This is a genomic window from Salinarimonas sp., from assembly GCF_046292825.1.
Classification (GTDB): Bacteria; Pseudomonadota; Alphaproteobacteria; order Rhizobiales; family Beijerinckiaceae; genus Salinarimonas.
Genome location: NZ_JBKBQG010000033.1, coordinates 1 through 45,889, shown reverse-complemented (window position 1 = coordinate 45,889; position 45,889 = coordinate 1). Strand labels below are relative to the sequence as shown.

Genomic DNA, 45,889 nt, shown 5'->3' with positions numbered 1-45,889 from the left:
GGTGGGTGGCCTCCGAGCGAAGCGACGGAGGTCGGGTGGGGCCCGACGTTCGCAGCACGATCTCAGCGCCACAGGCCCCACCCGGCCCCTGTCGCTGCGCTCCAGGGTCCACCCTCCCCTACGGGGAGGGATTTTCCCCCTCCCCTTCATCGCACCTCCACCTCCCCGAAGGCCGTGCGCCCGAAGCGCTCGGGGCGGTACATGTCCTCCACATAGGCCGGCGGGTGGACGAAGCGGCCGGGATGGACCACGCGGATTGTGTAGGCGAGCGTGATCGCGGGTTGCGTGAAGCCGAAGGAATCGAAGCCCGCGACGAAGCGGTCGTCGCGATATTCGACCCGGTCGGGCTCGACCTCGCGGGTGAGCCAGGGCAGAGCCGCGACCGAATCCGCGTCGACGAGGGCGGGGTTGTCGATCTCGAAGCCCGCCGGCAGCGGATCGACGATCACGATGCGGCCGGGCACGTCGTCGAGCGTCCAGACGTTGAGCACGACCACCAATCGTTCGTTCTGCGCCGCCTGCGCCGGGTCCGCGGGTTCGCCGTCGAGCCGGTAATAGCTGCGCGCGATCTCGAAGCCCTGCATCACCGGCGGCTCCTGCGCGAGCGGGTTTCCGGTCACGGTCAGCGCGATCGAGACGGGCCGGTCGCCCGCATTGCGCAGGGCGACCCCCTCGCCTGCGAGCGCCGCTTCGTCGAAGCGCCCGGCGAAGGCGCCCTCGTGGACGGCGCCCGCGACCTCGAGCCGGATGCCCCGCGCCTCGTCGGCGAGCGTGCGGGCGGCGAGCGCCATCCAGGCCATTTCCTGCGTCGAGAGCCCCGGATGCGCGCCCGCCTCGCGCTCGATCGCCGCCGCGATCCGCGGCAGCGCGCCGCGCGCCGTGCCGGCCTCGCCGACGAGCGCCATCAGGCCCGCCGCGTCGCGCAGGCGCGAGCCGTAATCGAAGCGGAAGCCGCGCTGATCCTGCACCGTCTCGAGCTGCGCGACCGCCGATTGGAACGCGGCCTCCGCGCGGCGCCCGTCGCCCAGGAGCGCGAGCCCCGCGGCGATCTGGCCGCGCGCGAGCGGGGTCGCGAAGGCGTCGATCCTGGCATCGGCGAGGTAGCGCAGATCGCCCATCACGGGGCGGCCGTTGCGGGCGAGAACATAGGCCGCGTAAGCGAGCGCGCCGCCGCGCTCGGCGTCGATCTCGGTGGTGTTGGCGACGTGGTTGCGCAGGCGCTCGAGCGCGAGATCAATCGCGCGCTGGGGCGCCTCGTAGCCGGCCTCGCGGGCGCGGGTGAGGAAATCGGTCGCGTAGGCGTCGAGCCAGACGTCGTCGTTGCCGCGCGCCGACCACAAGCCGAAGGCGCCGGATGCGCTCTGGCGCGACAGGACGCGGGCGACGACGGAGCGGATCACCTCCCCGCGCGGCTCGCCGACGACGCCGTCGGAGAGGCCGAGCGCCTCGGCGTAGAGGAGCGGCATCGCCTGCGAGACGAGCTGCTCCGTGCAGCCGAAGGGGAAGGCGACGAGCGCGCGCGCCATGCCCGCCGGATCGAGCCGCCCGAACGGCGTCGCCGAGACGGAGACGGCGCCGGTGCCGGTATGCAGATCGGCCAGGAGATCGGGCGTCAGGAGAAGGCTCGCGCCCGGCGCGAGATCGCGCACCTCGCGGCGCAGGACCGGGCCCGTGCCGGGCTCGACCGAGAGCGCGAGCGTGCGGGCGAGCGCGAGATCCGGCCCGCGCAGCGCGATCTCGATGCCGGCAGGGCCGGCGGCGAGCGCGGTCAGCGGCACCGACAGGCTCGCCGCTCCGCCCGCCGGCAGCGCCACGCTGGCGAGGCGGCGTCCGACCGGGATGTCGATCGGCCCGCCGGGCACGATCTCGACCTCGTAATCGCCCGGCGCGCCCGCGACGTTCTCGAGCCGCAGATGCAGGCGCGCCTCGTCGCCGATCGCGAGGAAGCGCGGCGCCGTCGCGGATACGACGACGGGATCGCGCACGATCACGTCGGCCGAGGCCTCGCCGAGCCGGTCCTGCGACCAGGCGATGCCCATCACGCGAACCGTGCCGTCGAAAGCGGGGATGTCGAAGGCGATCTCCGCCGTGCCGTCGGCGCCGACCGTCACGATGCCGGAATGGAGCGCGAGCGGGGGCTGGTCCGGCGGGGGAGCGGCGAAGCCGGAAGAAACCGCGTCGCCGCCCGAGCGGATCGCGCCGCGCGTGCCCTGCATGCCGTCGATGAGATGGCCGTAGAGATCGCGGAACTCGGCACCGATCTGCTTCTGCCCCAGAAAGAAGGCGAGCGGGCTCGGCGGCTCGGTGCGGGTGAGGTTGAGAATGCCGACATCGACGGCCGCGAGCACCACGTGCGCTTGCGCGCCCGCCGCGAGCCCCGCGAGGCGCACGGGCACGGTGAGCGTGTTCCGAGGCCGCATCTCGGCGGGCGGCGCGATCTCCATCGCGAGATCGCGCGCCTCCCGGTCGATGCCGAACCAGGCGAGGCCGAGCGCGCGACCGGGCTGGCGGCGGGCGGCCGCGTCGAGCGGGCGATGGGCGAGCGCGACGAGATAGGCGCCCGCACCCCAATCGTCCGAGACGGGGATCTCCACCCGCGCGCCGTCCGGCGTCACGGCGAGCGTCTCCATGTGATGGATCCGATCGGAGACCACCGCGAGCGTGGCCTCGCCGGCAAAACGCGGCGAGAGCGTCGCGACGAGGGTGTCGCCGGCGGCGTAGTCGCGGCGATCGAGGGTGAGTTCGAGAAGATCGGGGGCGCGCGCGGTCGCGTCGCCCGACCAGCCGACATCGAAGGCGAGGGAGACGGGCGCGATGCGGTGATCCTCGGCGACGATCTCGAGCCGGTGCCGGCCCCAGCCGACGGACGCCTCGAGCCGGGCGGGATCGCCCGCGCCCACGTCGAGCGCGCCGCTCGCGAGGCGCTCGGTCGCGGTCACCGGCTCGAAGCCCCAGCGACCGTCGCTTTGGAACCATTGGTAGCGGCGCTCGACGCGGTAGAGGCTCCAGCGCGCGCGGGTCGACAGCCTCGTGCCGTCGGGCGCGGCGGCGACGATCTCGAAGCCGGCGACGTCGCCTTCGGCGAGCCCTTGCGAGAGCGCGCGCGCGGCGAGCACCGGGCCCTCGGGCAGGATCGGCAGCGTGATGGTGCGGGAGACGGCGCGCCCGCCCTCCTCCGCGATGCGCACGGTGACATTCGCCTCGAGCGGGCGCGGCGCGGCGATCTCGGGGAGAGGCGCGAGAAGCGTGGCGCGGCCCGCCGCATCGGTGCGGATCCCGGCCTCGATCTCGGCGAAGGCGCCCTCGACCGGCTCGTCCGAGAGGCCGACCGTGAAGCCGGCGAGCCCGGGGATCGCGCTCTGCGACGCGGCGGCGACGAAGACCTCACCGGACAACGCGAGATCGGCGGCGGGTGCGCCGAAGAGGTAATCGGCGGCGATCGCGATCTCGGCCGGGGCGCCGGCCGCAAGCGCCGGCGCGAGCGGGGCGAGCGCGAGCGCGATGCGCTCGGGCAGGTAATCCTCGACGAGGAAGCGCGTCTCGCCGACCGGCCCGCCGCGGGGATCGACATAGGCCGAGACCGACCAGGTGCCGGACATCGCGTCGTCGAGAAGCGGCAGCGAGAGGACGCGCCCGCCCAACCCCTGATCGGGCAGCGCCTCCCGGCGTGCCTCCACGCCGTCGGGGCGGCGGACGACGAGGGTGAGCGGCAGGCCGGGCGCGGCATCGGCCTGCGCGTCGCGCAGGATCGCGGTCAGATGCACGGTCTCGCCCGAGCGATAGACCCCGCGCTCGGGATAGACGAAGGCCTCGAGCGCGCCGGCGACGGGGCGCCCGGAGACGCCGCGATCGGTGAGATCGAAGGCCGCCTGGCCGAGATCGAGGAAGCCGTAATCGCCCCCCGCTTCCGCCGTGACGAGCCCCGCGGCGAGCCCGCCCTCCCCGCGCGCGAGGCCCGGATCGAAGCGCACGCGCCCGCTCGCATCGGTCTCGAGCGCGGCGAGCACCTCGTTGTTGCGCGCGACGAGGCGCACGGAGACGCCTTCGAGGGGCTCCGCGCTCGCGAGCGAGCGGACCAGCACGTGCACGCCGTCGCGCGCGGAGATGGCGGTGAGCCCGAGATCGGACACGACGAACCATTGCGTCGCGCGCGGATTCCAGTCGTCCTCGGCATCCGCGGTCGGATCGGCGCGGGCGGTCATCACGTACACGCCCGGCTCCAGGTCGCCGATCGCCTCGGAGACCGGAAAGGCGGTCACGACATCCTCGTTGCGGCGCATCTCGACGGCGAGCGTGCCCTCCCAGATCGGCGCGCCGCGCTCGCGGGCGATCTCGTCCGCCGACCAGCGCGAGAGTTGCGACAGGAACTCGTCCGAGCGCACGGTCGGCAGGAGCGAGCGGTCGCCGATGCGGTGGATGGCGATCGCGACCTCGTCGGTGTTCGTGGTGACGACGGGGATGCCTTCCTGGCCGGTGCGCGGCAACACGTAATTGCGCCCCGTGAAGCGGGCCTGGGGCGCGCGGTCGCGCACGTAGATCTCGTAATCGGCGGCGCGCTCCAGGCTCTCGCCCACCGTGGAGGGGATGCCGGGGCGCAGCACGATGGCGTAGCGCTCGCCGTGCCGCAGCCCGTCGACGCACAACTCGCTCTCGTTGCTCGTCACCGCCGTCCCGCTCGCGCCCGCGACGGCGACGAAGGGCGCGAGGTCTGCGCGCGGCGGCAGCGTCTCCGAGAACAGGAAGCAGACCCGCGGCGCCGCGGCGTCGGCATCGACCGAATAGCTCAGGATGCGAAAGCCCCATTGCGACCGCAGATCGGCCCAGCGCGCCCGCACCTCGGGCACCTCCACGACCGAGAGGCTCGCCGCGAGCGCGTTCAGCGCGTCCCGCCATTGCTCGCGCGCGGCGAAGGCCTCGCCGAGCACTGCGAGGCCGGCGGCGGTCTCGGCGGGGTTCTCGGCCAGGCGATAGGCGTTCCAGCCGGCCCCGACCGCGCGCTCCTGCAGCGTCCAGCGCTCGCTCCAATCCTCCGGCGCGATCGCGATCGCCGCACGCGCATAGGCCGACCAGAGCGTGTGGCTCGTCGGATTGACGCGGATCGCCTGCTGGAAGCGGTCGAGCGCGCCGCGCGGATCGCCCGCCGCGAGCCGCGCCCTCCCCTCCTGGAGGAGCTCGCGGCTCGGCCGGTTCGGATGCTCGGTCTCCCCGAGGATCTCCGCCTCGACGCGCCGCGCCTGCGAGGCGACGAAATCGTTGCGATAGACGCTCGTGCCTTGCGCGAGCGCGTGCGGGGCGGGGAGGAGGAGGATGAGGGCGAGCACCGCGAGGAGCGCTGGGAGGGGAGAACGAGCGGCTGCGGGCATGTGAGGACCTACGATCTATACTGAGCTGGCGGACTTTAGCAGACCTGGGCAGCAGGAGGAGTGGATGCGGGTTTTCCCGGACGGCGGCGGCTCGCGCGCGCACGCAACTTGACATATCGATCTGGTCGATACAGAATGCCGTTCCGTTTCGGACCTTGAAACCGTAGTTTCTTCGCCGCACTGGCCGACGTGTCGAACTGCATACGGCCGCGATCGCGATTCAGCCGCCTCTCGTCGTTCCTCCAACCCAAGTACGTCCACCATGTCAGATCACTTCAAGAACGTCGTCGACGCGATCGCCGCAACGGCTAGCCTCTCGCCGGAGAGGGTAGCGATCTGTGACGGTACGACGACCATGACCTACGCAGAAATGATGGAGCGAGCGTCATGTGTAAGCTTGAAATTGAGGCGCCATGGCGTGTTGCCCGGAGATTGCGTTACCGTTGCGCTCGATCACGACATTTACATGATACCGGCGCTTCTCGGCGTGCTGCGTGTCGGCGCGATCTTCGTTCCCATCGACGTTGGTCACCCCCCCGAGCGAACCAAGGCGATCGTCGCCACCTGCAATGCCAAAGCATGCTTGGCCAGCTCGAACCTTTTTGACGGCGCGCAACTCTTTCACGCGGATGCAACGATCCTCCTCGACTTCAACGGTCACGCTCCATCCGATGATTCCACACCTGATCCATGCGACAGCGCATATATCTTGTTTACATCTGGCTCAACAGGCAAACCAAAGGGGGTCAAGATCGCCCATCGCAGTCTCTACAATTACGCTCGATGGGCCGCCAACACGTATTTCAAAGACGGTCAACACGTAACAGCGCTTCACTCGCCACTAACCTTCGATTTTACCATGACATGTATATTTCCACCGCTTATGGCCGGCAGCACAATCCGCGTCTTCCATCGCTCTGAGCAGGCTTTCACCATGCGGGACATTTTGAAATGTCCGGAAGTTACAGTGTTGAAACTCACACCAGCGATGCTGGCGGTCTCAAATGAATTACCTCTCTATCACGACAATCTAAAGCGCTTGATTGTCGGAGGCGAGGATCTTAAAGCAGAAATAGCTCGACAAGCGGCGAATAAATCTCGCGGTCTTCTCGAAATAATCAACGAGTACGGACCGACAGAAGCGACGGTGGGCTGCATGTACCACCGCTTCGACTCCGAAGCAGAAGTCGCGCCTTCGGTTCCGCTCGGAAAACCGATAGACAACACTGGAGCCGTATTGATCGATCAAGATAATAAAATAGTCGCCGGCGCAGGAGAAGGGGAGCTGTTCGTGTTCGGCGAATGTCTCGCAGAAGGTTATCTCGGCGACGCAGGGGCCACCGAGCGGGCGTTTCGAGAGGATGTTTTTGGAATTAAAAGGTTATATAAGACCGGAGACCTCGTTTATCAGGATATCGATTGTAATTACTTCTTCCGCGGCAGGATGGATCGCCAGATAAAGATACGGGGCCACCGAATCGAATTCGGCGATGTAGAAAGCGCGGCGTTAACTCATCCGCTTGTATACGATTGCATTTGCTTTGAGACGAAGAACAGCGACTTTTCCGAGTTAGGAATGCTTGCGGCTGTTTTGAGCAGCATTGAGAAAAGCGAATTGGTCGAACACTTGCGCACTAGACTTCCGCAAAGCATGGTTCCCTCCCGCCTTGATATCTGTTTTGATCTTCCACGCAACCAAAACGGGAAAGTCGATCTTGCGACGGTTCTCGGCAAGTTCAGGAGCTAAAGAGATGAGAACGGACGCGACAGACTCAATCGATAGGGGCGATCTCGAAGCACTCCTCGTCGACATTTGGAAGCAACTTCTCTCGATTGAGGAGAACACGATCGATACGGATTTTTTTGCCAGTGGCGGGCATTCGCTGGCAGCGATGCTGTTGATTGCGCGTATAGAGAGTTCCACGGGCATTTCACTACCGCTCGCGGCGCTTGTGCGTCACTCCACACCCCGCGCGCTCGCGGCCTATTGCCTGGCACGATCAGAGACACCGCACATCGAAACGAGTTTGGACGGAACCGAAACGCAGGCAGAGTATCTGATTGCTTACAATGAGCCGGAGCGGCAAACTCGCCGAAGCGAAGCCTATGAAGTCTACTACGCGACGGCTGCAACCAGCGCTGCTCACGCTGCTTTTTGCGATCTCGTCTACGGCGCGAATTTCGGCCAGCATGGGATGGCGGACGTGGCCCAATTAGATTTCCTGATCGCGAAAATGGAGATTGGTGCGGAAGATCTCGTTTTGGACATCGGATGCGGTTATGGGCAAATTGCAGAGTACATACATGATCGTACAGGTGCTCGTATAGTTGGTATCGATATTTCATCGAGTGCTGTCGCCAGGGGAAACGAGCGCGCACTTTCAAGTGGAAAACCCTTGCGTTTCATTCAGATGGACCTTCAGTCGTTATCACTTCCTGAAATGAAATTCTCGAAGACGATATCGATCGATACGATATATTTCACGAATGATCTGCAGAAAACTCTCTCGTCGATCAGGCAGCACGGAACCGAGACAATGCGCCTCGGAGTATTTCGAACCTTTCCTCTGCGCTCTTTCACCGATGAAACCTGGAGTCCACACATATCGGAACTTGGGCATAACCTGCGGAAGCTATTTGGTGGGTATGAAGCATACGATTTCAGTAAAGAAGAGAACGCTCATTGGAGGAAGAAGGTCGAGATACTCGAAAGCCTTCGGAGTGAATCCATCAAGGAGGGAAATGAAAATCTCTTTCAGTTTCGCTACGCAGAGGCGCGCTACGAGGCGAAGATCGAACAACGCCGTTATCTCTTCGTAACCGATTGAGATAAGTCGCACCAATTGACGGACGCCGAACGCTTCTGCGAGGTAAAGGCTCATGAATCTTCCTACGAAGGCTTTCGGCGTCTCGGCAGCCTTGTCTGCTGGCCTCATCTGGGGTATCTACCCCATTTTCTATAAACCCCTTGCGGACATTGATATTCTTGAAGTGATTTCACATCGTGTACTTTGGTCTGTAATATTTTTGGCTCCGCTAATTTTAATCTTTTATTCCAGTCGCACTATGTTCGTATCCGTTTTTCATAGTCCTCGGGCGATACTCAGTGTGCTTATCTGCGCGTCTATACTGTCTGCATGGTGGCTATTATATGTTTATTGTCTTATAAATGACCTCCTCCTTCGAGGCCAGCCTTGGTTACTTCTTGGGACCGGTACTCACGTACGTCTTATCCATTTTCTTGCTGAAGGAAAGGATCGTTGCTCTTCCAGCGATCGCTAGTGCAACTGCTTTCTTTGGCGTCTTCTATTTCATTATCTTTTCGGAAGCAGGCATACCGTTCTTTGGAATATTACTTGGCCTATGCTACAGCCTTTATACAGTCTACAAGCGTGGATTTCATGTTATCGGGGCTAAGATCTCGGTATTTTCGGAGTTCACGGTGATGTTGCCTTTCGCCGTCGCATATCTACTCTTCAAATTCCACCATGATACTTTAACCGGGTTTATCTCCACTACAGCAACCGAAAACGCTTTGCTCGTTTTTATCGGTCTTATCAACGTTATACCGATGCTGCTTTATAGTTTTGCTTCCAGAGAGACTCCCGGGGTCACGATGAGCTTCTTGCAATTCGTATCACCCGTGTGCAATTTCTTCTTGGCTGTGTTTTATATGGCGAGGATTTCACACGGAACCACCTCATTATGTTTTCATTTGTTTGGATCGGAATTTTACTTTACTCATCGACTCCGTTGCTCAAATCGAGCAAGGCGAATTGATCGTCCCATGGCCACTAGGTGCCGGACTCGGCAATAAGTGAAGGACGGTCGACGTAAGTTCCGAAGGAGACGATCGTTTGAGACTGAACGATGCCAGGTATTTGGTATATTCGGCAAAATATCTCCTCCATGTGATCAGTGTCGAATGACCGAGCCTTTATCAATATGGAATACTCACCGGCTATTGTGTGAATCTCCTCCACCTCATTAATTTCGCTAAGCGCATGGACCTTCGTCATCTTATCGGTGCCCTCGATTTTTAGAAGAATGAAGCACAAGAATCTGTTTTCGATCACTTCCGGCGCAACAACAGCGGCGATGCGCTGGATTGTTCCGTTCTGTTTTAGTTTGCGAACCCGTTCATGCGTCGCTGCAGGCGAAAGACCGACTGCAGCACCCAATTCTGCATAACTGACAGTCGCGTCGCGGCTGAGAATAGACAAAATCTGTCGGTCTAGTTGCGACAGCTTCTCATTACGCTTTGACGTACGGGACATTGTTATCTCGGCAGCCTTGCGTTACCCGGCACGAATCCACACTAGCGTGTTGCGGCACCTTCGTCACCCGGCGCGTGCAGTGACTTTCGCAGAGCGCTTGCTCTTCGCCCTCTGGACACGCCCCTTCGCAATCGCCATAAGAACCGCGGACGAGAGGCCCGCGCGATGACCTTCAAGCAATTCCTGACCGAGATCTTCACCTGGTGGAACGGGCAGACCATGGGCACCCGCTTCCACACGTGGCGCAACGGCGAGCTCGTCGGGCAGGACGAGTTCGGGAACCTCTATTTTCGCTCGAAGGGCCGCGCGATCGATCCGGCGCTCGGCACCGAGCGGCGCTGGGTGATCTATAACGGTCTCGCCGAGCCCTCGCGCACGCCGCCGGAATGGCGCGGCTGGCTGTGCCACACCTACGACAAGGCGCCCTCCGAGGAGGCCTTCCCGCGCCGCCCCTGGGAGAAGGACCACCAGGAGAACCTCACCGGCACCCCGCGCGCCTATCGCCCGCAGGGCTCGACGCTCGGCGAGGGACAGCGCCCCGCCGCGACCGGCGATTACGTCGCGTGGACGCCGGGCGATTGAGCGCGGCCGCCTTCCTTTCGTCCAAGAGGCCTGCGAGAGGCGGCTGACGCGCGCCCGCCGGCGCGCCCGAGGGCCCGACGAGACGATGCTCGAATCCACCACGCCCCGCTCCGCGATGTCGACGACGCGACGCCTCGCGCTGGCCGCCCTGCTTCTTGCCGGCAGCGCGGCGCCCGCCCTCGCCCAGGCGATCGAGAATCCGGTCGCGGTGTTCTCGGGGCTCGACAAGATCACGGGGCGGATCATCACCTTCGAGACGGCGATCGACGAGACGGTGCAGTTCGGCTCGCTGCAGCTCACCGCCCGCGTGTGCCACACCCGTCCGCCCACCGAGAGCCCCAACACGACGAGCTTCATCGAGGTCGACGAATTGTCCCTCGACAATCGGCTGTCGCGGGTCTTCAGCGGCTGGATCTTCGCGTCGAGCCCCGGGCTCAACGCGATCGAGCACCCGGTCTACGACATCTGGCTGATCGATTGCCGCGCGATGCCGCGCCCGCCGGTGACGACGGCCGCGGAAGGCGGGCCGCCGACGGCGTTCTCCGGCGATTTCGGCATTCCCCCGCTCCCGCCGCCGCGCCCGTTCGATCTCTGACGCGCCCGCTCAGGGAGAGGTCTCGTCCGGCTCCTGCAGCGTCAGGCCCGGCGCGCCGGGGGGCGCGAAGACGCGGACGGCCTTCGGCAGGATGCGGAAGGTCGCGGGCGTGTAGGTGATGATCTCCCCGTCGGCGTTGACGGGGCGGGGCCGGCGCGTGCTCACGGTGAAGCCGGTGGCCTCGACCGTGCGGACCTCCTTCCAGGTGCCGTGGCGCCCCGCGCGAAAAGCCGGCGCCATCAAGAGGAGCTTCCAGACGCTGCCCACCTCGAGGCTGTAGAGATCGAGCGTGCCGTTGTCGATCGTCGCGCCGGCCGCGACCTCCATGCCGCCTCCGTAATAGAGCCCGTTGCCGACCGCGATCTGGAGCGTGCGCACCCGCACCCGCCAATCGGGCGCCTCGATGCGCGCGCGGAACGGGCGGGCGCGCACCAGGATCTTGAGGAGCGCGACGAGGTAGCCGAGCCGGCCGAACCGCTTCTTCAGGTCCGGCGTCAGCGCGCGGGCGAGCGCCACCGAGAGGCCGATCGACGCCACGTTGAAGAAATGGCGGTCATTCACCTGCCCGATATCGATCGCCCGCGTGCGCCCGGCGCGGACGATCGCGAGGGCGCCGTCGAGATCCTCGGGGATGGCGAGCGTGCGCGCGAGATCGTTGGCCGTGCCGAGCGGGATCAGCGCGAGGGGAAGGCCGGTCTCGACGAGGCCGCGAGCGGCGGCGTTCACGGTGCCGTCCCCCCCTCCGACGACGACCATGTCGACGCGGTCGCGATGGGCGACGATCGTGTCGGAGAGCGCCTCGGCGTCGTCGCAGGCGCCGATGACGACGTCGAGATCGCGGATGTCGCGCAGCCGCGCGACGAGATCGTCGAGGACGTCCGCGGCGCGCCGGCTGCGGGCATTCACGAGGAGGAGCGCGCGGCGGCGCGTCGCGCCGGCACCCGCCGGCTCGTCGCGCACGCTCTGCGATTCGCGATGGGCCGTCTCGTCGGCCTCCATCTCGGCCATCTCCTGCTCCTCCGCCTGCGCCGGGCGCCGCCGGGCGTCGCTCGCGCGCGCCGCCCTCCGCATGGCACTTGCGAACCCTACGGCCCCGCCGGAAGTTCCACCGCGACGGCTCCGCACGACGCGGCGGCGCCCCATCGGGAGCGATCCGAATCACGCGGGCGGCCGAGATCCGCTATGTTACCGAAACGTTAACCGGCGAGGGAACCCGGTTCCCGCCGCGACGTTCTCCCCGTCTACCGCACGAGCGTCGGACAGGCCGATCGACGCGTCCTCGGGGACGGGGTGCCGGGGGAGAGACGAAGCGGCCGGAGGGGGACGATCGTGCCGATCCTGGATTCCCGACCGCTGAGCGCTCCCGAAGACGTCCGCGTCCTCGCCGATGCGCTCGGCCGCCGGCCCGGCACGATCGCGAGACCTCCCCTTCACGCCCAGGCGATGCGCGAGGCCGCCGCCCGCGCTCGCGCCGATCGGCGGGAGAGCCCCGAGGCGCACAGCGATACCCCGCACAGCGAGAGCCCGCGCCACAGCGAGCCGGCCTACGACTGACGAGGCTGCGTCCCGCCCCTCAATCCCCCAACGTCTCGATATAGGCCACGAGCGCGTCGATCTCGCGGCGCGACAGAGCCATGTCGGGCATCGGCGGGTGGGGCAGGACGAGGTAATAGGCGAGCGCGCGCGGATCGAGGTCCTCCCGCTCGGCGATCTCGCGGAAGCTCGGCACCCCGTCCATCGCCGTCGCCTGCTCGGGCGAGACGAGATGGCAGGCGGCGCACCAGCGCTCGGCGAGCGCGCGCCCCTCGGCCGGATCCGCCGCCGCCCGCGCCGCGCCGATCGGGTCGCGCCCGGCGCCCATCGCGAGAATTCCCACGGCCAAGACGCACCCGACGACCAAACGCATTCCGACCTCCGCAAGCCTCGCCGCCGGACGGCGCGACGATTCGCGCCGATCTCGCCCGCTCCGGCTCAACGTTAGCGAACCCGAAAAGGTTGTCGCCGACAATCCCCATCCGCACCACCCCGGACCCGCGCGGGTCACGAGCGAGCCCCGTCATGATCGCGACGCCGACCTTCCCCGATCTCGCCGCCCTCGTCGTCGACGAGAGCCTCTACGTGCGGCGGATCCTGCGCGACATGCTCACCCGCGTCGGCATCAAGCGCGTGCTCGAGGCGCCGGACGGGGCCGAGGCGCTCGGCGTGCTCTCCGAATCGAAGCCGGACCTCGTCATTCTCGATTGGGATCTCGCGATCCTGTCGGGCGAGGAGTTCATCCGCCTCACCCGCACGCCCACGACCTCGCCCGCGCCGACGATCCCGCTCATCGTGATGATGTCGAAGCCGCGCCGCTACGTGGTCGACCGCGCGATCTCGCTCGGGGTCAACGAGATCGTCGCCAAGCCCTTTTCGCCGAAGGTGCTCTGGTCGCGTCTCGACGAGGTGATCAACCGCCCGCGCCCCTATCTGCAGGTCAAGAGCCTGCTGCGGCCGGTCTCGCGGCTCCAGGCGGGGCAGATCGCCGGGCGCATCGCCGCCTGAGCGGCCCGCCTCTCCCGCGCCGGGACACCCCGCACGAATACGCGCTTGGCATGGCCGCAAAGGGCCTGTTACTCTGTCCGGGAATGAGCCATCGCGTCGCGAGAGCGGCGCCCCAGACGGATAACAGACCTTGCCGGTCGATAGAGGAGCCTTGTCGAACGCTGCGGAAACCGGGTCTGACAAGGGACTGAGCCGCCCTCTCGCGTCGCTGCCGCCCCTGGCGGCGGCGGGCGTTCCACGGGCGGCAGGTGAGCCGCGACTCCCCTTCCGCCACAAGCCCCCGGCGGACGGGTCGGCTTATGCCGCGCTCGATCTCGGCACCAACAATTGCCGCCTCCTGATCGCGCATCCCTCCCGCCACGGCTTTCGCGTGGTCGACGCCTTTTCGCGGATCGTGCGCCTGGGCGAAGGGCTCGCGGCGAACGAGGCGCTCTCGGTGCTGGCCATCGAGCGCACGCTCGACGCGCTGAAGGTCTGCCGGGACAAGATGCTCAGCCGCGGGGTGCGGCGCGCGCGGCTCGTCGCGACCGAGGCCTGCCGCGCGGCGCGCAACGGCGAGGTGTTCGTCGAGCGCGTTCAGGACGAGATCGGCCTCGATCTCGAGATCGTCGACCGCCGCACAGAGGCCTATCTCGCGGTGACGGGCTGCGCGGCGCTCGCCGATCCGAACGCGCACTCGGTCGTCATCTTCGACATCGGCGGCGGCTCGACCGAGATCGCCTGGCTCGACGGGCAGGCGCGCTCGCCCTTGTCCGATCCGACGAAGCGCATCCGCGCGTGGGATTCGCTGCCCGTCGGCGTCGTCACCGTCGCCGAGCGCCACGGCGGGGTGAGCGTGACGCGCGAGAGCTTCGAGGCGATGGTCGACGAGGTCTCCCGGCTGCTGGAGCCGTTCCAGATCGCGGCCGGCAACGCCTCCTCGGCGCCGGGCTTCCATCTGCTCGGGACGTCGGGCACGGTGACGACGCTCGGCGGCATCTTCCTCGATCTGCCGCGCTACGACCGGCGTCAGGTCGACGGCCTCTGGATGACGGACACCGAAGTCGACCGGGTGATCGACGACCTCGTCGACACCGATTACGACGGGCGCGCCACGCATCCCTGCATCGGCCGCGACCGTGCCGACCTCGTGCTCGCCGGCTGCGCGATCCTCGAGGCCATCCGCCGCGCCTTCCCGGCGCCGCGCCTGCGCATCGCCGATCGGGGCTTGCGCGAGGGCATCCTGATGAACCTCATGCGCGAGGACCGGGTCTGGCGCCGCCCGCGGCGCTGAGAGCCCCTGCAACGCAGAATCGGACGAGACGTGACGCAGAAGAAGAAGGGCTCCGGCGGCCAGCGCTCGCTGCACGTGCGGGTGAAGACCGCGCGCGGGCGCACCACCTCCTCGCAACGCTGGCTGGAGCGCCAGCTCAACGACCCCTATGTCGCCCGCGCCAAGGCGGAGGGCTTTCGCTCGCGCGCGGCCTTCAAGCTCCTCGAGATCGACGAGAAGTTCAAGATCCTCAAGCCCGGCCAGCGCATCGTCGATCTCGGCGCGGCGCCGGGGGGCTGGTCTCAGGTGGCGGCGCGTCGGATCGGGCTCGGCCGCGGGCGGGCGCGGATCGTCGGCATCGACCTCCTGCCCGTCGAGCCGATGCCCGGCGCCGAATTCGTGCAGATGGACTTCCTCGACGAGGCCGCCCCGGCCAAGCTGATGGAGATGCTCGGCGGCCCCGCCGACGTCGTCCTCTCCGACATGGCCGCGAACGCGACCGGCCACAAGCGCACCGACCATCTGCGCATCATGTCCCTCGCCGAGGCCGCGATCGCGTTCGCCCGCGAGATCCTGGCGCCCGGCGGCGCCTTCCTGTGCAAGGTCCTGCGCGGCGGCACCGAGCATACGCTGCTCGCCGATCTCAAGCGCGACTTCGCCCAGGTCCGCCACCTCAAGCCCGGCGCGAGCCGCGCCGATTCGGCCGAGCTCTTCGTCCTGGCGACGGGGTTCCGCGGCCGCTCGGAGGAGGAGAGCGCGGGCGGCGACGACGCGGACTGATTCGAAAGGTGTCATCCCCGGCGGGAGCACGCAAAGCGTGCGCAGGGGAAGGGGACCCAGCGCTTGACCGGCTTGCGCAGCAAGCCCTTGCGGCGGCGACCAGCCGCCTGGTCGGCGGCACGATCGTGTGCTGCGCACACGTCCTTGCGCCCGGGTCCCCTTCCCTTCCGCCGCTTCGCGGCTCAACCCGCGGCTGACACGGTGGGTCCTCGATCACCCCCGATGCCCGATCGGCTGGGCGAAGGCGACCATCTCGCGCTCGCCGAGGCCGAGCCGGGCGGGGAGCGTCTCGCCCTGGAGGTTTCCGATCACCACCGTCGCGAGGTCCTCCGAGGCGGCGAAGAGGTAGACGTTCTGGGAGACGAAGGCGGCGTCGACCGCGGCGTAATGGCGCCGCGTCTCGTCGGGCGCCTCGTGCATGCGGTCGAGATCGGCGACGTAGATCAGGACCACGGGCGCCGTGCCGACGAAGGCCTGGTTGCCGATCTCGCTCCGGATGTCGTCCTCCATCCGGCGCTCGAGCGCGTGCGCCTCGGCATCGTAAAACCACACGCCGTCCGCGCGCGCGACGAGGATGTCGGTGCCGTACGACGTGCGCCAGGAGGGTGCCGTGCGCCCCTCCGTCTGCGGGCGGTTGATGCCGAAGGCGGCGAAGAGGCAATCGGAGAGGAGCGCGTCGTCGAGCGGCTCGGCGCCGAAGACGCGCGTCGAGCGCCGCCGCGCGATCGCCTGCATCAGCGGCACGCCGCGGTCGAGCCGCGGCTGCGGCAGGGCGATGCGCCCGCCCTCCTCGACGGCGCGGGCGGGCGCCGCGGCGATGCCGGCGGCGCTCGCGCCCGCGACGAGCGGCAGGGCGAGCCCCTTGAGAACGGTGCGGCGGTCCCACGACGTCATGGCCTGTCTCCCTTTCGCGCGTTCGCCTCGCGACCGGCTGGACCCGGCCGTCGAGGCGAAATCTACCAAGGGAGCGGCGAATCGCGATTTGACGCCGATCAAAAGCCGCGCCGGATCAGGCCCGTCCGCGGCCGTTCGACCAGTAATCGCGCACGCGCCGGCCGTAATCGGGCTTGGCGAAGGCGTCCTCGCTCGGCCGATGGCTCGGGGCGTGCATCAGCCGGTCCTTGTCGATGTCGATCACGTAGCCGCCGCGGCCCTCGTGATAGGTGAGCTGATCCCAGGGCAGCGGGTGGTATTGCTCGCCGATGCCGAGGAAGCCGCCGAAGCTCATCACCGCGTAGAAGACCTTGCCCGAGCGCTTGCCGACCATGAAATTGCGGACCTTGCCGATCTTCTCGCCGCGATTGTCGAAGACGGGCGTGCCCTCGACCTTGTCGGAGGCGATGAGATCGGTCGTCTCGTCGTGCTCGACGTCGTGGGGATAGGTCCCGCGGGAGAGATCGCCGCGTCCCTCGTTCATCCACTCGCGCCGACGCCCGTCGTAGCCGGGACCCGGGCCGCGATCGCGCACGCTCGCCGCCGCGACGTAGCCGGCCGCGCCGCCGAGGACGATGCCGAGCACGATCAGCGCGTCTTCCAGGTAGAGCTGCGTGCTGGAGCGGTGCGGGAGGCGGTGGTCGATCGGCCGCGCGTGGCTGCCGTATTCGCGCATGCCGCCATAGCCGAGGCGATCGCTCGCGCTGCGGCCGCGGCCCTGATGGTCCCCGCGCGAGGAGGTCTCGCGACGGCCCTCGATGCGGTCCTGCTGCGCGAGGCGCGGCGAGGTGCTGCCGCCCTCGCCGAGCCGATCGCTCGTGCCGGAGGTGCGCATTTGCGTCGAAACGGTGCTCCGGGTCGTGCCGGTGCTGCGATCCTGTTCCATGGGGGCTCTCCTGTCGCCTGTCCGCGTCCCGCGCGGGGACGCGCGTGTCGGTTCCCCCGAGAACCCCCTCGCTCCGTTTGAGTTCGGCCAGCCGGTGCGCCGCGCTCAGGGCGGCACGCAGAGCGGGATCCAAGCCGCGGGAATGCCGTTGAAGAGCGTCGCGGCGAGCCCGGCGAGGAGCAGCGTGTAGGCGACCGCGCCGATGAAGCCGCTCTCCGAGCCCGCCCCCGCGACGTAGCGGCGCGTCGCCAGGGTGACGACCGCGAGGATCGCGACGTGGCCGATCCAGATGCCGACGAGGACGATCCGCAGGAGGCTCGTCGGCCCCGCCGTCACCTGATGCCAGCCCCACAGGCAGCCGAGCGCGTGCATCGAATAGAGGATCAGGAAGGCGGCCGACCAGATCGTGAAGCCGACGAGGAGCGAGAGGAGCCCGACCGGGCGCTCGACGGAGATCATCGCACGGCTCCGAGCACGAAATAGAGGGTGGCGAGCGCGAGAAGGCCCGTGATCGCGAGATAGGTCTGCCAGGCCGCCGCGATCTCGAAGGGCAGAGCGCGCACCGGCGAGGCGTAGCCGCGGACCGTCTGCACCACCGCGAAGGCCGAGATCAGCACGCCGATCAGCGCGTGGATCGCGACGTAGACGGCGAGCGCCCCCACGACCGCGCCCTCGGCATGGACGGTCGGCGTCGGCGCGTCGAGGAGGAGGAAGAGGAGGAGCGCGATCGCCGTCACGGCGGCCGCGATCGCCGCGACGGTCTGCGCGACGAGCCCCGTCACGACCGCCCCGCGCCGGATCATGGCGGCGAGCGCGACCTGAGCGCCGATCGCGGTCACGAGCACGCCGATCGCCGCGACGATCCCGTACACGCCCGACAGGGGCGTGAGGGTGTCGGGCCAGTTCGGGCCGAAGGCGGCGAGGAAGATCGAGCCGAACAGGAGCGAGCCGAACAGGACCGCATCCGCGACGAGGAGGAAGATCGTCCCCCAGAAGGGCGTCGTCGCCCGCGTGGCGAAATGGAGCGGCAGCCGCTCGCCGGGGCGCACCTCCTCCGGCACGGGGTCCTCCCGCAGCGCCATGCTCGCCGCCCAGCGCCAGCCGAAGAAGGCGACGCCGACGAAGCCGAGCGGCGCGATCGCGTATTGCCCGGCGAGCATCATGCCGAAGAAGAAGGCGAGGCAGAGCGACGTCCAGAGCGGGGTGAAGTCGGCGTTCGGCAGGACGAGGATGGTCTGCGGGCGCGCGTGCACCATATCGACGCCGAGCGTCTCCATGCGGTCGTCCTTGACGCGGGCGAGATAGCCCTCCCCCGCCGCGAGCTTCGCGGGCAGGTTCGGATCGTCGTGGAGCGGGTCGCGGCTCTTCACGCGCGGCAGGCTCGCGAAGCCGTAGGAGGTCGGCGGGGTGGGCTGCGCCCATTCGAGCGTGCCCGCTTTCCAGGGATTGCGCCGGAAGGAGCGGCCGTGGCGGATCTGCAGCAGGATGTCGACGAAGAACAGCCCGAAGCCGGCGGTGAGCAGGAAGGAGCCGAAGGAGGAGATCATGTTGGGCCAGAAGAAGCCCGTCTCCGGCCCGTAGGTGAAGACCCGCCGCGGCATGCCGATCAGCCCCGTCCAGTGCATGACGAGGAAGGTGACGTTGAAGCCCACGAACACGAGCCAGAACACCACCTTGCCGAAATTGAACATCGGGATGCGCCCGAAGATCTGCGGCATCCAGTAATAGACCGCCGCCATGATCGGGAACACGAACCCGCCGATGAGCACGTAATGCAGGTGGGCGACGACGAAATGGGTGTCGTGCACCTGTTCGTCGAAGGGCACGATCGCGACCATGACGCCCGTGAGGCCGCCGATGACGAAGATGCCGAAGAAGCCGAGGATGAACAGCATCGGCACGGTGAGCTCGGGGCGCCCGCGATAGAGCGTCGCGAGCCAGGCGAAGATCTGCACCGCCTGCGGGATCACCACGAGGAGCGAGGCCGCCGAGAAGAAGGCGAGCGAGAGCCGCGGCAGGCCCGTCGCGAACATGTGGTGGACCCACAGCCCGAAGGAGAGGAAGCCGAGCGCGATGACCGAGGCGACGATCCAGGTATAGCCGACGATCGGGGTCCGGGCGAACACCGGCAGGATCGTCGAGATCGCCCCCGCCGCCGGCAGGAAGATGATGTACACTTCCGGGTGGCCGAACAGCCAGAACAGGTGCTGCCACAGGAGCGGATCGCCCCCGCGCGCCGGATCGAAGAAGGGCCAGTCGAAGGCGCGCTCCACCTCCAGCATGATCGAGGCGAGGATCAGCGGCGGGAAGCCGCCGATGATCATCACCATGGTCACGAGGATGTACCAGACGAAGAGCGGCATCTTCGAGAGCGCCATGCCCGGCGCGCGCACCTTCAGGATCGAGACCACGATCTCGACCGCCGCCGCGATCGCCGACACCTCGACGAAGGTGATGCCCAGCAGCCAGATGTCGGAGCCGATGCCGGGCGAATAGGGCCGGGAGGAGAGCGGCGTGTACATGAACCAGCCGCTGTCGGGCGCGACCCCGAAGACGATCGAGCCCGCCACGATGGTGCCGCCGAGGAGGTAGCACCAATAGCCGAAGGCCGAGAGGCGCGGGAAGGCGAGATCGCGCGCGCCGAGGAGCTTCGGCAGGAGATAGATCGCCGCCCCCTCGATCATCGGGATGGCGAACAGGAACATCATCACCGTGCCGTGCAGGGTGACGAGCTGGTTGTAGGTCTCGACGTCGAGGAAGTTCGAGAGCGGCTGGGCGAGCTGCGTGCGCAGCAGCATCGCGAACAGCCCGCCGATCGCGAAGAACACGAGCGCGGTGAGCATGAAGCGGCGCCCGACGACGGTGTGGTTCACCGCCGAGAGCCGGCCGAAGCCGGGCGGCGTCGACCAGACCCGCTCGAGCGCGCGATGCAGCCGCAGCGCCTTCGCGCGGCGCGCCATGACCTGCGGGTCCGTCATCGACCGCTCTCCCCCTCGCCCGCATCCGCGCTGCGCTGCCCGTCGCCCGCCTCGGCGACGGCGCGCGCGAGCGCCTCGGCGAAGGTCTCCGGCTCGACCGCCTCGACGTCGAAGCCCATGAAGGCGTGCCCGACGCCGCAGAATTCCATGCACAGCGCGCCGTAGATGCCCGGCACCTCGGCGCTGATCGTCAGATGGTTCACGATGCCGGGAATGGCGTCGCGCTTGCCGGCGAGGCGGGGGACCCAGAAGGAATGGATCACGTCCTCGCTCGTGAGGGAGAGGCGGATGGGGTGGCCGGTGGGGATGACGAGCCGGTTCTCGAGCGTGACGGGGCCGCCCTCGGCGTCCGGATAGACGAAGGTCCAGTCCCATTGCCGCGCGATCGCGTCGACCCGCACGTCCGGCCGCCCCGTCTCGGCGAGGCCGTCCACGGGCTCGTGCCAGAAGGCGTAGACCATCAGAGCCGAGAGGACGACGAAGGGAAAAACGAGCCCGCCGCCGATCAGGAACCATCGCTGTGAAACCGGGCGGCGCGGTCCGCTTTGTAAGAAGGGGACGATGGCCAAGACGATCACGAACGCGAAGATCAGGGTGGCGCCGATCAGCATCACCCACCAGATCGTCGCGACGCGGGCGGCCATCGGACCGGCGGGATCGAGCGTCGAGTACGGTCCCGTCCACCCCCCGAGCGCGAGGAGCGCGAGAAGGGCGACGCCGATCCGCGCGCCCGTTCGAGAGACGAAGGAGGCACCGTGCTCAAGAGATCCAGCGCCACGCATTCGGAGAACGCCTCGTCCTACAAGGACCTCGACAGCCGGGTCGCGCTTTTCGGTCATCCCATTCATGCGATGCTCGTCGCCTTTCCGATCTCGGGAGCGTTCTGGGTCGCGGGCTGCGACGCGGTCTTCTGGTGGACGGGCGATCCGTTCTTCGCGCGGGCCGCGATCTGGGGCTCGGCGGCGGCGTTCATCATGGGCTGCCTCGCCGCGATCTCGGGAGCGGGGGAGATGATGCTCGTGCCCGGCGCGCGCCGCCGTCCCGCCGCCTGGAGCCACGCGGTGATCGCGATGGCGCTGCTCGCGGTGCTCGGCCTGAGCTGGATGCACCGGATGGGCAACCACGTCGAGGCGGTGCTGCCCTGGGGCCTCGTGCTCTCGATGCTCTCGCTCCTGCTCGCGGGCTTCGCCGGCTGGCACGGCGGCAAGCTCGTCTTCGAGCACGGTTTCGGGGTCGCGTCGATGGAGGACGACGAAGAGGAGAAGACCGGGGGCGGGAGCCTGTCCCGGGAACCCTGAATCCCGCTCGCGGGGGACGTCGAGCCAGCTCGGCGTCCACCCTTGCAGGAAGTCCGGCGGGCGCCCGTCGACGAGCCAGCTCGGGAACAGGGCCACCTCGATCGGGGGTTTGGCGAGCACGAAGAACAGGACCGCCGAGATGCAGGCGAGAACCGCGAGCGTCATCGCCGAGCGCGCCCACGGCCCCGGCTCGATGCGCCGCCCGCGTCGCGCGATGCCGCGCGCCATCAGCATGTGCAGGAGCGCCATCCCGCCCACCGCAACGAGCTTGAGGGCGAGCCAGTCGCTCGCGGGGCGCGATACGAAGATCAGGATGGTGCCGGTCGCGACGGTGACGATGGCGGCGGGCGACAGGAACACCTCGAAGGCGAGCCGCCCGAACCGCAGCCGCCGCCCCTTCTCCGGGGTCGGCTCGCCGCCGAGATCCTTGAGGAGCCCCGGCATCGCGACGAGCCCCGCCGCCCACACGGACAGAGCGGCGATATGCGCGAGCTTCAGCCAGGCCTCGAATGACATGAAATGCGGTCCGTTCCCCTGGAGAGGAGAAGCCGCGAACGGGGCGGTTGGTTCCTCGGTACCCTCCGTGTCATCCCCGGCCGGAGCACGCGTAGCGTGCGCAGGGGAAGGGGACCCAGCATCAAAACGTGTGCGGAGCACACTGTCGTGCCGCCGACCAGGCGGCTCGTCGCCGCCGCAAGCGCTTGCTCCGCAAGCGATTCTCGTGCTGGGTCCCCTTCCCCTCCGCCGCTTCGCGGCTCCGGCCGGGGATGACACCGGTGGAGCCGCGACCCGCATGATCCCCTCCCCTCGTCTCCCCCTTCTTGTCGGCGGCGCGCGCGCGTGCCATGCGAGGGCGTCATGGATCGATCCCTGCGCGATTCCCCTCTTGCGCGCGCGCTCGGCGCGCTGATCGCCGATTTCGGCGCCCGCCGCGGGCTGCGGGCGGGGTCGTTCATCGTGACGCTCTACGGCGACCTCGCCCGCCCGCGCGGGGGGGCGCTCTGGATGGGGGCGATCGTCGAGATCTGCGCGGGCGTCGGCATCTCGGAGAGCCTGACCCGCACCGCGGTCTCCCGCCTCGTCGAGGCGGGGCAGCTCGAGGGCGAGCGCATCGGGCGCCGCTCGCGCTATCGCCTGACCGCGCGCGCGCGAGCCGAGTTCGAGGCCGCCGCGCGGGTGCTCTACGGGCCCGATCCGGCGGCGGAGCCCGTTTGGACGCTCGTCGCGATGCCCGCCGGAGAGGCGCGCGCCCCCGCGATCGAGGCCCTCTCGCGCCGCGGGTTCGGCCATCTCGGCGCGGGGCTCGCCGCGCGGCCCGGCGATCTCGCCTTCGACCTCCCCGCCGCCGCCGCGGACGGGCTCGTCTTCCGCGCCGAGCCGGTGCGCGACGGCCCGGCGCTCGCGGCGATCGCGGCCGCGGCCTGGGATCTCGACGGATTGTCCGCGGAATATCGCGCCTTCCGCGCGCGATTCGCCGCTCTCGAGGCGGCGCTCGACGGGGCGCCGGATCCGGCGGCCGCGCTCTGCGCCCGCCTCCTCCTCGTCCACGATTTCCGCCGCACCGCCCTGCGTGATCCGCAGCTTCCCGCCGCCGCGCTCCCCGCCGACTGGGCGGGCCACGCGGCGCGCGCCGCCTTCCGGCGCCTGCACGCGCGCCTCTCGAGCGCGGCCGAACCCCGGATCGCCGCCCTCCTCGGCGAGCCCCTGGAGTCCGGCGAAAGCATCACAAAATCGGGCGCATGAGCCTTGAATTTGTGACACGACGGGGCTAGATTGGTTTCACGCACAACAATGCCGCGGGCCTGCGCGCTCGCCCGCGCGAAAGACGATGCGGAGGAAGCCCCCGAATGTCCGACGCCTTCATCTGCGACGCCGTCCGAACGCCGATCGGCCGCTATGGCGGCGCGCTGTCTGGCGTGCGCACGGACGAGCTCGCCGCGATCCCGATGAGCGCGCTGCGCGAGCGCAATCCGGCGGTCGACTGGTCCGCGCTCGACGACGTCGTCTATGGCTGCGCCAACCAGGCGGGCGAGGACAATCGCAACGTCGCACGAATGGCCGCCCTCCTCGCCGGCCTGCCGATCTCGACCCCGGGCACCACCGTCAATCGGCTCTGCGGCTCCGGCATGGACGCGATCGGCATCGCCGCGCGCGCGATCCGCGCCGCGGAAGCCGATCTGTGCATCGCCGGCGGCGTCGAATCGATGAGCCGCGCGCCCTTCGTGATGCCGAAAGCCGAGACCGCCTTCTCGCGCGCGAACGCCGTCTACGACACCACGATCGGCTGGCGCTTCGTCAACAAGCGCTTCGCCAAGCTGTTCGGCACCGATTCCATGCCCGAGACGGCCGACAACGTGGCCGCCGATCACGAGGTCTCGCGCGCCGACCAGGACGCCTTCGCGCTGCGCTCGCAGCAGCGTTGGGCAGCGGCGCAGGCGGACGGGCGTTTCGCCCGCGAGATCGTCCCCGTCACGATCCCGAGCCGCAAGGGCGACCCGGTCGTCGTCGACACCGACGAGCATCCCCGCCCCGACACGCGGCCCGATCAGCTCGCCAAGCTCAAGGGAATCAACGGGCCGGACCTCTCGGTGACCGCCGGCAACGCGTCGGGCGTCAACGACGGCGCGGCCGCGCTCGTCGTCGCCTCCTCCGCGGCGATGGAGCGCCACGGCCTCACACCGCTCGCCCGTGTGGTGACGATGGCCGTGTCGGGCGTCGAGCCGCGGGTGATGGGCATCGGCCCGATCACCGCCTCGCAGAAGGCTCTTTCGCGCGCGGGGCTCTCGATCGAGCAGATGGACCTCGTCGAACTCAACGAGGCCTTCGCCGCCCAGGCGCTCGCGACGCTCCGGGGGCTCGGCCTCCCGGACGATGCCGAACACGTCAACCCGAACGGGGGCGCGATCGCGCTCGGCCATCCGCTCGGCATGTCGGGCGCCCGCCTCGTGGGTGCCGCCGCCTACGAGCTCCAGCGCCGCGGCGGGCGTTACGCCCTGTGCACGATGTGCATCGGGGTCGGCCAGGGCATCGCCATGATCATCGAGCGGGCGTGAGCCTGCCGCCACCATCAGAGGAGACGCCGCCATGTACGCCCAGATGGTCAAGACGGATCCCCGCTCCGCCGAGATCACGCCCGAGGAGGAGGCCTTCCAGGCGCGCCTCGACGCGGACGTGAAGATCGAGCCGAAGGACTGGATGCCCGAGGGCTATCGCAAGACGCTCGTGCGCCAGATCTCGCAGCACGCCCATTCCGAGATCGTCGGCCAGCTCCCCGAGGCGAACTGGATCTCGCGCGCGCCGACCCTCGAGCGCAAGGCGATCCTCATCGCCAAGGTGCAGGACGAGGCGGGCCACGGGCTCTACCTCTATTGCGCCGCGGAGACGCTGGGCGTGAGCCGTGAACAGCTCCTCGATCAACTGCACACGGGCAAGGCCAAGTACTCGTCGATCTTCAATTATCCGACGCTGACCTGGGCGGATGTCGGCGCGATCGGCTGGCTCGTCGACGGGGCGGCGATCATGAACCAGGTGCCCCTCCAGCGCTGCTCCTACGGCCCCTATTCGCGCGCGATGATCCGCATCTGCAAGGAGGAGAGCTTCCACCAGCGCCAGGGCTTCGACATCATGGCGAAGCTCGCCGCCGGCACGGCCGAGCAGAAGGCGATGGCGCAGGACGCGTTGAATCGCTGGTGGTGGCCGTCGCTGATGATGTTCGGCCCGCCGGACGCGGATTCGGTGCATTCCGCGCAGTCGATGGCCTGGAAGATCAAGCTCAATTCGAACGACGAGCTGCGCCAGCGCTTCGTCGACCAGACGGTGCCGCAGGCCCGCCATCTTGGCCTCGAGATCCCCGATCCCGATCTGCGCTGGAACGAGGAGCGCGGGCATTACGATTTCGGCGCGATCGACTGGGACGAGTTCTACCGCGTCATCGCCGGCCAGGGCCCCTGCAACAAGGAGCGCCTCGACACGCGGGTAAAGGCCCACGAGGACGGCGCCTGGTACCGCGAGGGCCTCCAGGCCCACGCCGCCAAGAAAGCCGAGCGCCGCAGGAAAGCGGCCGCGTGACATCCCTCCCCGTAGGGGAGGGTGGATACGGGAGCGCAGCGACCGTAGCCGGGTGGGGCCCGGGTGGAGTTCGTTCTGCAAGCGTCGGGCCCCACCCGACCTCCTCGCTGCGCTCGGAGGCCACCCTCCCCTCCGGGGAGGGATAAGACACGGAGACGCCACATGTCGAACGAGATGCCACTCTGGGAGGTCTTCATTCGCGGCCAGCACGGGCTCGCGCATCGCCATGTCGGCAGCCTGCATGCGCCCGACGCGGAGATGGCGATCCTGAACGCGCGCGACGTCTATACCCGCCGCAACGAGGGCGTCAGCATCTGGGTGGTGAAGGCCTCCGAGATCGTGGCGAGCGCGCCCTCCGAGAAGGGGCCGCTCTTCGATCCGTCGAATTCCAAGGTCTACCGCCACCCGACCTTCTTCGAGGTGCCGGACGAAGTGGGGCACATGTGATGGGCGCGCGCGTCGTCGATCCCCTGTTCGAGGAGGCGCTGCGCCTCGGCGACAGCTGCCTCGTGCTCGCCCAGCGCCTCTCGGCCTGGTGCGGGAAGGCGCCGATCCTCGAGGAGGACATCGCGGTCGCCAATGTCGCGCTCGATCTCATCGGGCAGGCGCAGATGTGGCTCGGGCTCGCGGGCGAAATCGAGGGGCGCGGCCGCACGCCCGACGACCTCGCCTACAAGCGCGATGCGGGGGACTTCCGCAACGTGCTCCTCGTCGAGCGGCCGAACGGCGATTTCGGCCAGACGCTCATGCGCCAATACCTCTTCGACGCCTGGCACCTGCCGATGCTGCAGGCGCTGCAGCGCTCGTCGGACGCGCGCGTCGCCGCGATCGCGGAGAAGGCCGGCAAGGAGGTCGCCTATCACCTCCACCGCAGCCGCGACCTCGTGATCCGCCTCGGCGACGGCTCGCAGGAGAGCCATCGGCGCATGCAGGCGGCGCTCGACGATCTGTGGCCCTATACGGGCGAGCTGACGCATGCGGACGCGATCGAGGAGGAGCTCGCCGCCTCGGGCGTGGGCGCCGACCTCGCCGCGATCGCCGCCGCCTACGAGGCGGAGACCGCGTCGACGCTCGCGCAGGCGACGCTCGTGCTGCCGAAAAGCGGCTTCATGCACAAGGGCGGCAAGACGGGCGTGCATACCGAGCATCTCGGCTATCTCCTGGCCGAAATGCAGTTCCTCCAGCGCGCCTATCCCGGCGCCACCTGGTGAGGAGGCCGCGATGAGCCTCGCCGACACCCGCCCGAGCCTCGAGGACGTCTGGTCCTGGCTCGATGCCGTGCCCGACCCGGAGATCCCGGTGATCTCCCTCGTCGATCTCGGCATCATCCGGGACGTGGCCTACGACGGCGAGACGCTCGTCGTCGCCGTGACGCCGACCTATTCCGGCTGCCCGGCGACGCGGGTGATCAATCTCGACATCCTGGCGGCGCTCGAGGCCCACGGCGTGCGGGACGTGCGGCTGGAAACCCGCCTCTCGCCCGCCTGGACGACGGCCTGGATCACGCAGAAGGGCCGCGCGGCACTGCGCGATTACGGCATCGCGCCCCCGGTCGAGGGCACCGCGATCTGCGGCGCGGCCCGCGTCGCCGAGCCGGAGGTCGCCTGCCCGCATTGCGGCTCGACGAACACGCAGATGGTCTCCGCCTTCGGCTCCACCCCCTGCAAGGCGAGCTGGCGGTGTTCGGACTGCCTCGAGCCGTTCGACTATTTCAAGTGCATCTGAGGGGGACCGTCGCGCTCTTCATCGGCGGGTGGAGAGTGCGCGGAGGGGGCGGCGACAGCAGGTCCTTCCCCCTTGGGGGAAGGTGGCCCGGCGGCGCAGCCGACGGGTCGGATGGGGGTCGTGCAGGATGATCTCTATCATTTCATCCTGCACGACCCCCACCCCCGACCCCTCCCCCAAGGGGGAGGGGAGACCGTCGAGCTCTTCATCGACGGGTGGAGAGTGCGCGGAGGCGAAAAGTACCGATCGAGAGGAACGTCCATGGCCCGCTTCTACCCGCTTCGCGTCGCCGAGATCCGCCGGGACACCCGCGACGCCGTCGTGCTGACGCTGGAACCCCGCCCGGAGGACGCCGAGGCGTTCCGGTTCGTGCAGGGGCAATATCTCACCTTCCGCCGCGCCTTCGACGGCGAGGAATTGCGCCGCTCCTACTCGATCTGCGCGGGGCGCGGCGAGGGGCGGCTCAGGGTCGGCATCAAGAAGGTCGAGGGCGGCTGGTTCTCGGCCTGGGCGAACGAGGAGCTCGCGCCCGGCGACACGATCGAGGCGATGGCGCCGATGGGCTCCTTCCACGCGCCGCTCGAGGCCGAGCGCGCGCGCCATTACCTCCTCTTCGCCGGAGGCAGCGGGATCACGCCGATCCTGTCGATCGTCAAGACCGTGCTCGCCGAGGAGCCGCGCGCGACCCTCACCCTCGTCTACGGCAACCGCTCGACGTCCGCGATCATGTTCCGCGAGGAGCTCGAGGATCTGAAGGACCAGCATCTCGGCCGGCTCTCGATCATCCATGTGCTCGAGAGCGAGGCGCAGGACATCGACCTCTTCAACGGCCGCCTCGACCGCCAGAAATGCGATCTCCTGTTCTCGCGCTGGATCGACCCGAAGCGCGCCGACCTCGCCTTCATCTGCGGCCCCGAGCCGATGATGAAGGCCGTCTCGGAGGCGCTCGAGGCGCACGGGATGGCCAAGGAGAAGATCAAGTTCGAGCTCTTCGCCTCCTCGCGGCCGAAGAAGCCGCGTCCGCGGCCCGAGGGCGAGAGCGCGGCGGACGGCATCGTCGCGACCGCCCGCATCGTGCTCGACGGCGTCTCCCGCGAGATCGCGCTGCGCGAGGGCGAGAGCGTGCTGGAGGCCGCCCGCGCCGCGACGATCGACGCGCCCTTCTCCTGCTGCGCCGGCGTCTGCTCCACCTGCCGGGCGAAGCTCGTCGAGGGCGAGGTGGAGATGGAGGCCAATTACGCGCTCGAGGATTACGAGGTCGCGCGCGGCTACATCCTCACCTGCCAGTCGCGGCCCGTGACGAAGCGGCTCGTGGTCGATTACGACGGCTGACGCGGCGCGACGCCGCGCGGCGATCGCTCGCCCGCGCTCACACCCGATGCCGCCGCACGTAGCCGATCTGCGAGGCGGCGAAGGCGAGGTTCATCGGCAGCACGCCGAAGGTCTTGAAGGCGACCCAGGTCTCGACGGACCCGTTGCGCCAGACGACCTCGTTGAGGATCGCGAGGAAGACCAGGAAGGCGACGAGGCGCAGCGTCAGGACGAGCCAGGCCCGGTCGCTCGTCAGGACGAGGCTGCCGCCGAGCACGCGCTTGAGGAGGAGCTGCCCGAACCCCAGCGCGCCGAGCAGCGCGCCGGCATAGAACAGGTTCATCCAGGTCGGGCGCACCATGATGATCCAGGGCTCGGCGAGGAAGAGGCTCGTCGCGCCGAAGGCGAGGATGAGGATCGCGGAGAGGAGCGGGGTCAGCGGGATGCGCCGCTCGCGCCACACGCCCGCGAGAAGCGCGAGGAGCGTCGCCGCCATGAAGGCGAGCGTGCCGCGCTCGATGCCGCCCGCCTGCGTGACGACGAAGAAGGCGAGGAGCGGGCCGAGCTCGACGGCGAGCCGCTCCGGCAGCCCCACCGCGGCGCCGGCGCCCTCCTCCCGCGTCCAGACCCGTGCGAGATCCTTCATCCGCCGACCACCCCGATCCGAAACGGCCGATCGCCGCTGGGCATCAACGGTGGTGCACCTGTCGGCGTTCCCGCTTGCGGCGGGACAGGTCGTGGGTCTGGGTCCCGGATCGCCTTCGGCGTCCGGGATGACGCCGTCGGGGTCGCTCCCCCGTGTCATCCCCGGCCGGAGCACGCGTAGCGTGCGCAGGGGAAGGGGACCCAGCACCAAGATGCGTGCGGAGCACACGATCGTGCCGCCGACCAGGCGGCTAGACGCCGCCGCAAGCGCTTGCTCCGCAAGCAATTTTAACGCTGGGTCCCCTTCCCCTCCGGTCGCAAGCGACCTCCGGCCGGGGATGACACCGGTGGAGCACTCACCCTGTCGGCGCGACCGACTTCATGACACTGCAATGAGAGGCCTTCAATCGCTCACGAACCCGCGATCACCTCGATGTCGCGGTCGAGGCCGCTCTCGACGCGGAATTCGCGGGTGAAGACGCGGCCCTCGTGGCGGGCGATGACGACGTATTCCCCCTCCGCGAGCACGACCTGCGGGAAGGCGCCGATCGCCTCGCGGACGACGTCGCCGCCGGGCGTGAGCACCGAGAAGGCCGTGCCCGCGAACGCCTCGCCGCCTTCTTCCGCGACGAGCTTGAGGGTCAGCTTCGCCGCGCGGTGGTTGAGCGTGGCCACCACGATCTCCCCGGCCGCGACCGAGAGATCCGTCCGCGCCGACGCGTTGGCGTCCCCGTAGCGGGTGACGACGTGGTAGTCGCCCTCGGGCAGGCGGATCAGATCCGTCGCCCGCGCCTCCGCGACGACGAGGCGCGCTTCCGAATCCTCGCCGACCGGCACGAAGACGGAGAAGGCGAGTTCGGTCGGCGGGATCGGCGCGTCGCCGACGACGCCGCGCACCTGCACGCCGCCCGCGCTGATCAGGAGCCGTTCGGCGACGTTGCCCCAATGCATCGTCACCGGCAGCGCGGCGCTCGCGAAGCCCCAGCTGACATGGACCATGTAGTTCGCCGGCGGCAGCGAGATGCGCGGGCGCGCCTCCTCGTGGCGGGCGACGAGGTTGATCGCCTCGTCGCGCAGCTCGAACACGCGCCAGATCAGGCCCTCCTCGATCGGGGCGCCGGTCTCGGCGAAATAGGCGGAGAGCGCGAGCTCGCCCGCCTGCGGCAGGATCGGCAGCGTGCCGATGCCCCCGCCCATGCCGCCGCCGAGCGGATCGCCCGCCGTCTGCGCGCGCGCAGGCAGGCTCGCGGTCCCGAGCGCGATCGCGCAGGCGAGAAGGCAGGCGACGAGCCGGGCGAGGCGCGTCGGGAGGGCTGAGACTGTGCCGATCGGAGCCGTCATCGGGGCTTTGCGCGAAAATCTCGTTCGGGTTGTCGCGGATGGCGGCTCGCGCCGTCGTGCGACAGGGGTTATATCCGATCTGCGAAGATTGTGGACACATCATGGACGAGCCGATGAGCGCGCTTCTCGAGACCCTGCGGCGCCGCCGCTCCACGCCGGCGAACAAGCTCGCCGAGCCCGGCCCCGACGGGGAAGCGCTCGCCGACATGCTGACGATCGCCGCCCGCGTGCCCGATCACGGCAAGCTCGCGCCCTGGCGATTCGTGGTGATCGCGGGCGAGGCCCGCGCGCGCCTCGGCGAGACGATCGAGAAGGCTTTTGTCGCCGACAAGCCGCAGGCGAGCGCCGAGGAGCGCGCCATCGAGCGCGGACGTCTCGCGCGCGCGCCGCTCGTCGTCGCGGTGGTGTCGCGCGCCCGCCCGCACGCCAAGATCCCGGAATGGGAGCAGGTGCTCTCGGCCGGCGCCGTGTGCCAGAACCTGCTGCTCGCCGCCGAGGCGCACGGTTTCGGCGCGAACTGGATCACCGATTGGATCGCCTTCGACCGCCGGATCCTCGACGCGATGGGCCTTGCCGCGCACGAGCGCATCGCCGGCTTCGTCCATATCGGCACCGCGACCGAACGCATGCCCGACCGCCCCCGCCCGGCGCTGGAGGACGTGGTGACGCGGCTGTGAAGGGGGGTGTCCCTCCCCGGAGGGGAGGGTGGACTTTCGAGCAGAGCGAGAAAGGCCGGGTGGGGCTCGGGTGGAGATTATCCTTCAAGCGTCGGGCCCCACCCGACCTCCTTCGGCTTCGCCTCGGAGGCCACCCTCCCCTACGGGGAGGGATTCGCGCGCCCTTCCCTCCCCGGAGGGGAGGGTGGACCCTGGAGCGCAGCGACAGGGGCCGGGTGGGAATTGTGCTTCGAACCTCGGGCCCCACCCGACCTCGTTCGCTTCGCTCGGAGGCCACCCTCCCCTGCGGGGAGGGAGATCGCATATGACGACAGGAGACTTCATGTTCTACGAGCCCGCCGCAGGCCATCCCCTCCCCCGCGATCCGTTCAAGGCGATCGTGGCGCCGCGGCCGATCGGGTGGATCAGCGCGGTCGATGCGGAAGGTCGCGTCAATCTCGCGCCCTATTCCTTCTTCAACGCGATCTCGACCGACCCGCACATGGTGATGTTCTCCTCGGAGGGCGAGAAGGACGCGCTCGCCTTCGCGCGCGAGACGGGCGAGTTCGTCTGCAGCCTCGCGACGTTCGACCTGCGCGAGGCGATGAACGCGACCTCGGCGCCGCTGCCGCGCGGCGAGAGCGAGTTCGCTCATGCCGGCCTCACCACGGCGCCCTCGCGAATCGTCAAGGCGCCGCGGGTCGCCGAGAGCCCGGTCGCGCTCGAATGCAAGCTCGTCCAGATCGTGCCGCTCACCGGGCTGTCGGGCCGCACCACCTACCACATGGCGATCGGCGAGGTGGTGGGCGTTCACATCGACGAGCGCTTCCTCGTCGACGGCTTCCTCGACATCGCGGCCATGCGGCCGATCGCGCGGGCGGGCTATTTCGACTATTTCGTCGCAACCCCGGAGACGAAGTTCTCGATCCGCCGCCCGCCTGGCGGGTGAGCGGGGATTGGCGGGCGCCGACGCCTGCGCTAGACACGGCCTCCCCGCACGCCGCCGAATCGAGAGGTCGCCATGGCAAGCCCCACAACGCAGATCGCGCAGGAGCTCGGGGTCGCCGAGCGGCAGGTCGAGTCGGCGGTGGCGCTCATCGACGGCGGGGCGACGGTGCCCTTCATCGCGCGCTACCGCAAGGAGGCGACGGGGGGTCTCGACGATGCGCAGCTGCGCACGTTGGAGGAGCGGCTGCGCTATCTGCGCGCGCTGGAAGAGCGCCGCGCCGCGATCCTCGCGAGCATCGACGAGCAAGGCAAGCTCACCCCCGAATTGCGCGCCGAGATCGCGCAAGCCGACACCAAGGCGCGGCTCGAAGACCTCTACCTGCCCTACAAGCCCAAGCGCCGGACGAAAGCCCAGATCGCCCGCGAGGCGGGGCTCGCGCCGCTCGCCGAGGCGCTCCTCGCCCATCCCGAGCGCGACCCCGCCGCGCAGGCCGCGCCTTTCGTCTCGGAGGAGCGCGGGGTCGCCGACGTCAAGGCCGCGCTCGAGGGCGCGCGCCATATCCTGATCGAGCGCTTCGCCGAGGACGCGGACCTGATCGGGCGGCTGCGCGAGGATTTCTGGAAGGCGGGGCGCATCGTCGCCAAGGTGCGCGAGGGCAAGGAGGCGTCCGGCGCCAAGTTCTCGGATTATTTCGACTATGCGGGCAAGCTCGCGGACCTTCCCGCCCACCGCATCCTCGCGCTCTTCCGCGCGGAGAAGGAGGAGGTGCTCTCGCTCTCCCTGACCGAGTTGCCGGACGCGCCGAGCGAGGCCGACAAGGCGGCCTTCCCGCTCAAGATCGCCGCGCGCTTTTCCATTCGCGACCTGGGCCGCCCGGGCGACGCCTTCCTGCGCGACACCGCCGCGATCGCCTGGCGGGGCAAGATCGCGCTCTCGATCGAGCTCGACACCCGCGCGCGGCTCTGGGCCAAGGCGGAGGAGGAGAGCATCCGCATCTTCGCGGCGAACTTGCGCGATCTCCTGCTCGCAGCCCCCGCCGGCGCGCGCCCGACCATGGGGCTCGATCCGGGCTACCGCACCGGCGTCAAGGTCGCGGTGGTGGACGCGACTGGACGCGTGGTCGCGACCGACACGATCTTCCCGCACGAGCCGCAGCGGCGCTGGGATGCCGCGCTCGCGACCCTCGAGCGGCTCGCGCGCACCCACGGCGTCGAGCTCGTCGCGATCGGCAACGGCACCGCCTCGCGCGAGACGGACAAGCTCGCGGCCGAGCTGGTCGCGCGCATCGCGGATCGCAAGATCGCGAAGATCGTGGTCTCGGAAGCGGGCGCGTCCGTCTATTCGGCCTCCGCTTATGCGAGCGAGGAGCTGCCCGGCCTCGACGTGTCGCTGCGCGGCGCCGTCTCGATCGCGCGGCGCCTGCAGGACCCGCTCGCGGAGCTCGTCAAGATCGACCCGAAGAGCATCGGGGTGGGCCAATACCAGCACGATCTCGCCGAGCACGAATTGTCCCGCGCCCTCGACGCCGTGGTCGAGGATTGCGTGAACGCGGTCGGCGTCGAGGTGAACACCGCCTCCCCGCCTTTGCTCGCCCGCGTCTCGGGGCTGGGCGAGACGGTCGCGCGCCGCATCGTCGCCCATCGCGACGAGACGGGGCCGTTCCGGCGCCGCAAGGACCTGATGAAGGTGCCGGGCCTCGGGCCCAAGACCTTCGAACTCGCGGCGGGCTTCCTGCGCATCCGCGACGGCGACGACCCGCTCGATGCATCGGGCGTCCATCCGGAGGCCTATCCGGTGGTGCGGCGCATCCTCGAGGCGACGAAGAGCGACATCAAGGTGCTCATCGGCGACGCCAAGACCCTGCGCGCCCTGAGCCCGGACCGCTTCACCGACGAGACCTTCGGCCGCCCGACGATCGTCGACATCCTCGCCGAGCTGGAGAAGCCCGGCCGCGACCCGCGCCCGGATTTCAAGACGGCGACCTTCCAGGAGGGGGTCGAGACGATCTCGGACCTGGCGCCCGGCATGGTGCTGGAAGGCGTGGTGACGAACGTCGCGGCCTTCGGCGCCTTCGTCGATATCGGCGTCCACCAGGACGGGCTCGTCCACGTCTCGGCGCTCTCGACGAAATTCGTCCGCGACCCGCGCGAGGTGGTCAAGCCGGGCGACGTCGTGCGGGTGAAGGTGATGGAGGTCGACGTGCCGCGCAAGCGCATCGGCCTCTCGATGCGGCTCACCGACGAGCCGGGCCGCGCGCAGGGTCCGAGGCGCGAGGCCGCCCCGCCGCAGAAGGGGGTCAGACCGGTGCCGTCTCCCCAGCGCGGCGGGCGCGACGAGCCCGCTGGCGGGGGCGCGCTGGCGGAGGCGCTGCGGCGTGCGCAGGAGGCGCGGAAAGGACGCTGATCCCCGCGCATCATCCTTCAGGAGCCGTTTTCGCGCGCCCGCCTTTGCGCTAAGCTCGATCCGCGCGCGCATGAGCCGGCAAAGGACAGGACGACGAGCCGTGACCGACCCCGGTGACGTCCCCCGCTTCGGCGAGGCCGACCTGACGGATTGCGACCGCGAGCCCATCCACGTGCCGGGCTCGATCCAGCCTCACGGTTGCCTGCTCGCCGTCGATCCGACCTCCGGCGCGCTCCTGCAGCGGGCGGGAGACCTCGCGCGCATCCTCGGACGCGAGCCGGTGCCGGGAGACGACCTCGCGGCGCTCGTCGGCGGCGAGACGGCCGCCCGGCTCCTCGCCAAGATCCCCGAACTCGCCGCCCGCACGGCGCCGCAGACGACCTGGGAGACGGGGCTGCCGGGTCCCGCCGGTCCGCTCGACGCGCGGGTGCACCTCGCCGAAGCGGGCCTCGTCGTCGAGCTGGAGCCCGCCGCCCGACCGGGATCCGGGCTCGGCGATCTCCTCCTGCGCGTTCAGGCGATGCTCGCGGCCCTCTCGGGACGCGAGGAGCTGTCCGACTACCTCTCCGCCTGCGCGGACGAGGTGCGCGCGCTCACCGGCTTCGACCGGGTGATGGTCTACCGCTTCCTCGAGGACGGCAGCGGCACCGTCGTCGCGGAGGCGAAGGCGCCGGAGATGGAAAGCTATCTCGGCCTTCGCTACCCGGAGAGCGACATCCCCAAACAGGCGCGCGCGCTCTATCTGAAGAGCTGGACGCGCGCCATTCCCGATATCGGCTACGTGCCCTCCCCGCTCGTCCCGCCGACGAGCCCGAGGACGGGCGCTCCGCTCGATCTCGGTTCGGCAGGCCTGCGCAGCGTCTCGCCGCTGCATGTCCGCTACCTGCGCAACATGGGCGTCGCCGCCTCGATGTCGATCTCGATCGTGCATCGCGGGACCTTGTGGGGGCTCATCGCCTGCCACCACCGCACGCCCCATCACGTCCCGCTCGAGGTGCTGGGCGCCTGCGAGCTGTTCGGACAGGTCTTCTCGCTGCAGCTCGAATCGCGCCTGCACGCGATGGTCTACGAGGAGCGGCTGCGCAAGCGGCGGATCGTCGAGCACATCCTGTCGCGGCTCTCGCGCGAGGAGAGCCTCGCCGAGGGTTTGGCGCACGCCCATCCGAGCCTCGTCGACCTCGTCGCGGCCGACGGCGTGGCGATCTGCGTCGACGGAGGCTTCGCCGCGCACGGGGACACCCCCGATCGCGCCGGCGTCGAGCGCCTGGTCGCGGCGCTCAACGCGCGCGAGGTCGGCAGCATCTTCGCGACGGACAGGCTCGGCGCGCTCCTCGGCGAGGACGCCGCCGCGATGGGCGGGCTCGCCGGCCTCGTCGCCCTGTCGGTCTCGCGCACGCCGAAGGACTGGATCTTCTGGTTCCGCCGCGAGGTCGTGGAGACGGTCACCTGGGCCGGCGATCCCGACAAGGCGGTGAGGAGCGGGGCCGACGGCGGTCTGACGCCGCGCGCCTCCTTCGCGGCGTGGCGGGAGACGGTGCGCGGCCGCTGCCCGCCCTGGCGCGACGTCGAGATCGAGGCGGCCGGCGCGCTGCGTCTCGCGATCCTGGAAATCGTGGTGAGGCGGCTCGACGAGATCGCACGCGAGCGGGCGAAAGCCGAATCGCACCAACGGCTTCTCGTCGCCGAGCTCGACCATCGCGTGAAGAACACGCTCGCCAACATCCAGGCCCTGATGCGCCACACGAGGCGCTCGCAGGCGACGCTCGCGAGCTATGTCGAGAGCCTGGAATTGCGCATCAAGGCCATGGCCCACGCCCAGAGCCTCCTGTCGGAGAGCCGTTGGCGGGGCGCGGACCTGCGTCGTCTCGTCGAGGAGGAGCTCGGGCGCTTCGGGCACGAGGCGATCTCGATCGAGGGCCCGCGCCTCGAGCTCGACGCGCGCGCGACGCTCTGCGTCGGCATGCTCGTCCACGAGCTCGCGACGAATGCGGGCCGGCACGGCGCGCTTTCCGTTCCGGACGGTCGCGTGGAGGTGTCGTGGCGGCTGGGGGAGGACGGGCTCGCGATCGATTGGCGCGAGACGGGCGGACCGCCGGTGGCGCCGCCGCAGCGGCGCGGCTTCGGGCGCGTCCTGATCGAGTCGAGCCTCGGCTACGAGCTCGACGGAACGAGCGCGCTCGCGTTCCGCCCGGAGGGGGTCGCCTGCGCGGTCACGATCCCGCGCCGCCACGTCCTCGCGGCGCCCGCGGCCGAAGAGGAGCCGGCGGCGACGGGCACGCCGCGCGCGCCGATGGGGGCGAAGGTGCTCCTCGTCGAGGATTCGCTCCTGACCGCGCTCGACGTCTCCGAATCGCTCGACAATCTCGGCTATCAGGTGCTCGGCCCCGCCGCTCGGGTCGCGGACGCACTGCGCATCGTCGAGCGGGACCGGCCGCACGTCGCCGTGCTCGACATCAATCTGGGCGACGAAGACAGCTTCCCCATCGCCGACCGTCTCGTGCGCGAGAACATCCCGTTCGTCTTCCTCACCGGCTACGACGCGCAGAGCATCCTGCCGGAGCGCTTCCGCGACGTGCCCTGCATCGCCAAGCCCTTCAGCGACCGCCTCCTCGCCGCGAGCCTCGCGCGGCTGGTGGCGGAGCGACGGTGACGGGAACCGAGCGGGGCGGTTGCGCGCTTTCCCCTCGGGGGCGTATCGGCACGAAGGAGGCTGGCATGAGCCGACGCGGCGGTTCCTGGGGCGACGTCAATCGGGTGATGAACCATCTCGTCGCGGAGGGCGTGATCGCCAGCTACCGATCGAACGCGGCGGAGGCGGGGCGCGACGGGCCGCTCGCGATCGAGCTTCAACCCGCAGACGGCCACGATGGCGAGGACGCCCGCCGCGAGGCCCTGCGCCGGCTGGCGCGCCTGGGCGTCGTCGCCTCCGTCCGCGCGGGGCCGAGCGCGTCGGCTTGAGATCACGCCACCTCGGCGACTTCGCCGTGCATGGCGTCGGCGAAGACGGGGTCGACGTCGGCGACGGTCTGGTTGCGGCCGGTGCGCTTGGCGGTGAACATGCACTGGTCGGCGCGCTCGAGCAGGGACACGGCGGTGTCGCCCTTGCGCAGCCCCGCGACGCCCACCGAGATCGTCACCTTGCCGAGCGACTCGCCCGTCGAGCGCTTGACGAGCTCGCGGCTCATCACGCTCGTGCGCACGCGCTCGGCGGCGCCGCGGGCGGTCTCGACCGTCGTGTCGGGCAGGATGATGCCGAATTCCTCGCCGCCGAAGCGCGCGAGCGTCGCGCGGGTCTTGACCTGCTCGCGCATGGTCATTCCCACGAGGCGCAGGACCTGGTCGCCGGTGAGATGGCCGAACGTGTCGTTGAAGCGCTTGAAATGGTCGATGTCGATGACGATCAGCGCGAGCGGCGCGCGCTCCAGGACCGCCTGATCGATCGACTTGACCAGCATCTCCTCGAAATGCTTGCGGTTGGCGATGCCGGTGAGCGGGTCGGTGAGGCTCTCGAGGCGCACGGCCTCCAGCGTCTCGCGCAGGACCTCGATCTCGCCGCGCGTCTCGCGCAGCCGCGCCTCGAGCGTCTTGTTGGTGGAGGCGACGTCCTTCGTGGCGAGCACGAGCGAGGAGACGAGCTCGCGGATGCGGCGCTTGTCGATCGTCACCGCCAGATCGTTGGAGAAGGCCTCGAGCGATTCGCCGTATTTCGCCGTCGAGCCGAGCGCCATCTCCAGCATTTCCATGACGGAATCGATCTCGGAAATGACGGTGGCGCTCGTCTTCTCCGCCTCGTCGGCGAAGCGGGTCTCGGACAGATGCTCGGTGAAGAGCGTGTCGAGATCGGCGTCGCGCACCCCGCCGCCGGTCGCGGCGATGCGCTTGATGGCGTCGTTGATCGCGGGTTTGGCGCCCGTGACGTAGGTGTACCACACCTCGTAGGAGCGTGGGGACGCAGAAGACCCGTAGGTCTTCATCAGCTCAAGCGCCCGCTTCCCGATCTGGAACGAGCGCTCGAGATCCTCTGCCGCTGCCGTCATGGCCTGGTGTCCCGCATCGTGCAACCGCCGATCACGGGCAGCCTCGCTGCCCTGGAGGCAGAATGGACCGACAAGCCCTGCAAAGCCGTTAATGCACGCGTTCCGCGGACTATTTTTTCGCCTTCAACGCAACCGGGCGCAACAGGAAGGCGGGAATGTGATCGCCGAAGCTCGGGCTGTCGAAGGCGTCCGCCTCCTCGGCGCGGCCGCGGCCGCGGCGATCGTCGCGCCGATCGTCCCGGCGGGGTTCGCGACGCGGCTCGCGCTCCGGTCCCTTCTTCTTCTCGGCGTGCCGAACGGGCGCCGGTGCGGGAGCCGTCGCGTCCGTCTCGCGCTCGCGCGGCTGCGGCGCCCGCTCGGAACGTGGCTCGCCCCGGCCGCCACGGCCGCCGCGACGCCCGCCTCCGCGCTCCTCGCGCCCGCCGACGATCGCGCCCACCGCCTTCGCGTCGGCGAGCGTGCGGCCCTGCCACTCGATGTCGCGACCGATCAGCTTCTCGATCGCGGTGAGCGACTTCTCCTCGCCGGGCGCGACGAGCGTGTAGGACGCGCCCTTGCGGCCCGCGCGCCCCGTGCGGCCGATGCGGTGGACGTAGTCCTCGGCGTGGTGGGGGATGTCGTAGTTGAAGACGTGGCTGACCGCCGGGATGTCGAGGCCGCGGGCGGCCACGTCGCTCGCCACGAGGAGCGGCGCCTCGCCGGTGCGGAACTGGTCGAGCGCGATCATGCGCGCGCGCTGGTCCATGTCGCCGTGCAGGGCGACGGCGGGGAAGCCGTGGCGCTGGAGCGAGCGGTGCAGCACCGCGACGTCGCGCTTGCGATTGCAGAAGATGATGCCGTTCTGCAGCTCTTCCGCGTTGCGGATGAGGTCGCGCAGCATGGCGCGCTTGGCGGCCGCCTCGCCGCCGGTGGCGACGAGCTTCTGGACGATCGTCGCCGCCGTCGAGGCGGGCCGGGCGACCTCGACCTTGACCGGGTTCGACAGGAACTTCTCCGACAGCCGCTGGATCTCGGGCGGCATCGTCGCGGAGAAGAACAGCGTCTGGCGGGTGAAGGGCGTGAGCTTCACGATCCGCTCGATATCGGGGATGAAGCCCATGTCGAGCATGCGGTCCGCCTCGTCGATGACGAGGAGCTCGACGCCGGTGAGGAGGAGCTTGCCGCGCTCGAAATGGTCGAGCAGGCGGCCGGGGGTCGCGATCAGCACGTCGACGCCGCGGGTGATCTTCACGTCCTGGTCGGCGAAGGAGACGCCGCCGATGAGGAGCGCGACGGAGAGCTTGTGGTTCGCCCCGTACTTGACGAAGTTCTCCTCGACCTGAGCGGCGAGCTCGCGCGTCGGCTCGAGGATCAGCGTGCGCGGCATGCGCGCGCGAGCGCGACCCGCTTCGAGCAGCGTCAGCATCGGCAGCGTGAAGGCCGCCGTCTTGCCGGTGCCGGTCTGGGCGATGCCGAGCACGTCCCGCCGGGCGAGCACGTGCGGGATCGCCTGTTCCTGGATCGGCGTCGGTTGCGTGTAACCCGAGGCGGTGACCGCCTCGAGGACCTTCTCGCTCAGGCCCAGTTGATCGAACGACATCTGTGAAAAAAGACTCTCGCGGCCCGGCCGCAGCTTGACGCGCTCGCCCCGCACGGCGTCGAAGAGGCGGGCTGTCGGTATTCGCCCGTTCTCCGGGCGCGGCCGTGCGAGGGGACCATAGGTCCGACGCGAAGGTTGTCAATGCTTTACACGCGCTGAACCGTTCTTCGAGCTTCGGAAACGCGCGAGAACGTCGTGATGTTGCCGCAACGGCACTCCCGCGTCGCCACGCAGCGGGCGCGTCAGCCCTCCGAGCCGGGCGGCGCGAATTCCGCCCGCAAAGCCGCCTCGTGCTCTCCGAGCCGCGGCACGCGGCGCACGGCCGGGCTCTGGCCCGCGACGACCGCGCCGGGCGCGAGGATCTCGATCTCGCCCGCCTCGGTCTGGACCGTCAGATACCGGTTCTGCGGGTGCGCGAGGAGATCGTCGAGGCTCGACAGGCGCCCATAGGCGATGCGCGCGGCGTCGAGCTTGGCGATCATCGCCTCGCGGCTCTCGCGCGCGAACGCGCCCGCGACGATCTCCTCGAGCGCGGGGCGGTTCTCCACCCGCAGGCTGTTGTCGCGGAAGCGCGGATCGGTCGCGAGATCGGGCATTTCGAGCACGCGCGCGCACAAGGACGCCCATTCCCGCTCGTTCTGGATGGAGATCAGCACGGCGCGCCCGTCGGCGCACGCATAGGCCCCGTAGGGCGCGATGGTCGGGTGGCGCAGGCCCACGCGCGCGGGCGGCTTTCCGCCGTAGCGCGTCTGCAGGTAGGGCACGTTCATCCAATCGGCCATCGCGTGATAGAGCGAGACCTCGATCGCCCGCCCCTGCCCCGTCCGCTCGCGCGCGAACAGGCCCTGCAGGATCGCCTGGAAGGCGGTCATGCCCGGCGCGATATCGCAGACCGAGACGCCGACGCGGGCGGGCCCCTCCTCGGTGCCGTTGATCGCGCACAGCCCGCTCTCGGCCTGGACGAGGAGGTCGTAGGCCTTCTGATCGCGATAGGGCCCCTCCTCGCCGTAGCCCGAGATCGAGCAGGCGATAAGCCGCGGATGGCGCTCCCGCAGGGCCTGCGCCCCGAAGCCGAGCCGCGCGGCGACGCCCGGCGCGAGGTTCTGGATGAACACGTCCGCGCTCGCGACCATGCGCGCGAGGATCGCGGCGTCCGCCTCGTCCTTCAGGTCGAGCCGGATCGATTCCTTGCCCCGGTTGAGCCAGACGAAATAGGCGCTCTCGCCGTGGACGAGGCCGTCGTAGCCGCGCGCGAAATCGCCTTCCGGTCGCTCGACCTTGATCACCCGCGCGCCCGCATCCGCGAGGCGCCCCGACGCGTAGGGCGCCGCGACCGCCTGCTCGACGGTGACGACCGTGATGCCCTCGAGATCCGCCATGATCGCCTCCCTGCCGTGCGTCGCGCCCGGGCGAGAGGCCTACCCCATAAGCGCCGCGCCCGCTACGCGCCTTGCGCCCATGCCCTCTCGGCACCGCCGCCTCGCGGCGCGGATTTACCCGCTACCAACGGCGCCGCAAATCATGCTAGATGCGCCCCCGCGAACCGGAACCATGCAAGGACAACCACCAGCGATGTCGGCCCGCCGCGCTCTGAACGTCACCCGCGAAGAGAATTTCCCCGCCTGGTACCAGGCGGTCGTGAAGGAAGCCGATCTCGCGGAAGTCTCCCCGGTGCGCGGCTGCATGATCATCAAGCCGTGGGGCTACGGGATCTGGGAGCTGATCCAGGCGGAACTCGACCGCGGCATCAAGAGCCACGGCGTCGACAATTGCTACTTCCCGCTCTTCATCCCGCTGAGCTTCATCGCGCGCGAGGCGCAGCACGTGGAGGGCTTCGCCAAGGAGATGGCGGTCGTCACCCATCACCGCCTCAAGACCGAGGACGGCCGCCTCGTCCCCGATCCGGACGCCGAGCTCGCCGAGCCGCTGATCGTGCGCCCGACCTCCGAGACCGTGATCGGCGACGCCTTCCAGCGCTGGATCCACAGCTATCGCGACCTGCCGCTCCTCATCAATCAATGGGCGAACGTGGTGCGCTGGGAGATGCGCACGCGGCTCTTCCTGCGCACCGCCGAATTCCTGTGGCAGGAGGGCCATTCCGCCCATGCCGACGAGGCGGATGCGCGCGCGGCGACCATGCGCTGGATCGAGCTCTATCGCAGCTTCTCCGAGACGACGCTCGCGATCCCCGTGATCGCCGGCGAGAAGCCCGAGCACGAGCGCTTCCCGGGCGCCGAGAACACCTACACGATCGAGGCGATGATGCAGGACGGCAAGGCCCTGCAATCGGGCACCTCGCATTATCTCGGCACCAATTTCGCCTCCGAGCAGAACATCCGCTACCAGAGCGAGAGCGGGGCGATGACGCTCTGCCACACGACGAGCTACGGCATGTCGACCCGCGTCATCGGCGGCGTGATCATGACCCATGGCGACGACGACGGCCTGCGCCTGCCCCCGGCGATCGCGCCCAAGCAGATCGTGATCGTGCCGATCCTGCGCGGCACCGACGCCGATCCCGCGATCCGCGACTATTGCGACGCGCTCGCCGCGCGGCTCAACGGCGCGAGCGCCTTCGGCAAGCCCGTGCGCGCGCATGTCGACCACGCCAACGTGCCCTCGGCCGAGAAGCGCTGGAACTGGATCCGGCGCGGCGTGCCGCTCGTTCTCGAGATCGGCCAGCGTGACGTCGCCGGGGAGAACGTCACCTTCACCCGCCGCGACGCCCTGCGCACCGGCGACAAGGTCGCCTCGCACACGCAGCCGCGCGAGGACTTCCTCGCCCGCGCGGTCGATCTCCTCGGCGAGATCCAGGGCGCGCTGCACGCGCAGGCGAAGGAGCGGCTCGACGCCAACATTCGCGGCGGGGTGACCCGGTTCGAGGACCTCGCCGAGCATTTCGGCGCCGGCTCGGACGACGACGAGGGGGATACCGGCTTCAAGGGCTGGCTCAAGGTCGCCTGGTGCAAGCCGACCGGCGCCGAGCTCGAGGCCGTGAACGATCGGCTCAAGGCGCTCAAGCTGACCGCCCGCTGCGCGCCCTTCGCCCAGCCCGACAGCCTCGGCGCATGCATCTTCACCGGCAAGCCGGCCGTCGAGGAGATCATCGTCGCGCGCGCCTATTGAGGGCGGGCGCGCGACGTATTCCCCACCCCGCACGCATTCGGGATTGATTCGCGCGCCCCGCGCGTTATTGATCGTCGGTAGCGTTGCGGGGAGGATTTCGGGTGATTCTCAGTTGCGTTCCCGGGGCTCGCGAGGAGCCCTCGTCACCGCGCGCGGGCACGGGCGGGGCGCGCCGCCCATGATCACCTCCGCCGTTCTCTTCGTGCTCGCGGTCTACGTGGTCGTCCTCGTCACGCCCGGGCCGAACCTCCTCGTCGTGACCGAACTCGCGGCGCGGGGGGACAAGACGAGCGCCGTCTTCACCGGCATCGGCTTCGGCGTCGGCGCGACGCTGCTCGCGGTCGCGACCGTCTCCGGGCTCGCCTCCCTCGTCGTCGTCGCCCCCACCGTCAAGACGGCGATGACGATCGTCGCGGCGAGCGTGCTCGTCTGGTTCGGGATCGGGGCTCTGCGCAGCGCCGGCAAAGCGGGGGCCGCGAGCGTTCTCGACGGCGCCGGCCCCGAGCTCGCCGTGCCGCCGACGGGCGGCCCCTGGCGCGCCTTCGCCCGCGGCGTCGTGTTCAACCTCTGCAATCCGAAGGCGCTCGCCTTCTTCATCGGCATCTATGGCGGCCCGATGATGCAGGTGCCGCTGACGGTGCTCGCCCTCGTCCTCGTGATCTGCCTCCTGATGGAGGTCGTCTGGTATGCGGGCGTCACCTGGACGTTCTCGCGCGCGCCCGTCCGCCGAGTCTACGCGCGCCACCAGAAGCTGATCGGCGGCGCCGCGGGCCTGTGCCTCGTCGCGCTCGGATTGGGGGTGGCCGCGCTCCTGTGGCGGCCGCTCGCGGAGGAGCTCGGCTTGTGACGCGCCCCCTGTCGGGGTTCAGAGCTCGGCCTCGAAGGCCAGGCGCGCACTCGCGTTGAAGGCGCGCAGGATGCCGGGTCGACCCCGCGCGATGTGGTAGCCCGGCGAGACCGAGAAATGGGCGATTTCGCGGCTCGCGGTCACGAACGTCATCGCCGTCAGGACGTGCTCGAAGACGTCCGTACCGGCATCGATCTCGATGGAGAAGCTGCCGGGCACGCTCGCCGTGCAGGTGGGCGGCGCCCGCATCGGGACGGGAAAGCGGACGAGCGCGTTGTGGAGCGTCGACTGGCGGCCCGCGGTGACGCCGATCGGTCCGTTCGGCAGGCCCGGCCCGATGACGTGGCAATAGCGCTGGCACAGCGCCTCCTCGAGCGCCCGCGGCCGGCGCTCGTAGGCGGAGGCGACGGGACCCGTCTCGAGCTGCACGCGGCGGAAGGTCGTCGGCGCGCTCGCCGTGATGCGCACCGTCAGATGCCCGTGGACCGACCAGGGCACCTGCAGGCTCGCGCGGCGCCGCCCCGTCCCGGCCGGGATCGTCGCGCTCGCGAGATCGGCGCCGGCCCCGAGCGCGATCGCGAGCGGCGCGCTCGGGGCGTCGAGGGAGAGGGTGACGATCTCGCCCGCCAGATCGGCGCTCTCCACCACCTGCTCGACACTGCCCTCGAGGGTGATCGTGCCGTCCCAGGCGCGCGCGAGGGAGGCCCCGCCGGCACCGGCCTTCCAGCGGTCGAACCCGTAGGCTCCCGCCGCGAGCGCGCCGCCGCCGAAGCCGCGCTGATCGATGGCGAAGCCGGGATTGATCAGGAGGTTGCGCGCGCCCGCATGCAGGCCGAGAATGCCCGAGGGGAAGCGCACCCCGCCGCTCTCCCGCTCGCAGACGATCGCGTCGTGCCAAATCGCGCCGTCGCCAGAGACGCGCACGTGGAAATTCTCGTCGCCGACGAGCCCCGTCTCCGCCCGACCGCCCCAGGCGGATTGGTAGAGCTGCGAGACGGTCGCGCCGGCGCTCTCCTTGTTGAGGACGAAGCGCAGGTCCCCGGTGCCGCCCTCGCCGAGCTGGCGTGCGGTGAACAGCGCGGCGTTCACCTTCACGGCGAGACGGTTGAGGTCGTCGGGCGCGGTGCCGATGCCGAGCCGGGGGAGTTCCTCGATGGCGGGCGCGAAATGAGAGATCGGCCGGAATGCGGTGCCGTCGTGGACGAGGAGCACGCCCGGCGCCTCGACGAGCACGCTCCAGCCCGCCCGCGGCGCGAGGATCCGCCAGGCGCCCTCGTCGAAGAACGCGATCGCACCCGCGTGCCCGGCGAAGGGTCCGCTCGGCGCGTCTCCGACGAGGAGCCGCAGGCCGGGAGTCGGGTCCTGCGGCGGCACGTCCGCGACGCCCGCCACCGCGAGGTGGACGAGCGCATCGAGCAGCGCGAGCGCCTCGTTGTGGGTGACGTGCTTCTGCGCCTGCGCCGCCGCGAGGAGGGGGAGCGCGAGGTTCTGGGTCTGCATGGGGGGCTCCGTCTGAATCCCTCCCCGTAGGGGAGGGTGGCCTTCGAGCCGAAGGCGATGAAGGTCGGGTGGGGCCCGACGCTCGCGAAACGATCTCCACCCGGGCCCCACCCGGCCGCTGTCGCTCCGCTCCAGCGTCCACCCTCCCCTACGGGGAGGGATGGAGCGAAATCCCTCCCCGTAGGGGAGGGTGGCCTCGCGAGCGTCAGCGAGAGAG

At 69.4% G+C, this 45,889-nt stretch carries 38 protein-coding genes and 1 pseudogene; 23 read left to right on the top strand and 16 right to left on the bottom strand.

What is annotated here, in order from left to right:
• Positions 1–146: 146 nt before the first annotated feature.
• The gene (locus tag ACK4UM_RS15160; RefSeq protein WP_409800649.1) at positions 147–5,363 is read right to left on the bottom strand and encodes an alpha-2-macroglobulin family protein; all 5,217 of its coding nucleotides are present in this window, start codon (positions 5,361–5,363) and stop codon (positions 147–149) included.
• Positions 5,364–5,625: 262 nt separating this feature from the next.
• Between ACK4UM_RS15160 and ACK4UM_RS15155 the strand changes: the two genes are divergently transcribed.
• Positions 5,626–7,110: an amino acid adenylation domain-containing protein gene (locus ACK4UM_RS15155; RefSeq protein WP_409800647.1), complete on the top strand. Its 1,485-nt coding sequence runs from the start codon at positions 5,626–5,628 to the stop codon at positions 7,108–7,110.
• A 4-nt stretch (positions 7,111–7,114) separates the two neighbouring features.
• Positions 7,115–8,191 (top strand): methyltransferase domain-containing protein, encoded by a 1,077-nt coding sequence (locus ACK4UM_RS15150; protein ID WP_409800645.1) that lies wholly within the window; start codon positions 7,115–7,117, stop codon positions 8,189–8,191.
• 966 nt (positions 8,192–9,157) lie between these two features.
• Here ACK4UM_RS15150 and ACK4UM_RS15145 read toward each other — a convergent pair.
• Complete coding sequence (locus ACK4UM_RS15145; protein ID WP_409800643.1) at positions 9,158–9,640, bottom strand: Lrp/AsnC family transcriptional regulator; 483 nt, start codon at positions 9,638–9,640, stop codon at positions 9,158–9,160.
• A 165-nt stretch (positions 9,641–9,805) separates the two neighbouring features.
• On the opposite strand from ACK4UM_RS15145, the gene ACK4UM_RS15140 reads away from it, so the two are divergent.
• Positions 9,806–10,222: an NADH:ubiquinone oxidoreductase subunit NDUFA12 gene (locus ACK4UM_RS15140; protein ID WP_409800641.1), complete on the top strand. Its 417-nt coding sequence runs from the start codon at positions 9,806–9,808 to the stop codon at positions 10,220–10,222.
• A gap of 85 nt (positions 10,223–10,307) precedes the next feature.
• Positions 10,308–10,817 carry a DUF2155 domain-containing protein gene (locus tag ACK4UM_RS15135; RefSeq protein ID WP_409800639.1) on the top strand — a complete coding sequence of 170 codons (510 nt, stop codon included), beginning with the start codon at positions 10,308–10,310 and terminating at the stop codon, positions 10,815–10,817.
• A 9-nt stretch (positions 10,818–10,826) separates the two neighbouring features.
• On the opposite strand, the gene ACK4UM_RS15130 is transcribed toward ACK4UM_RS15135, so the two are convergent.
• Positions 10,827–11,825, bottom strand: a complete 999-nt coding sequence (locus ACK4UM_RS15130) for a lipid kinase (RefSeq protein WP_409800637.1) — start codon at positions 11,823–11,825, stop codon at positions 10,827–10,829.
• 321 nt (positions 11,826–12,146) lie between these two features.
• Between ACK4UM_RS15130 and ACK4UM_RS15125 the strand changes: the two genes are divergently transcribed.
• Positions 12,147–12,371: a hypothetical protein gene (locus ACK4UM_RS15125; protein ID WP_409800635.1), complete on the top strand. Its 225-nt coding sequence runs from the start codon at positions 12,147–12,149 to the stop codon at positions 12,369–12,371.
• 19 nt (positions 12,372–12,390) lie between these two features.
• Here ACK4UM_RS15125 and ACK4UM_RS15120 read toward each other — a convergent pair whose 3' ends face one another.
• The gene (locus ACK4UM_RS15120; protein ID WP_409800633.1) at positions 12,391–12,723 is read right to left on the bottom strand and encodes a c-type cytochrome; all 333 of its coding nucleotides are present in this window, start codon (positions 12,721–12,723) and stop codon (positions 12,391–12,393) included.
• Between the two features lie 152 nt (positions 12,724–12,875).
• Between ACK4UM_RS15120 and ACK4UM_RS15115 the strand changes: the two genes are divergently transcribed.
• The 3 genes from ACK4UM_RS15115 (at position 12,876) to ACK4UM_RS15105 (ending at position 15,390) form a co-directional block, all read left to right on the top strand.
• On the top strand, positions 12,876–13,358 hold the full coding sequence (locus ACK4UM_RS15115; protein WP_409800631.1) for a PleD family two-component system response regulator: 483 nt from the start codon (positions 12,876–12,878) through the stop codon (positions 13,356–13,358).
• 151 nt (positions 13,359–13,509) lie between these two features.
• Complete coding sequence (locus ACK4UM_RS15110; protein ID WP_409800629.1) at positions 13,510–14,631, top strand: Ppx/GppA phosphatase family protein; 1,122 nt, start codon at positions 13,510–13,512, stop codon at positions 14,629–14,631.
• A gap of 30 nt (positions 14,632–14,661) precedes the next feature.
• Positions 14,662–15,390: an RlmE family RNA methyltransferase gene (locus tag ACK4UM_RS15105; RefSeq protein WP_409800627.1), complete on the top strand. Its 729-nt coding sequence runs from the start codon at positions 14,662–14,664 to the stop codon at positions 15,388–15,390.
• 213 nt (positions 15,391–15,603) lie between these two features.
• Here the strand turns inward: ACK4UM_RS15105 and ACK4UM_RS15100 are convergent, their stop codons facing one another.
• The 5 genes from ACK4UM_RS15100 to coxB form a co-directional block, all read right to left on the bottom strand.
• Positions 15,604–16,284, bottom strand: a complete 681-nt coding sequence (locus ACK4UM_RS15100; protein ID WP_409800625.1) for a nitroreductase family protein — start codon at positions 16,282–16,284, stop codon at positions 15,604–15,606.
• A gap of 115 nt (positions 16,285–16,399) precedes the next feature.
• Entirely contained in the window at positions 16,400–17,209 is an 810-nt protein-coding gene (locus tag ACK4UM_RS15095) for a PRC-barrel domain-containing protein (protein ID WP_409800623.1), read from the bottom strand.
• Between the two features lie 105 nt (positions 17,210–17,314).
• The gene (locus tag ACK4UM_RS15090) at positions 17,315–17,668 is read right to left on the bottom strand and encodes a hypothetical protein (RefSeq protein WP_409800621.1); all 354 of its coding nucleotides are present in this window, start codon (positions 17,666–17,668) and stop codon (positions 17,315–17,317) included.
• Positions 17,665–20,187, bottom strand: coding sequence for a cytochrome c oxidase subunit I (gene ctaD, locus ACK4UM_RS15085; RefSeq protein ID WP_409800619.1), 2,523 nt, complete (start codon positions 20,185–20,187; stop codon positions 17,665–17,667). Before ctaD ends, ACK4UM_RS15090 begins: the two co-directional genes overlap by 4 nt.
• On the bottom strand, positions 20,184–20,831 hold the full coding sequence (coxB, locus tag ACK4UM_RS15080; RefSeq protein ID WP_409800657.1) for a cytochrome c oxidase subunit II: 648 nt from the start codon (positions 20,829–20,831) through the stop codon (positions 20,184–20,186). Before coxB ends, ctaD begins: the two co-directional genes overlap by 4 nt.
• A gap of 111 nt (positions 20,832–20,942) precedes the next feature.
• On the opposite strand from coxB, the gene ACK4UM_RS15075 reads away from it, so the two are divergent.
• Positions 20,943–21,485, top strand: a complete 543-nt coding sequence (locus ACK4UM_RS15075; protein ID WP_409800655.1) for a DUF2231 domain-containing protein — start codon at positions 20,943–20,945, stop codon at positions 21,483–21,485.
• Positions 21,486–21,710: 225 nt separating this feature from the next.
• On the opposite strand, the pseudogene ACK4UM_RS15070 reads toward ACK4UM_RS15075, so the two are convergent.
• Positions 21,711–22,001, bottom strand: a pseudogene (locus ACK4UM_RS15070) (CopD family protein); the annotation flags it as partial.
• A 342-nt stretch (positions 22,002–22,343) separates the two neighbouring features.
• Here ACK4UM_RS15070 and ACK4UM_RS15065 point away from each other — a divergent pair.
• From ACK4UM_RS15065 to paaE, 7 genes are all read left to right on the top strand, one after another.
• On the top strand, positions 22,344–23,228 hold the full coding sequence (locus ACK4UM_RS15065; protein ID WP_409800617.1) for a PaaX family transcriptional regulator C-terminal domain-containing protein: 885 nt from the start codon (positions 22,344–22,346) through the stop codon (positions 23,226–23,228).
• A gap of 104 nt (positions 23,229–23,332) precedes the next feature.
• Positions 23,333–24,538, top strand: a complete 1,206-nt coding sequence (gene pcaF, locus ACK4UM_RS15060; protein WP_409800615.1) for a 3-oxoadipyl-CoA thiolase — start codon at positions 23,333–23,335, stop codon at positions 24,536–24,538.
• Positions 24,539–24,569: 31 nt separating this feature from the next.
• Positions 24,570–25,553 (top strand): 1,2-phenylacetyl-CoA epoxidase subunit PaaA, encoded by a 984-nt coding sequence (gene paaA, locus ACK4UM_RS15055; protein WP_409800613.1) that lies wholly within the window; start codon positions 24,570–24,572, stop codon positions 25,551–25,553.
• 162 nt (positions 25,554–25,715) lie between these two features.
• Entirely contained in the window at positions 25,716–26,000 is a 285-nt protein-coding gene (gene paaB, locus ACK4UM_RS15050; protein WP_409800611.1) for a 1,2-phenylacetyl-CoA epoxidase subunit PaaB, read from the top strand.
• On the top strand, positions 26,000–26,764 hold the full coding sequence (gene paaC, locus ACK4UM_RS15045) for a 1,2-phenylacetyl-CoA epoxidase subunit PaaC (protein WP_409800609.1): 765 nt from the start codon (positions 26,000–26,002) through the stop codon (positions 26,762–26,764). The genes paaB and paaC overlap by 1 nt, the downstream gene beginning before the upstream one ends.
• Before the next feature lie 10 nt (positions 26,765–26,774).
• Positions 26,775–27,278 carry a 1,2-phenylacetyl-CoA epoxidase subunit PaaD gene (paaD, locus tag ACK4UM_RS15040; protein ID WP_409800607.1) on the top strand — a complete coding sequence of 168 codons (504 nt, stop codon included), beginning with the start codon at positions 26,775–26,777 and terminating at the stop codon, positions 27,276–27,278.
• 261 nt (positions 27,279–27,539) lie between these two features.
• The gene (paaE, locus tag ACK4UM_RS15035; RefSeq protein WP_409800605.1) at positions 27,540–28,610 is read left to right on the top strand and encodes a 1,2-phenylacetyl-CoA epoxidase subunit PaaE; all 1,071 of its coding nucleotides are present in this window, start codon (positions 27,540–27,542) and stop codon (positions 28,608–28,610) included.
• A 37-nt stretch (positions 28,611–28,647) separates the two neighbouring features.
• Here paaE and ACK4UM_RS15030 read toward each other — a convergent pair whose 3' ends face one another.
• Both ACK4UM_RS15030 and ACK4UM_RS15025 read right to left on the bottom strand, forming a co-directional pair.
• A complete protein-coding gene (locus ACK4UM_RS15030; RefSeq protein ID WP_409800603.1) occupies positions 28,648–29,235 on the bottom strand; it encodes an inner membrane-spanning protein YciB in 588 nt (195 codons plus the stop codon).
• Between the two features lie 410 nt (positions 29,236–29,645).
• Positions 29,646–30,575 carry a hypothetical protein gene (locus ACK4UM_RS15025; RefSeq protein WP_409800601.1) on the bottom strand — a complete coding sequence of 310 codons (930 nt, stop codon included), beginning with the start codon at positions 30,573–30,575 and terminating at the stop codon, positions 29,646–29,648.
• Positions 30,576–30,688: 113 nt separating this feature from the next.
• Here ACK4UM_RS15025 and ACK4UM_RS15020 point away from each other — a divergent pair, with 113 nt between their 5' ends.
• From ACK4UM_RS15020 to ACK4UM_RS15000, 5 genes are all read left to right on the top strand, one after another.
• The gene (locus ACK4UM_RS15020; RefSeq protein ID WP_409800599.1) at positions 30,689–31,252 is read left to right on the top strand and encodes a nitroreductase; all 564 of its coding nucleotides are present in this window, start codon (positions 30,689–30,691) and stop codon (positions 31,250–31,252) included.
• A gap of 322 nt (positions 31,253–31,574) precedes the next feature.
• A complete protein-coding gene (locus ACK4UM_RS15015; protein WP_409800653.1) occupies positions 31,575–32,180 on the top strand; it encodes a flavin reductase family protein in 606 nt (201 codons plus the stop codon).
• A 72-nt stretch (positions 32,181–32,252) separates the two neighbouring features.
• Positions 32,253–34,583: a Tex family protein gene (locus tag ACK4UM_RS15010; protein WP_409800597.1), complete on the top strand. Its 2,331-nt coding sequence runs from the start codon at positions 32,253–32,255 to the stop codon at positions 34,581–34,583.
• A 100-nt stretch (positions 34,584–34,683) separates the two neighbouring features.
• Positions 34,684–37,233, top strand: coding sequence for an HWE histidine kinase domain-containing protein (locus ACK4UM_RS15005; protein ID WP_409800595.1), 2,550 nt, complete (start codon positions 34,684–34,686; stop codon positions 37,231–37,233).
• A 65-nt stretch (positions 37,234–37,298) separates the two neighbouring features.
• Complete coding sequence (locus ACK4UM_RS15000; RefSeq protein ID WP_409800593.1) at positions 37,299–37,541, top strand: hypothetical protein; 243 nt, start codon at positions 37,299–37,301, stop codon at positions 37,539–37,541.
• A 2-nt stretch (positions 37,542–37,543) separates the two neighbouring features.
• Here the strand turns inward: ACK4UM_RS15000 and ACK4UM_RS14995 are convergent, their stop codons facing one another.
• The 3 genes from ACK4UM_RS14995 to ACK4UM_RS14985 all read right to left on the bottom strand — a co-directional run bounded on the left by ACK4UM_RS14995 (position 37,544) and on the right by ACK4UM_RS14985 (position 41,581).
• Positions 37,544–38,620 carry a GGDEF domain-containing protein gene (locus tag ACK4UM_RS14995; RefSeq protein ID WP_409800591.1) on the bottom strand — a complete coding sequence of 359 codons (1,077 nt, stop codon included), beginning with the start codon at positions 38,618–38,620 and terminating at the stop codon, positions 37,544–37,546.
• Between the two features lie 109 nt (positions 38,621–38,729).
• Positions 38,730–40,199, bottom strand: coding sequence for a DEAD/DEAH box helicase (locus ACK4UM_RS14990; RefSeq protein WP_409800589.1), 1,470 nt, complete (start codon positions 40,197–40,199; stop codon positions 38,730–38,732).
• A 242-nt stretch (positions 40,200–40,441) separates the two neighbouring features.
• A complete protein-coding gene (locus ACK4UM_RS14985) occupies positions 40,442–41,581 on the bottom strand; it encodes a CaiB/BaiF CoA transferase family protein (RefSeq protein ID WP_409800651.1) in 1,140 nt (379 codons plus the stop codon).
• Positions 41,582–41,771: 190 nt separating this feature from the next.
• Here ACK4UM_RS14985 and ACK4UM_RS14980 point away from each other — a divergent pair, with 190 nt between their 5' ends.
• Together ACK4UM_RS14980 and ACK4UM_RS14975 are read left to right on the top strand one after the other, a co-directional pair.
• On the top strand, positions 41,772–43,325 hold the full coding sequence (locus ACK4UM_RS14980; RefSeq protein ID WP_409800587.1) for an aminoacyl--tRNA ligase-related protein: 1,554 nt from the start codon (positions 41,772–41,774) through the stop codon (positions 43,323–43,325).
• A gap of 178 nt (positions 43,326–43,503) precedes the next feature.
• Positions 43,504–44,172: a LysE family translocator gene (locus tag ACK4UM_RS14975; protein ID WP_409800585.1), complete on the top strand. Its 669-nt coding sequence runs from the start codon at positions 43,504–43,506 to the stop codon at positions 44,170–44,172.
• Between the two features lie 18 nt (positions 44,173–44,190).
• Here ACK4UM_RS14975 and ACK4UM_RS14970 read toward each other — a convergent pair whose 3' ends face one another.
• Positions 44,191–45,672, bottom strand: a complete 1,482-nt coding sequence (locus ACK4UM_RS14970; RefSeq protein ID WP_409800583.1) for a DUF2793 domain-containing protein — start codon at positions 45,670–45,672, stop codon at positions 44,191–44,193.
• Positions 45,673–45,889: the final 217 nt, after the last annotated feature.

Excerpts from the sequence above, each read along its gene's own strand:
- ctaD (WP_409800619.1), bottom strand. The coding sequence starts at position 20,187 with ATGACGGACCCGCAGGTCATGGCGCGCCGCGCGAAGGCGCTGCGGCTG.
- ACK4UM_RS14975 (WP_409800585.1), top strand. The coding sequence starts at position 43,504 with ATGATCACCTCCGCCGTTCTCTTCGTGCTCGCGGTCTACGTGGTCGTC.
- ACK4UM_RS15000 (WP_409800593.1), top strand. The coding sequence starts at position 37,299 with ATGAGCCGACGCGGCGGTTCCTGGGGCGACGTCAATCGGGTGATGAAC.
- ACK4UM_RS15095 (WP_409800623.1), bottom strand. The coding sequence starts at position 17,209 with ATGGAACAGGATCGCAGCACCGGCACGACCCGGAGCACCGTTTCGACG.
- paaB (WP_409800611.1), top strand. The coding sequence starts at position 25,716 with ATGTCGAACGAGATGCCACTCTGGGAGGTCTTCATTCGCGGCCAGCAC.
- paaC (WP_409800609.1), top strand. The coding sequence starts at position 26,000 with ATGGGCGCGCGCGTCGTCGATCCCCTGTTCGAGGAGGCGCTGCGCCTC.
- ACK4UM_RS15015 (WP_409800653.1), top strand. The coding sequence starts at position 31,575 with ATGTTCTACGAGCCCGCCGCAGGCCATCCCCTCCCCCGCGATCCGTTC.
- pcaF (WP_409800615.1), top strand. The coding sequence starts at position 23,333 with ATGTCCGACGCCTTCATCTGCGACGCCGTCCGAACGCCGATCGGCCGC.
- ACK4UM_RS15030 (WP_409800603.1), bottom strand. The coding sequence starts at position 29,235 with ATGAAGGATCTCGCACGGGTCTGGACGCGGGAGGAGGGCGCCGGCGCC.
- ACK4UM_RS15150 (WP_409800645.1), top strand. The coding sequence starts at position 7,115 with ATGAGAACGGACGCGACAGACTCAATCGATAGGGGCGATCTCGAAGCA.
- ACK4UM_RS15115 (WP_409800631.1), top strand. The coding sequence starts at position 12,876 with ATGATCGCGACGCCGACCTTCCCCGATCTCGCCGCCCTCGTCGTCGAC.
- ACK4UM_RS14970 (WP_409800583.1), bottom strand. The coding sequence starts at position 45,672 with ATGCAGACCCAGAACCTCGCGCTCCCCCTCCTCGCGGCGGCGCAGGCG.
- ACK4UM_RS15120 (WP_409800633.1), bottom strand. The coding sequence starts at position 12,723 with ATGCGTTTGGTCGTCGGGTGCGTCTTGGCCGTGGGAATTCTCGCGATG.
- ACK4UM_RS15010 (WP_409800597.1), top strand. The coding sequence starts at position 32,253 with ATGGCAAGCCCCACAACGCAGATCGCGCAGGAGCTCGGGGTCGCCGAG.
- paaA (WP_409800613.1), top strand. The coding sequence starts at position 24,570 with ATGTACGCCCAGATGGTCAAGACGGATCCCCGCTCCGCCGAGATCACG.
- ACK4UM_RS14980 (WP_409800587.1), top strand. The coding sequence starts at position 41,772 with ATGTCGGCCCGCCGCGCTCTGAACGTCACCCGCGAAGAGAATTTCCCC.
- ACK4UM_RS14990 (WP_409800589.1), bottom strand. The coding sequence starts at position 40,199 with ATGTCGTTCGATCAACTGGGCCTGAGCGAGAAGGTCCTCGAGGCGGTC.
- coxB (WP_409800657.1), bottom strand. The coding sequence starts at position 20,831 with ATGGCCGCCCGCGTCGCGACGATCTGGTGGGTGATGCTGATCGGCGCC.
- ACK4UM_RS15100 (WP_409800625.1), bottom strand. The coding sequence starts at position 16,284 with ATGACGTCGTGGGACCGCCGCACCGTTCTCAAGGGGCTCGCCCTGCCG.
- ACK4UM_RS15135 (WP_409800639.1), top strand. The coding sequence starts at position 10,308 with ATGCTCGAATCCACCACGCCCCGCTCCGCGATGTCGACGACGCGACGC.
- ACK4UM_RS15130 (WP_409800637.1), bottom strand. The coding sequence starts at position 11,825 with ATGGCCGAGATGGAGGCCGACGAGACGGCCCATCGCGAATCGCAGAGC.
- ACK4UM_RS15155 (WP_409800647.1), top strand. The coding sequence starts at position 5,626 with ATGTCAGATCACTTCAAGAACGTCGTCGACGCGATCGCCGCAACGGCT.
- paaD (WP_409800607.1), top strand. The coding sequence starts at position 26,775 with ATGAGCCTCGCCGACACCCGCCCGAGCCTCGAGGACGTCTGGTCCTGG.
- ACK4UM_RS15065 (WP_409800617.1), top strand. The coding sequence starts at position 22,344 with ATGGATCGATCCCTGCGCGATTCCCCTCTTGCGCGCGCGCTCGGCGCG.
- ACK4UM_RS15145 (WP_409800643.1), bottom strand. The coding sequence starts at position 9,640 with ATGTCCCGTACGTCAAAGCGTAATGAGAAGCTGTCGCAACTAGACCGA.
- ACK4UM_RS15090 (WP_409800621.1), bottom strand. The coding sequence starts at position 17,668 with ATGATCTCCGTCGAGCGCCCGGTCGGGCTCCTCTCGCTCCTCGTCGGC.
- ACK4UM_RS15140 (WP_409800641.1), top strand. The coding sequence starts at position 9,806 with ATGACCTTCAAGCAATTCCTGACCGAGATCTTCACCTGGTGGAACGGG.
- ACK4UM_RS15020 (WP_409800599.1), top strand. The coding sequence starts at position 30,689 with ATGAGCGCGCTTCTCGAGACCCTGCGGCGCCGCCGCTCCACGCCGGCG.
- ACK4UM_RS15160 (WP_409800649.1), bottom strand. The coding sequence starts at position 5,363 with ATGCCCGCAGCCGCTCGTTCTCCCCTCCCAGCGCTCCTCGCGGTGCTC.
- ACK4UM_RS15025 (WP_409800601.1), bottom strand. The coding sequence starts at position 30,575 with ATGACGGCTCCGATCGGCACAGTCTCAGCCCTCCCGACGCGCCTCGCC.
- paaE (WP_409800605.1), top strand. The coding sequence starts at position 27,540 with ATGGCCCGCTTCTACCCGCTTCGCGTCGCCGAGATCCGCCGGGACACC.
- ACK4UM_RS14995 (WP_409800591.1), bottom strand. The coding sequence starts at position 38,620 with ATGACGGCAGCGGCAGAGGATCTCGAGCGCTCGTTCCAGATCGGGAAG.